Raw genomic sequence first — 56563 nt, 5'->3', positions numbered from 1 at the left:
GCCAGCGCGATGCCAGCCCCGGCCTCGACCCAGCTGCCACCATCATCCGGCCCACGGTGGTGCAGCGCCTCGCCCATGGCCAGCACCTGTGCCTGCAGCACCTCGGCCGACACCACCGGCGCCGGCAACAACATTCCCGCCAATCCACACATGCATCAAGGTTCCTGCGCCAGTTCAAGGGCGGCGCCAATTACTGCATTGTCGCTTGGAAGCCCGAACATTGCTGCCCCCGCCAGCGGGGTATAGGTATCGGCACCGCAGACCCGACGCAGCGGCAGATGGCCGAAACCGGCCTCGACCAGGGCGGTGATCACCCCCTCGCCCACGCCACCGCTGTGGCGGCCTTCGTCCAGTATCAGCACGCGGCGGGCACTGGCGGCCTGGCCAGCGATGAAGCCGGCATCCAGCGGTACCAGCCAGCGCAGGTCGACCACCCGCACCTGCCAGCCCAGCTGCTGCTCGATGGCCCGCGCCGCACGCAGCGCCATCGGCACGCCATTGCCATAGGTGTAGACCACCAGGTCGCCGGCCTCCGACGCGTACACACGGCCTTCGCCCGGCACCAGCACCCGGCCCTGGGCCGGGTAGTCGAACAGCCACTGGCCATCGCCCGTCTCATGCAGGTCCTTGCTCATGTACAGCGCGATCGGCTCCAGGAACACCGCCACACGTCCATCCACGCGGGCCAGCGCCGCCAGCGTGCGCAGCATCATCACCGCATCATCGCCGCGCGACGGGCAACCGACCACCAGGCCGGGAATGTCGCGCAGCGCCGTGATCGAATTGTCGTTGTGGAAGTGACCACCGAAGCCCCTCTGGTACCCCAGCCCGGCCACCCGCACCAGCATCGGGTTGCGGTACTGGTCGTTGGAGAAGAACTGCAGCGAACAGGCTTCACCACGCAGTTGGTCGATGGCGTTGTGCAGGTAGGCCAGGTACTGGACTTCCGGAATCGGCAGCATGCCCATGTTGGCCAAGCCCTGCGCCATGCCCAGGATCATGGTCTCGTCCAGCAGGGTGTTGAACACCCGGCGCGGCCCGAAGCGGCGCAGCAGATCCTTGGTGACGGTGTAGACCCCCCCCTTCTGCGCGACGTCCTCGCCGAACAACAGGCTCTGCGGATACTTGGCCAGCAGTTCCTGCAGGCCATGGTTGATCTGGATCGCAAGATGCCGCGGCGCCTGTCGCTCGGGCAATGCCTCGGCACCACCATAGAGTGACTCGCGTGCTTCGGCAGCAACCTCGCGCTGCGCTTCAACCTGCACTGCTGCGGGTGTGTACGGCGCCAATGGCGCCATTACCTCCTGCAGCGACTGCAGCTTCGCACTGCCTTCGGCATCGGCGGCCGCGGCCATGCAGCGCGCGCGCATCGTCTCGTAGGCGGCCTCGATGGCCGCAGCATCCATCCAGCCGGACTCCAGCGCGATCTGCGCCGAGCGCAGCAGGGGGTCGCTCGCTTCGGCTGCACACAGCTCCGGCAGCGCGCGCCATTCCACTTCAAAGTCGGTGCCGGCATGGCCCATCAGGCGCGTGGTGCGCAGATGCAGGAAGGTCGGCCGCCGGGTTCGTCGGCAGTGCTCCACCGCGGCCTGCACCTGCGCGTGGCCTTTGGCCAGGTCCAGTCCATCGGCAAAGAAATAGTCCAGCCCCGGTTGCCGGCTGAAGCGCTCGGCAATCCAGCCATCGGGCGTTTTCACGGAAATGCCGAGGCCGTTGTCCTCACAGACGAACAGGATCGGCGCCGGCAGCTTCTGGTAGGCCGACCACATCGCGGTATTGAAGGCGGTCTGTGCGGTCGCATGGTTGGCCGAGGCATCACCAAACGAACACAGCACAATGCTGTCGGCCGGAACCGGCAGCGCCTGCCCCAGCCGCTTGCCGCTCTCGATGGCCAACGCGGTGCCCAGCGCTTTCGGCAGGTGCGAAGCGATCGTCGAGGTCTGTGGCAGCACCCACAACGGCTTGCTGCCCCACACCTTGTGGCGGCCGCCACTGGCCGGATCCTCGGCACTGGCGGCGAACGAGAGGGCGGCATCGCGCAGCGGGTCGATGCCCGGCACCTGCCGCGAACGCTCGGCCATGAAGGCACCGGAGCGATAGTGCAGGAAGGCCGGATCGGTATGACGGCAAGCCCGCGCCAGCAGCGCGTTGCCTTCATGGCCGGACGAACCAATGGTGTAGAAGACCTTGTTCTGCACGCGCAGTACGCGCGCCATCAGGTCGAGCTGGCGGCTGGCCAGCTGCGAATCGAACAGTTCACCGAACGCCGCAGCGGCGAGCGTACTGCCCGGCAGGATCGGCGCATCCAGCGCGGGCCGCGGACGCGGCGTCCCACGCCAGGCACGCACCGCCTCGAGAAAGTTTACGTCGCACACATCGGCGCGGTTGAGCACGCGCATGCGTGCGGGAATCGGATCTGGAACCACAGCGAACATCGAACACCCTCCGTGTCGTTGTTGCGTTCCGCCGGGCCCGGCCCGGCGCTACCCTGTGGGAATCATGCAGCCTCGAAGCGTGCGCGCACCTCGGCGGTCACTGCAGGCATCGGCAGGAAGCGCGGCTGCTCGCGCACACGCTGCAGCCAGGCGCGAACCTCCGGGAACGGCTCCAGGCTGATGCCGCCCTCGCCCGCCACATCGGTATAGGCGAACAGGGCGATGTCGGCGATGCCGTACCCGCCGCCGGTGAACCACGGTGCCTGGCGCAGGTGCTGCTCCATCACCGCCAGTGCGGTGACGGCACGCTCGTGCAGGCGTGGCAGTTCAGTGCGACGCGGGGAATCGAGCGCGGTCCAGCCGCGGATGAAGCGCGCCACCGCCACGCACGGCTCATGCGTGTACTGCTCGAAGAACATCCAGCTCAATGCCTGCGCGCGTTCCCAGCCATCGCTGGGCAGGTACGGCGTGCCTTCGGCCAGCCAGAACAGGATCGCGTTGGATTCGGTCAGCACACGGCCGTCGTCGCGCACGATCAGCGGCACCTTGGCATTCGGGTTGAGCGCCAGGAACTCGGGAGTACGGGTCTGGCCGTGGGCACTGTCCACCTCCACCCAGCGGTAGCGGCTGCCGAGCTGCTCCAGCAGCAGGCGAACTTTGTGGCAGTTGCCCGAGACCGACATGCCATGCACCGTCAGCGGGACGCGCGCTTCCACCATTGTCTGCTCCATCACGTCCGGCCGACGGCCGGCTGCATGCAGTCTGGCAAGTGCACCAGGGAATGCCAAGCGCGGGTGCAGCATGCCGACAATCCGTAGAGCCGAGCCCATGCTCGGCTGCATTTGGCGGACAACAGCCGAGCATGGGCTCGGCTCTACAACGGTGAACGGCGCTGGCGCCACTGCTCGCGCGATTGGCCCCAGATCTGCATCGGCTTGTCGTTGTAGGGCGGCGGCAGCTCACCCATGCGCAGCAGCGTGCTGCCGAGCTTGCGCGCCACGGCCCTCGAGTTCTCGTTGTTCTCGGCGATGGTATGGATCACCTCGTCCCAGCCCAGCGTATCGAAGGCCCAGTCGATGGCGGCGACCGCTGCTTCCGGTGCATAGCCCCGGCCCCAGCTGGCATGACGGATCCCCCAGCCGACTTCGGTGCCCGGCCAGTCCTGCGGCTGCCAGGGGCCCATCCGCCCGATCCAGTCGCCACTGGATTTCTCGATCACGCTGAACATCGAGAAGCCGAACAGCTGCCAGGCACCGGCCAGGCTGCAGAAACCGCGCCAGGCCACCGATGGCGGCTGTACCCCGCCCAGGGTGCGCATCGTTTCCTCGTCGGCACAGAACGCCAGGTAGGGTTCGTAGTCCTCGCGCAGCAGCGGGCGCAGGATCAGCCGCTCGGTTTCCAGGCGCAGGTCGAAGATGCTCATGCCGACTCCATGTCGAAGGGGCCACCATGATGGTGGATTCCCTCGCCACAGGGATGAATGCCGGCGCGCACAACGAAACGGGCCGGCATGTGCCGACCCGTCAGGTACCGCAGGGGCCGCCTGGATTACTGGCGCGTGGCGGCAGTGGCGCCGGCGGCGGCGGTCTGCGTGACCAGCTGGCCGTCAACCACCGGCAGACGATCACTGGCCGGCTTGCTATCCATGCGCACGGTCTTCTCGGCGCCGTCGTAGCGGTAGGTCACGTTGTAACCCTTCACCACATCGTTGGTGCCCATGGCGATGCGGTTGCCCGGCTTGCTGGCCATGCGCATGGTGCCGGTGGTGCCATCCTCGTTGCGGTAGGTCACGTTGTAGCCGGTGACACGGCTCGATTCGGAAGTGGCGGTCTCGGTATGGCACTGGCGCTCGGTACGGTTGACCACGCGGCCACCCACATGGCGCTTGTCGATCTGGTTGCCGATCAGGCCACCGGCCACGGCGCCGGCAGCGGTCGCGGCCTTCTTGCCATTGCCACCGCCCACCTGGTTGCCGAGCAGGCCACCGACCACCGCGCCGACCACGGTGCCGCCAACGTTGCCGTCACGCTCCGGCAGGCGCTCCTGCACTGTTACGTCCTGACAGACTTCATGCGGCGTCTGGGTCGTGGACGTTTCACGCACGGCATCGGTGCCGATCACGGTGGCGTAGGCCTTCTGCTTCTCGGTGATCGGGTCGACCTTCAGCACATCGGCATATTCCAGCCCACGCGGTGCCGACGGGTCGAGCGTGTCACCACGCACGCCATCGTCGGTGGCATTGCCATCGACCAGACGCGATTCACCATTCGGGGTTCCGGCGCTGATGGAATCGGGCGACGAACCGCCGCTCTTCATGAAGGCAGCGGTGGCGATGCCACCGACCAGCAGCGCGCCCGCTGCGACCAGGACAGTTGTAGTTGTGCTTTTCATGACCTGCTCCTTGCGGACCATCCGCAACGTTCTCGGACCAGATTGCAGCATGCGCTGCCTGAACGGAATCTCCACATTTCCTGCTCATTTCCGTAACCCATTCAGCATCGGGAAATGCTGGGCCCGTGGTAGCGTTTGCATATTCCCCACGAGGATCCTGGCCATGGCCAACCCGATGCTGCTGCCGGTACTGCAATGGGCCCGCCGGCTGCGCTACCCCACCCTGTTCAAGCTGACCGCCGGCCTGTTCGTGCTGACCCTGTTCATCCCTGACCCGATCCCGTTCGTCGACGAGCTGGTGCTGGGCTTCGGTACCCTGCTGCTGGCCAACTGGAAAAGCCGCAACACCGCGACGCCGCCGCCCCTGGAACAGCGTTGAGCGTGCTGGTCGACAGCCATTGCCACCTCGATGCCAGTGAGTTCGACCCTGACCGCGCGGCCGTGATCGCGCGCGCGCAGGCGGCCGGCGTCCATGTCCAGGTGGTGCCGGCAGTCACCGCCGCAAGCTGGCCGAAGCTGCGCGAGGTCTGCACACAGGCGCCGGGGCTGTACCCGGCCTATGGCCTGCATCCGATGTTTCTGGCGGCGCATCGGCCCGAGCATCTGCCGCTGTTGCGCGCATGGATCGAGCGCGAGCGCCCCTGTGCGATCGGCGAGTGCGGGCTGGACTTCTTCGTCGAGGGACTCGATGCGGACACCCAGCAGGCCTACTTCATCGGCCAGCTCAAACTGGCCCGTGAATTCGACCTGCCGGTGATCGTTCACGCGCGCCGCGCGGTGGATGCGGTGATCGCCGCGATCCGTCGCGTCGGCGGCCTGCGCGGTGTGGTGCACAGCTTTTCCGGCAGCCCGGAACAGGCCGCACAGCTGCACCGGCAGGGCTTCCTGCTCGGCCTGGGCGGCCCGTTGACCTACGAGCGCGCGCAACGACTGCAGCGGCTGGTGCGGGAGATGCCGCTGGAACAGCTGCTGCTGGAAACCGATGCGCCGGACCAGCCCGACGCCGGCATCCGCGGCCAGCGAAACGAACCAGCGCGGCTGGCGACCATTGCCCGGCACGTGGCAGCGCTGCGTGGGGTGGAACTGGAGGCGGTGGCGCAGGCCACAACGGAGAATGCGCGGCGGTTGTTCGCGCTGCCGGCAATGTAACGGTGGGTGCCGACCTTGGTCGGCATGCTGCAGCCACTGCGGTGGACCCGATGCGGGCCAGCGGCCGGCACTACCGGCGGCAGCCACGGAACGACTGAGTCGCCGACGATTGGGCGGTAGTGCCGGCCGCKGGCCGGCAACCCCGATCGGCTGGCACCACCGTCATGCGTCGGCGTAGGCCTCGGTCACCTCAGTTTTCGCCTTCTTCGGCTCCAGCAGCATCTCAAGCGCCTTGCCCACCGCAGCGAACGCGAACGCGCCAGTGATGTGCGTTGCCGCACCGAGGCCTGCGCCGCAGTCCAGTTTCAGTGCCGCATCCGCACCCAGGTTCGGACGGATGCCGCAGACGCTGCCATCGGCCTGCGGATACTTCACGTTTTCCAGCGAGTACACCGCCGGTACGCCAAAATAGCGCTTGGCATTCTTCGGGAAATTGAACTCGCTGCGCAGCTTCTTGCGGATCAGCGCCAGCATGGCGTCGTGCTCGGTGCGCGAGACATCGCGGATGCGCACCAGGGTCGGATCGGTGCGACCACCGGCAGCCCCCACAGTCAGCAGCGGCAGCTTGCGGCGACGGCACCAGGCGATCGTCTCGACCTTGACCCGGAAGCTGTCGCAGGCATCGATCACCAGGTCGAACCCACGGTCCAGCAGCTCGGCCATGTTGGACACGGTCAGGAACGCCTGCACGGCATCGACCCCGATGTCCGGGTTGATCGCGCGGCAGCGCTCGGCCATCGCCTCGGCCTTGTTGCGGCCGTAGTTGCCTTCCATCGCCGGCAGCTGCCGGTTGGTGTTGGACACGCAGATGTCATCGGCATCGATCAGGGTCAGGTGGCCGACCGCCGAGCGCGCCAGTGCTTCCACCACCCACGAGCCGACTCCGCCCATACCCACTACCGCCACGCGGCTGCCCTGCAGGCGCTCGAGCGCGCCTACACCATACAGCCGTTCGATGCCGGCGAAGCGTTGTTTGACCTGTTCGTTCATCCGGCTATTTTAACGTGCAGGCGCCAGCGCCTACAGCGCGCCGGCATCGAACCCACCGTTGCACGCCCGGAGAGCCCGCCATGAGCGCCAGCCCGCCTCGCCGCCCGTCCACTGCCCATCGCTACCTGTTCGTGCTGTGCCTGGGCCTGCTGATCGGCCTGGTTGCCACGGTCATGGTCGGCCGCGCCCTGCAGGCCCGCCGCGACCCGTTCCCGGACAGCCTGATGCAGGTGATGCAGCGGCAATCGCAGCTGCTGCTGCAGGCCCAGCAGCAGAACCGCTGCAGCCTCGCCGACAGCGTGCCGCGGCTGCAGGCCCTGCGCCTTCTTTCCAACGACCTCGACCTGGCCTTTCCCGGGCTGAAGGACAACGGCCGGTTCCAGCAGCACGCCAGCCAGCTGCGCGGCAACCTCAACGCCGCGCTGGCTGCGCCGCCCAGTGACTGCACCGCACTGGCCAAGGTGGTTGAAACCCTGCAGGCCGACTGCCGTGCCTGCCACCAGGACTTCCGCTGAGGCGCATTCATCCTGCAGCCGGACAATGTCGGTGTGGTTGGCGCCTTGTTCACGTTCAAAAGGGGACGATTCCTCCACCCTGCTGCATGACGCAGCACCACCCAACGCACCCGCCTTCACGGCCAGGAGACGCCCCATGAAGATCCAGCTCATCGCCGCCAGCGCCATCGCTACCCTCGCCCTGGCAGGCTGTGCCACCTCGCCCGGCTATGGTGGCGGTGGTTACAACAACGGCTACAACAATGGCGGCTACGGCAACAACGGTGGTTACAACCAGGGTCGCTGCGCCGACTGTGGCATCGTCACCCGCATCAACACCGTGCCGTCGGGCCGCACCGCGCCCAGCGCGACCGGCGCCATCCTCGGCGGCATCGTCGGTGCCGTGGCCGGCCATGAGATCTCCGATCACACCGGCGGCAGCCGTGGCAACAAGAACATCGCCGCCGCCGCAGGCGCGGTCGGTGGCGCGCTGGCGGGCAACCAGATCCAGAAGAACGTCACCAGTGATACCTACGACATCAGCGTGCGCATGGATGATGGCCGCACCATCGTGGTCAATCAGCGCGACCTGGGCGGCATCCGCGAAAACACCTACGTGCGCGTAGTCAACGGCAAGGTCATCCTGCGCTGATCTGCACCGGGCCGACGGCAAAGAAAAAGGCCCGCTTGCGCGGGCCTTTTTCATGTGACGGCTTGCAGCGCGATCAGGTCGGCTGCACGGCGTCGGCCTGCAGGCCCTTCTGGCCCTGCACGACGGTGAAGGTGACCTTCTGGCCTTCCTTCAGGCTCTTGAAGCCCTGGGTCTGGATGGCACGGAAGTGCACGAACACGTCTTCGCCGTTTTCACGGCTGATGAAGCCGAAGCCCTTTGCATCGTTGAACCACTTGACGGTACCGGTCTCGCGATCAGACATCTCACTAACTCCCTGGTGACTCTCTCTTGTTGTAGGAAACGCCTGGTGGGCGGCTGACAAGCAAGGGGGAAGCGAGGTGCATCGATGCAGCGGATCGGGAAGATCTTGCTTCATCAGGCCACGATCCACGGTGACCTTGCCAAGCTCAGCGACTGCAACTTAACCCGCCCAAAACGAAAAAGCAACTGGCAAAATCTTTCACTGTCAACCCCAAAACGGCCACCATACGGGACAGCATGGGACTCTCATTCATCTTATATCTGCTAGCGGTCATTTTTGTCCTCGTCGGCATTGCGGGCATCATCCTGCCGGCCCTGCCCGGCATCCCGCTGGTATTCATCGGACTGTTGCTGGCGGCCTGGGCCGACGGCTTCGCTCACGTCGGCTGGCCGACCCTGGTTGCGCTGGGGGCATTGACCCTGCTCTCGTTGCTGGTGGACGTGCTGGCCACCGTGGTGGGAGCACAACGGGTGGGCGCCAGCCGCAAAGCACTCTGGGGAACCTTTGCCGGCAGCATCGTCGGCCTGTTCTTCATGCCGATCGGATTGTTTGCAGGCCCACTGCTGGGCGCCCTGCTCGGCGAGTACTGGCACACACGCGAACTGGGGCGCTCGACCAAGGTCGGCCTGGCCACATGGCTCGGCATCCTGCTCGGCCTGGCACTGAAGCTGGCCGTGGTGATCGCGATGCTGGGACTGTTTGCCTTCGCTTGGTTCCTGTGAGCGGCACTTTCTTCACGCCGCGCGCACGCGGTGGCCGTGCATAAACCGTGGGGGCTGGCCGTGATCCGGTACAGCCGCCACACTGTGCGATTCCCGTATTCACCGAAGGGCCTGCTGCAATGACCCTGTCTCCGCTGCTTCCCCGCCTCGCACCGCTTGCACTGGCCCTGGCCAGTGCGCCGTTGGCCGCACAGGAGTTTGCGCCCAGCGCCGAAGCCTCGCCGGCCGCATGTGCGGCAATTACCACCGACGCCGCCCGCCTGGCCTGTTATGACCGCCAGTTCGGGCGTACCCCACAGGCCACCGCCGAGGCGGACGCTGCGGCCGAGGCGGCCGCGCAGGCCCGTCGCGAAGAACGCCAGACTGCACGCGTGAGCCAGGGCGAAGAGAAACTGCGCGAGCGGGTCAGCGATCTGTTCCGTCCAGCAGCCCCTGACAGCGCGCTGGCCAATGCCGGCCGTGGCTCGCTGCTGGACAGCCGCTGGGAGCTGGCCGAAGACTCCAAGCTCGGCCCGTTCCAGCTGCGCGCCTACAAGCCGGTGTACCTGTTGCCGGCGTTCTGGACCAGCGATCGCAACACCACGCCGCATTCGCCGAACCCGGCCAATACGGTCGCCACGCCGCAGGTGCTGGACAGCGCCGAGCTGAAGTTCCAGATCAGCTTCAAGACCAAGATTGCCGAGAACCTGTTCGGCGACAACGGCGACATCTGGGCCGGCTACACCCAGAGTTCGCGCTGGCAGGCCTACAACAGCGCCGACTCGCGCCCGTTCCGCGAAACCAACTACGAGCCGGAAGTGATGATGGTGTTCCGCAATGGCTATTCGATCGGTGGCTGGCGCGGGCGCATGACCGGCATCGCGCTGAACCACCAGTCCAACGGCCGCGCCGACCCGCTGTCGCGCAGCTGGAACCGGGTGATGCTCAACATCGGCCTGGACCGCGAGAACTGGGCGCTGGTACTGCGTCCCTGGTACCGCATTCCCGAGAGCCGCAGCGACGACAACAACCCGGACATCGAGGATTACATGGGCCGCGGTGACGCGACCCTCACCTGGAACCGCAATGGCCATGAAGTCTCGCTGATGGCACGCCATTCGCTGCGCACCGGCAGCCGTTCGCACGGCGCTCTGCAGCTGGACTACGGCTTCCCGATCAGCAACCTGCTGCGCGGCCACGTGCAGGTCTTCGACGGCTACGGCGAAAGCCTGATCGACTACAACCACAAGGCCACCTACGTGGGCGTGGGCGTGTCCCTGCTGGAGTGGTTCTGATGGTGGTGACGATCTGGCACAACCCGGCCTGCAGCAACTCGCGTGGTGCATTGAAGCTGATCCGCGATGCGGGCTTCGATCCAGTGGTGTTCGAGTATCTGGTCAACCCGCCGGACGTGGCCGCGTTGCGCCAGGTGCTGGCCGAATCAGGATTGAGCGCACGCGACCTGGTACGCAGCAAGGAAGTGGCATTCGCCGAACTGGGCCTGGGCGGTGCCGACGAGGCCACCCTGCTGGCCGCAATGGCCGAGCACCCGCGGTTGATCAACCGCCCCGTGGTGCGCACGGCCAAGGGCGCACGCCTGTGTCGGCCACCGGAAACGGTGCTGGAGATCCTGTAACCCGCACCGCCACCGCGGGGCAGCGAAACCCGTTGGTGGAGTGGACTGCCGGTTGAGTGAACTGCCGGTAGAGTCGACTGTTGGTAGAGTCGACTGTTGGTAGAGTCGACTGTTGGTAGAGTCGACTGTTAGTCGACTCTCCGCCAATCCTTCAGATTCGTCCGCGGAAAGGCCCGCGCTGCGCGCGATATTCGACTGACAGTCGACTCTACCCAGACGGGGTCCCTGCTGCCTCCACGGCTGGTTTACAGCCAATCAGTGATGCCTTCGCGGCGGTACACCTCGGCGAACGCCGGACGCGCCTTCATCGACGTGGCATGTGCCTTGAGCTCCGGCCAGGCGTCGCTGGGCTTCGGCATGTTGCGCGACCAGCGCATCAGCATCACCAGCATGTAGTCGACCACGCAGGGCGTGGTCCCCATCAGATAGGGCCCATGTGCCTGCAGGTGCGTGGCGACATGCTGCCAGGCCGCCTCAAGGCGCTGCCGCGCCATTTCGCGGCTCGCGTCGATGTTCGCCTCGCCCGCCATTTCATGCGGATAAAACCAGGCACGGTAGGCCGGCTGCAGCGTATTGGCGCACCAGAACATCCAGCGGTAGCCATCGGCGCGCTCGGCTGTACCCACCTCCGGCAGCAGCCCAGCTTCCGGGTGACGGTCGGCCAGATACAGCGCGATGGCCGCCGCCTCGGTCAATACCATGCCATCGATCATCAGCGTCGGCACCAGCCCGGCGGGATTCAGCGCCAGGTACTCCGCCGACTTGTGCTCGCGCGTGTCGAAATCCAGCAGCACCAGTTCATGCTCGATGCCCAGCTCGATCAACAGCCAGTGCACGACCAGGGCGGCAGTACTGGTCGAACCATACAGCGTAGTGCTCATGCGGAAGATCCTGCGCAGGTGGACCGGCCGATTATGCGCCCACCCGCGCGATCGTTGCTCAACCGCAGCTGCTCATGCAGGAATCCCGGCGTTCGCCACAGGACATCATCGGCGCGCGCATCGTACAGTCATGCGCCTTCAGTTCGCAGGCACGGCGCAGCTCAGGGTTGTCCACGTCCTTGCAGCGCCTGTCCGGTGCCGGTACCACCTGCTGCTCGCAATTGCTCTGGCGGCTGCCGAGGGCGTCATTCTGCGCCATGCAGCTGCGATAGCCGGCCTGGCACTGCATGTGGCACTGCGCGGACGCGGAGAAATCCGCACCTTCATAGGATGAGGTTGTACTGCAGCCGGCCAGGACCAGCAGGAACACAGCCGCGAGGGATCGAAGCAGGCGCATGGACACATCCGGTGCTGGGGGTGTACCGACCCTAGCAGACTACGGTTGCTGGTGCAGGCGCCGACGCGCCCCCGGATCAGTACACGGGAACACCGGTGGCCGTGCGGACTTCATTCACCGTGCCACCGCAGGAGAGCAGGCACTGGACGTAAGGAGCATTGCATGAAGGAAGCGCCGGGGCACCACAGTAGTTTCCGGCACCGTTACGCCCTTCGCAGTTGTGCCGCTGCTTGTCGTCGGCGATACCACTGCAACGGTCGATGATCCGGCTCTTGTCGCTTTCGCAGCTCCGCTGATCCGATTCGGCACGGGCGCGGTTGTGGAAGTCGCACGTCGCCTTCTGGCTCTCGCAGACCGACGCGCAGATCTTCCCCGCTTCGTGGGTTGGTGGCTCGACGAAATAACGTGGCCCGCAGGCGCTGCACGCCAGCGTAGCGACCAGCAACGCGAAAACACGCGACCACTGCAGCACGATGGTCTCCCTTCCAGTACGCCGGCCAGTACGTTAGCAGAGCAGGCCGCGCGCGGGCAGGCTGCACACAACAACGGCGCCACACGGGCGCCGTTGTCTGAACACTGGATGGAAGGATTACTCCACCACCACCGGAATCTTGCCGATGCGGGCCTGCCATTCGCGCGGGCCGGTCTTGTGTACCGATTCGCCGGTGGAATCCACTGCCACGGTCACCGGCATGTCCTGCACGGTGAACTCGTAGATCGCTTCCATGCCCAGGTCGGCGAAACCGACCACCTTGGCCGCCTTGATCGCCTTGGACACCAGGTAGGCCGAACCACCGACCGCCATCAGGTAGGCCGACTTGTTGTCACGGATCGCTTCGATCGCCGCCGGGCCGCGCTCGGCCTTGCCGACCATGCCCAGCAGGCCGGTCTGCTCCAGCACCTGGCGGGTGAACTTGTCCATGCGGGTGGCGGTGGTCGGGCCGGCCGGGCCCACCACTTCATCGCGCACCGGGTCGACCGGGCCGACGTAGTAGATGAAACGACCCTTCAGGTCGACCGGCAGCGCTTCGCCCTTGTTGAGCATGTCGACCATGCGCTTGTGCGCGGCGTCGCGGCCGGTCAGCAGCTTGCCGTTGAGCAGCAGGGTCTGGCCCGGCTTCCAGCTGGCCACGTCTTCCGGTGTGATCGTGTCCAGGTCCACGCGGGTACCCTTGGACGAATCGTAGGTCAGCTTCGGCCAGTCCTCCAGCGACGGCGGGTCCAGCATCACCGGGCCGCTGCCATCCAGGGTGAAGTGCGCGTGGCGGGTGGCCGCGCAATTCGGGATCATCGCCACCGGCAGGTTGGCCGCGTGGGTCGGGTAATCGTTGATCTTGATGTCGAGCACGGTGGTCAGGCCGCCCAGGCCCTGCGCGCCGATGCCCAGTGCGTTGACCTTCTCGTACAGCTCCAGGCGCAGCTCTTCGATGCGGTTGGACGCACCGCGGGCTTGCAGCTCGGTGATGTCGATCGGTTCCATCAGCGCTTCCTTGGCCAGCAGCATCGCCTTCTCGGCGGTGCCGCCGATGCCGATGCCAAGCATGCCCGGCGGGCACCAGCCGGCGCCCATGGTCGGCACGGTCTTCAGCACCCAGTCGACGATCGAGTCGGACGGGTTGAGCATGGCGAACTTGGTCTTCGCTTCCGAACCACCGCCCTTTGCGGCGACGATGACATCGACGGTGTTGCCCGGCACCACCTTGACGTTGACCACGCCCGGGGTGTTGTCCCTGGTGTTGATGCGCTTGCCAGCCGGATCAGCCAGCACCGAGGCGCGCAGCTTGTTGTCCGGGTGCATGTAGGCACGGCGCACGCCCTCATTGGCCATGTCTTCCACGCCCATGGTGGCGTCATCCCAACGCACGTCCATGCCGATTTCCAGGAACACCGTGACGATGCCGGTGTCCTGGCAGATCGGACGGTGGCCTTCGGCGCACATGCGCGAATTGATCAGGATCTGCGCCATCGCTTCCTTGGCGGCCGGCGACTCCTCGCGCTCGTAGGCGGCGGCAAGGTTCTTGATGTAGTCGACCGGGTGGTAGTACGAGATGTACTGCAGCGCGTCGGCGATGGACTGGATGAGGTCTTCCTGCTTGATCGATGTCACGGCTTGCTCGCTTGCTCGAGGCTGGCGGGGGTAATCCGCCCATTTTAACCCCTCCCCCGGCCGCAGGGTGGTAGTGCCGGCCGCTGGCCGGCACTATCCACGCAAGCCCTCTGTCACGCCACGCGCCACTGCCGCGTCCTTGCCCACATGAACGCCGAAACCGCTTTCCAGATCCACCGCCCGCGCCTGATGGCGCTGGCCTACCGCCTGCTCGGCAGCCGCGCCGACGCCGAGGACGTGGTCCAGGATGCCTGGCTGCGCTGGTCCGGCGCCGATCCGGCCAGCGTCCGCGATGCCGAGGCCTGGCTGGTCACCACCACCACCCGGCTCGGCCTGGACCGGCTGCGCGCGGCCAAGCGTGAGCGCGCGCACTACGTCGGCCCGTGGCTGGCCGAGCCGCTGGCAGTCACCCTCGAGCCCGACCCGGCGCCTGGCCCGGCGCAGCTGCATGCGCTGGCCGACGATGTCTCGGTCGCGTTCCTGACCCTGCTCGAGCAACTCGGCCCCGAAGAACGCGCCGCGTTCCTGCTGAAGGAGGCCTTCGACCACGATTATCGCGAGATCGCCGACCTGATCGGCCACAGCGAGGCCAACTGCCGGCAGCTGGTGCATCGCGCCCGGCAACGCCTGCAGTCTGGACGGCCGCGCTTCAACGCCGATGCCAGCCAGCACCGGCAGCTGCTGACCCGTTTCATGGACGCCTCGCAGCGTGGCGACAGCGAGGCAATCCAGGCCCTGCTGCACGCCAACGCACTGCTGGTGTCCGACGGCGGCGGCGTGGTCACCGCCGCAGTGCGCCCGCTGCTGGGCGCCGAGCGCATCGGCCGCCTGTTCTGGGCCATCGCGCGTCGTGGTGCGGTGCATCCGGCGCAGCTGGGCTACGTCAACGGCGAGCCGGCAATCCTGCGCTTCCACGGCAAGCACCTGCACTCGGTCACCACCATCGAGGTGGTCGATGGCCGCATCGCCAACGTGTACAGCGTGCTGAATCCGGAAAAGTTGCCGGATGTTGTCACGCGCGGCGACGGTGCGGCGTCCTGGTAGTGAAAGGCGGCCACCGTGGCCGCCGTGGAGCCGAAAATGTCCGACCACGCCTCTCCCCGCGTACCCTACACCCGCCTGGCCGCCGAGGCCTTCAAGGGCCTGCTGGCCACCAGCAAGGCGGTGCATGACAGCTCGATCGACCCGACCCTGATGGAACTGTTGTTCCTGCGCGTGTCGCAGCTCAACGGCTGTGGCTACTGCATGGACATGCACGGCACCGCGCTGCGCAAGGGCGGCATCGAGCCGCGCAAGCTGGATACGCTGCCGGCCTGGCATGAAAGCCGCTTCTTCGATGCACGCGAGCGCGCGGCGCTGGGCTGGGCCGAGGCGCTGACCCGGCTGACCGACGGCGCGCCGTCGCAGGCGGCATTCGACGCACTGGTGCCGCACTTCGATGAGAAGGGCATCAGTGACCTGAGCATGGGCATTGCGGTGATCAATGCCTGGAATAGGCTGGGCGCGGGCCTGCTGCCGCCACTGCCGGCCTGACCCACGCCACCTTGCACGGTCTTTGCTGCTGTTGGTAGGCGTCGACCTTGGTCGACACGGTAGATCCACGCCATGCGTGGATGCGGCCGGGTCAGAGCCCTTCGCATAGCGAAGGGCTCTGACCCGGCGCTGCCACACGCCTGCACTGACCCCATCTGCACGTATCAGGCGCGCACAATACGCGCATGCCTGCTACCCCCACCGCTGGCGCTGCCGCCGCGAAGAAACCCAGCCTGCGCCAGCGCTTCAGGGCGATGCGCAACCTGCCACCGTTCCTGCGCATGGTCTGGAAGACCAGCCCCGCGCTCACCCTGGCCAGCCTTGGCCTGCGCCTGATCCGTGCGCTGCTGCCGGTGGCGATGCTCTACGTCGGCAAGCTGATCATCGACAGCGCGCTGCACCTGAGCCAGCACGATGCCGGCTTCCCGCCACTGGGCGAGGCGCTGTCCAGCGGCCTGCTCAACCCGCTGCTGGGCCTGCTGGCGCTCGAGTTCGGCCTGGCCATCGCCTCGGACCTGCTCGGCCGGCTGGTCAGCTACGCCGATGCCCTGCTCTCGGAACTGTTCGCCAACGTCACCAGCATCCGGCTGATGGAGCACGCGGCAACGCTGGATCTGGAGGACTTCGAGGACCCGGACCTGCAGGACAAGCTGGACCGCGCGCGGCGCCAGACCATGGGCCGGATGAACCTGATGAGCCAGTTGTTTGGCCAGGTGCAGGACGCGATCACCGTGGCCAGCCTCGCCGTCGGCCTGCTGGTGTACGCGCCGTGGCTGATCCTGCTGCTGGCGCTGGCACTGGTGCCGGCCTTCATCGGCGAGTCGCACTTCAACGCGGCCGGGTACAGCCTCAACTTCCAGTGGACGCCCGAGCGCCGCCAGCTTGACTACCTGCGCCAGCTCGGTGCCAGCGTGGAAACGGCCAAGGAAGTGAAGATCTACAACCTGCACCGCTTCCTGGTGGAGCGTTACCGGCGCCTGTCGGTGGCGCTGTTCCTGGCCAACCGCGCGCTGGCCCGGCGCCGCGCGTTCTGGGGCACGCTGCTGGCTGCGCTGGGCACTCTGGGGTACTACACCGCCTACGCCTACATCGCCTGGCGCACGGTGCGCGGCGACTTCTCGATCGGCGACCTGACCTTCCTCGCCGGCAGCTTCCTGCGCCTGCGCCAGCTGCTGGAAGGCCTGCTGATCGGCTTCTCGCAGGTGGCCAGCCAGGCGCTGTACCTGGACGACCTGTTCTCGTTCTTCCAGATCCAGCCGGAAATCCATTCGCGCGAAGGCGCGGCGCGCGTGCCACAGCCGATCCGCCAAGGCTTCGTGTTCGAGAACGTCGGCTTCCGTTACCCGGATGCCGAGCAATGGGCGGTGCGCCACCTCGAATTCCAGCTGCATGCCGGCGAAGTGCTGGCCCTGGTCGGCGAGAACGGAGCGGGCAAGACCACGCTGGTGAAGCTGCTGGCGCGGCTGTACGAGCCGGACGAGGGCCGCATCCTGCTCGATGGCCGCGATCTGCGCGACTACGACCTGGACGACCTGCGCGCCAACCTCGGGGTGATCTTCCAGGATTTCGTGCGCTACAACCTCAGCGCCGGCGAGAACATCGGCGTCGGCCAGGTCGAGGCGATGGACGACCAGGCACGCATCGCCGACGCCGCGCGGCGCGGCATGGCCGAGGAAGTGATCGACGACCTGCCCGGCGGCTACGACCAGCTGATCGGCCGCCGCTTCAAGCAGGGCGTGGACCTGTCCGGCGGCCAATGGCAGAAGATCGCCATTGCCCGCGCGTGGATGCGCAATGCGCAGGTGATGATCCTGGATGAGCCAACGGCAGCGCTGGATGCGCGAAGTGAGTTCGAGGTGTTCCAGCGGTTCAGGGAACTGGCGGATAATCGCACCGCAGTGCTGATTTCCCACCGTTTCTCCTCGGTACGCATGGCCGATCGCATCCTGGTGCTGGCCGATGGCCGGATCGAGGCCAGCGGCACTCATGAGCAGCTGATGGCCCAGGGCGGCCGCTACGCCGAGCTGTTCGAGCTGCAGGCGGCCGGTTACCGCTGAGAACGCCTCTCGTTCCGCCTAATGAGAACCTGTCTCATTTGAGATAGAATCACCCCCGACGACTTTCGATAGATACGCCCATGTCCTCCGCTTTCGGCGCCGAAACGGTGCTTGAGGTCCGTCACTGGACCGACGCCTACTTCAGCTTCACCCTCACCCGCGACAGCGGCTTCCGCTTCGAGAACGGCCAGTTTGTGATGATCGGCCTGGAAACCGAGGCGCGGCCGCTGCTGCGCGCCTATTCCATCGCCAGCGCCAACTGGGAAGAGCACTTGGAGTTCTTCAGCATCAAGGTGCAGGACGGCCCGCTGACCTCACGTCTGCAGCACATCAAGCCGGGCGACAAGGTGCTGGTTGGCAAGAAACCCACCGGCACCCTGCTGATCAGCGACCTGCACCCCGGCAGGAACCTGTACCTGCTGGGCACCGGCACTGGCATGGCACCGTGGCTGTCGGTCATCAAGGACCCGGAAACCTACGAGCGCTTCGAGAAGGTGATCCTGTGCCACGGCGTGCGCTACGAAAAGGACCTGGCCTACCGCGATTACTTCGAGAAGGAACTGCGTGAGCATGAGTTCCTGGGCGAGATGATCGGCGACAAGCTGCTGTACTACCCGGCCGTCACCCGTGAACCGTTCGCCAACCAGGGCCGCCTGACCCAGCTGATGGAGAGCGGCGAGATGCAGCGCACCCTCGGCCTGCCGGAACTGAGCCCGGAGAACGACCGCGCGATGATCTGCGGCAGCCCGCAGATGCTGGCCGACCTGCGCAGCGTGCTCGATGCCCGTGGTTTCCAGGTCTCGCCGCGCATCGGCCAGCCGGGCCACTACGTGTTCGAGCGCGCGTTCGTCGAGAAGTAAGCTGCAACGGTAGTGCCGGCCGCTGGCCGGCGCTTCTGGCACCACGGGGTTGCCGGCCAGCGACCGGCACTACCTCACAGCAGCGCTTCGATTTCGTCGCGCAGCTGCTCCGGCCTGGTGGTGGGCGCATGCCGCGACACCACCCGCCCCTGGCGATCGACCAGGAACTTGCTGAAGTTCCACTTGATACGGGCACTGCCAAGCAGGCCGCGCTTCTCGCGTGACAGCCAGGCCCACAACGGATCAGCCCCCTCGCCGTTGACCTCGATCTTCTCCGACAGCGGGAAGCTGACCGGATAATCCAGCGAACAGAACTGGCGGATCTGCGCGGCGTCACCGGGCTCCTGCGCGCCGAACTGGTTGCAGGGGAAGCCGATCACCACCAGGCCACGTTCACGGTAGTCCTGCCACAGCTGTTCCAGCCCGGTGTACTGCGGGGTGAAGCCACAACGGCTGGCGACATTGACCAGCAGCAACGGGTGACCCTGGAACCGGGCGAGGGCCTGCGGCTGGCCGTCGAGGTCGCGGAAGCTGAAATCGTAGGCAGTGGTCATGGCAGCGGGCCGTGGGCGGTGAATGCATGGTACCCGCGCCCGGTCCCGGCAACATGCCTTTTGACACAAGTACCAGCGCCGTCGGCCGGGTTACCCTCGGGCCCTTGTTTGCCTTACCGGAGTTCCTACCTTGACCACTCGCCTTGCCCTTGCCGTGGCCATGTCCCTCGGCCTTGCCCTGCCCGCCTTCTCGGCCGGCGCCGCCACCCCGGCTGCCAGCACCCATGCCCAGCAGGCCAATCCGTTCTTCGCCGACAGCCCGCTGCCGCTGCATTTCCCGCAGTTCGACAAGATCAAGGACAGCGACTTCGCCCCGGCCTTCGACGCCGGCATGGCGCAGCAGCTGAAGGAAGTGGAAGCGATCGCCAACAACAAGGCCAAGCCGACCTTCGACAACACCATCATCGCCCTGGAAAAGAGCGGTGATGTCCTCGACCGCGCGACCACCGTCTTCTTCAGCCTGGTCGGCGCCGACACCAATGACACCCGCAAGAAGCTGCAGGCCGATTACTCGGCGAAGTTCGCTGCGCACAGCGATGCGATCGCGCTGAACGGCAAGCTGTTCGCCCGCATCCAGGCGCTGTACGACACCCGCAGCCAGCTGGGCCTGGACGCCGAAGGCGTGCGCCTGGTCGAGAAGTACTACGACAACTACGTGCGCGCCGGCGCCAAGCTGTCCGAGGCCGACAAGGCCACGCTGAAGGAGATGAATGCCGAGCTGGCCAACCTGGGCACCAAGTTCAGCCAGAACGTGCAGTCGGAAGTGAACGCTTCGGCGATCACCGTCGCCGACGTCAAGGAACTGGACGGCCTGTCCAAGGAGCAGATCGCCGCCGCCGCCGAAGCCGCCAAGGCCCGCGGCCAGGACGGCAAGTACGTGATCACCCTGCTCAACACCACCGGCCAGCCGCCGCTGACCAACCTGGCCAACCGCGCCCTGCGCCAGAAGATCTACGAAGCGTCGGTCAGCCGTGGCAGCCGTGGCGGTGAGTTCGACAACACCGCGCTGGTCTCGCGCATCATGCAGCTGCGTGCCGACAAGGCCAAGCTGATGGGCTTCCCGAACTTCGCCGCCTACAACCTGACCAACCAGACCGCCAAGACCCCGGAAGCGGTCAACGCGATGCTGGGCAAGCTGGCCCCGGCCGCCGTGGCCAACGCCAAGCGCGAAGCCGCCGACCTGCAGGCGATGATCGACAAGGAACAGAAGGCCGCGCGCAAGCCGACCTTCCAGCTGGAACCGTGGGACTGGGCCTTCTACAGCGAGAAGGTGCGCCAGGCCAAGTACAACTTCGACGAGTCGCAGCTGAAGCCGTACTTCGAAATGAAGAACGTGCTGGAGAACGGCGTGTTCCATGCCGCCAACCTGGAATTCGGCCTGACCTTCAAGCAGCGCACCGACCTGCCGGTCTACCACGATGACGTCACCGTCTACGACGTGTTCGACGCCGACGGCAGCCAGCTGGCGATCTTCATCTTCGACCCGTATGCACGCGCCTCAAAGCGCGGTGGTGCGTGGATGAATTCCTACGTCTCGCAGTCCAAGCTGACCGGCTTCAAGCCGGTAGTGGCCAACCACCTGAACATCCCGAAGCCGCCGGCCGGTCAGCCGACCCTGCTGACCTGGGACGAGGTGAACACCACCTTCCACGAGTTCGGCCACGCCCTGCACGGCATGTTCTCCAACGTGAAGTACCCGTACTTCTCGGGCACCTCGGTGCCGCGTGACTTCGTCGAGTTCCCCTCGCAGGTCAACGAGATGTGGTCGGACAACCCGGTCATCCTGAAGAACTACGCCAAGCACTACCAGAACGGTTCGGCGATGCCGCAGGCGCTGCTGGACAAGGTGCTGGCGGCGGCCAAGTTCAACCAGGGCTTTGCCACCACCGAGTACCTGGGTGCGGCCATGCTTGATCAGCGCTGGCACCAGATCGGCGCCGACCAGGTGCCGGCCGCCAAGGACGTGATGGCCTTCGAGCGCGCCGCGCTGGAGAAGGATGGCATCTACTACGCGCCGGTTCCGCCGCGCTACAAGACCCCGTACTTCAGCCACATCATGGGTGGCTACTCGGCCGGCTACTACGCCTACATCTGGTCGGAAGTGCTCGACGCCAACACCCAGAAGTGGTTCAAGGACAACGGCGGCCTGAGCCGCAAGAACGGCGACCACTTCCGCGCCACCCTGCTGTCCAAGGGCGGCAGCGTGGATGCGATGCAGCTGTTCCGCGATTTCGCCGGCCACGAGCCGCAGATCGAACCGTTGCTGGAAAAGCGTGGCCTGACGGGCGCCGGCAACTGATCGCCTGCGCGGTAGCGTGAAACGAAAACCGCCCGGGAAACTGGGCGGTTTTTTTGTTGGATGGGGTCAGAACCCATTTCTACGAAACGGGATCCGACCCCAGTCCCGCCATCAACGTGGTGCCACGTACCCGCCCGGCACGCCTTCCGGCGACAGCACCAGCTGCCACAGCTGCGCGTGCCGGCAGCGGAAGGTGGCCATCGATCCGGCCAGGTAGAACCGCCACATGCGGCGGAAATACTCGTCGTAACCGGCGCCGAGCCGCGGCCATGCCGCTTCCACGTTGCGTCGCCAGGCCTGCAGGGTCAGGTCGTAATCGGTGCCGAAGTTGTGCCAGTCCTCCAGCACGAAGCGCCCTTCGAACGCTTTGCTGATCTGCACCGCCGACGGCAGCATCGAATTGGGGAAGATGTAGCGCGCGATCCACGGATCGGTGCGATGCCGCGAGATGTTGGTGCCGATGGTATGCAGCAGCAGCAACCCGCGCGGCGACAGGCAGCGCCGGGCCACCTCGAAGAAGCTGGCGTAGTTCTTGTCGCCGACATGCTCGAACATGCCGATCGAGAAGACCGCATCGAACGGCTCATCCAGTTCGCGATAGTCCTGCAGGCGGATCTCGATCGGCAGGCCGGCACACAGTTCGCGCGCGAACCCGGCCTGCTCCTGCGAAATGGTCACGCCGACGCCGCTGACGCCGTAGCGCTCGGCGGCAAACTTCAGCGCTTCGCCCCAGCCACAGCCGATGTCCAGCACACGCTGGCCCGGTCGCAGCCCCAGCTTGCGGCAGACCAGGTCGAGCTTGGCTTCCTGCGCGGCGTCGAGATCACCGGCATTGCGCCAGTAGCCGCAGCTGTACACCAGGCGCTGGCCGAGCATGGCCTGGTAGAGATCGTTGCCGAGGTCATAGTGGCGGCGACCGACTTCGTAGCTGCCCTGCCCGGTCTGCAGGTTGAACAGCCGCGCCTTCAGCGCATCGGCCATCTCGCGCCAGCCGTGCACCCGCTCATCCAGGTGCGCCTGCATCAGGTGGACGAGGAATTCATCGAGGACGTTGGCATCCCACCAACCGTCCATGTAGCTCTCGCCGAGACCGAGTGAGCCGTGCGCCATGACCCGCGCGAAGAAGCGCGGGTCATGCACCTGGATATCCTGTGGCTGGGTACCGCCGATGCGGACCCCGGCTTCCTGCAGCAGGCCGGCAACCCGCTCCTGCAACCCTGTATCCACGCCACCTCCTCGACTGCGGTCAACCGCGTGCGAACAGCTCCACGTAGTCCTTGGCCACGTGCGGCAACAGCACCGCCGCCGGTACATCGGCGGTCTGGGTGCCGTCCGAGTATGGACCCACCTGGTACGGCGGGAAAACAAAGCGCAGCGCGGTGATCTGCCCCTTTTCGTCGGTCAGCGGCTGGAACTGGCTGAAATTGTCGGCCTGCGGGCCGGTGCCGTCGGCGATCATGCGCGATGCGTTGCGCAGCGATTCCTGCAGCTGGGCCGGATCCATGTCCTCACCGCTGAGGCGGGTCGCCACGCGTTCACGCAGCTGGTCGGCGACGAAATCGCTGATCGCCTTCCAGCCCTTGGCATCGGCCACCAGCTTGTCGGCGCTGAGCATCTGCTGCTGCGCCGGCAGCCACACGAAGCGCGCCACCAGCGGTTCACCGTGAGCGCCACCGGTGTAGCGGCTGCCATCGGCACTGACCACCACCAGCTGCGGCGTTTCCAGCAGCTTCTCGAAGCTCAGCGACAGCTCGTAGGGCATGGTCGGCTTGTCATTGCCGAGACCGTCCAGTGCCTGCTGCAGGTCGCTGCGAGCGCTGGTGGCATAGTCCTGCAGCGCGCGTGCCAGGCCCGGGTAGCGGTCGATGCCGGCCGGGTAGCTGATGCCCACCACTTCGCGTTCGTTGTTCTCGATCACGTCGCGCAGGTCCAGCGGCGCTTCCGTGGCTGGCGTTTCACCCGCAGCGGTGGCCTCGGCGGTGGGCGCCGCATCGGTCGCCGGTGCCGGCTCGCTCTCGCGCTGGCAACCGGCCAGCAACAGCACGCCAACCACGCCGGCCAGCACGCTGCCGCGCAATGGCCGGTTGTTTCCAATCTTCATCGGGATCCCCTGTTCATGTTTGTACATCATCGCCTGCCCTGGCTGAAGCGTGGCCCGCTGGCATTCAGCCAACCAGCAGGTCGTGGTATTCCTCGTGCCGCTGCAGGAAGGCCTCGGCGTACGAACACGCCGGCACCACCTTGTACTTCTGCTCGCGGGCAAAACGCAGCGCCACACGGGTCAGCTCGCCGGCAATGCCACGGCCGGCAATCGGCTCGGGCACTTCGGTATGGGTGATTACCATGCGCTTGCGTTTGATCTGGTAGTCCAGCACCGCCAGCTGTCCGCGCACACGGGCGGTGAAGCGGTGGTTGGCCTGGTCGTGCTCGACCTCATAGGCCAGACCGGGGGGCGTGACCGAAGCCATGGAACTGTCTCCTGCGGCGACTGCGTGGATGGTGCGCAGCCGGGCGCCATGATCGCGTGAAGCCTGAACAGGGGCAAGTCCAATCCATTCACGTCAGTTTTCGACCCTCAAGCTGGAGCGAGGACGGCCGCTATCGCCTGTGGAGGGGTACGGCCATGCTGGCACGGCCCTTGCGACCGTTGATCATGCGCACCACCGCGGAGGCTCCGATGCACCCCAGCGATTCCCATTCCGACACCGACCGCGCCCTGCTGGAGGGCCTGCTGCAACTGGCCGTGGAGGGGCAGACCCAGGACCAGGATTTCCAGCGCATCGGCGAAGAAGTGTTCGCCCGCCTGCTGGATACCTACGGTCAGCAGCCCACGCTCTGAAACAGCGGGGGCGGATCGCTGCCGATCCGCCCCGCTCCCGTCATCAACCGCCGCCGAGGCGGAAGGTCGGGTTGGAGAGTTCGCGCAGGAAGTGAGTAAAGATGCTCGGCTGCATGGCCAGCATGAAGATCACGCCGAACGCCGCGCCTGCCAGGTGCGCGCTGTGGTTGATGCGGTCACCGCCGCGCTTGTCCATCCAGATGCTGTAGCCGACGTAGAACGCGGCGTAGACGATGGCCGGCGCCGGGATGAAGAACACCAGGATGATCGACCACGGCTTGATCAGGATGAAGGCGAACAGCACCGCCGACACCGCACCGGACGCACCCAGGCTGAGATAGTTCGGGTTCTTCTGGTTCTTCAGGTAGCTGGGCAGGATCGAGACCAGCAGCGCACCGATGTAGAACGCCGGGTAGGTCAGGTAGCTGCCGGTCAGCTGCACCATCACGCTCTCGATGAATCCCCCGAAGAAGAACAGGGTGATCATGTTGAAGATCAGGTGCGACCAGTCGGCGTGGATGAAGCCATAGGTCACCAGCCGGTCGTACTGGCGGTGACGGTCGATGGCCGGCGGCCACAGGATCAGGCGGTCGGCCAGCTTGCGGTTGTTGAACGCCATCCACGACAGGATGGCGGTGACGGCGATCAACAGCAGATTGACGGGGGTCATGTCAGGCTCAGGCGCTACGGTAGTTGTCGACCATACGATAGCGTTTCGCGTACCAACCGAAGGCCAACGCCGCGACGAAGGCGAAACCGGCGAAGAAGAACATCAGGAACGCCGCCTCGCTCAGGCCCGTACTGGCGATCTTGTGGGTCACCGCATCGTTGCGCACCGCCGCGTTGGACAGCAGCACCCACAGGTTGCCGATGGTGGTGGTCAGGTTCCAGAAGCTCATCACCACGCCCTTCATCGCCTGCGGCGCCTGGCTGTAGGCGAACTCCAGGCCGGTGGCCGAGACCAGCACCTCACCGAAGGTCAGCAGCGCATACGGCAGCATCTGCCAGAAGATCGACATGGCGTTGCCCCCGTCCATCACCACCTGGATGCCGCCGACCACGATCCAGGCCAGGCCGCTGAAGGCGATGCCGGCGGTCATGCGGCGCAGCGCGGTCGGCTCGAAGCCGAAGCGGCGCAGGGCCGGGTACAGCACCAGGTTGTTGAACGGAATCAGGATCATCACCAGCAGCGGGTTCAGTGCCTGCATCTGCGAGGCGGTGAACCAGCTCGGCATCTGCATCTGCTGGCCCTGCAGGACCCAGGTCGAGGCCTTCTGGTCGAACAGCGAGAAGAACGGCGTGGTCAACGCGAAGATCACCAGCACCCGCAGCACCGAGCGCACGCCTTCCACGGCTTCGGCCGGATGCTGGCCACGGGCGCGATCGAGCTGCAGCCAGGTGCCACCGCCGATACCGGCCAGGATCGATACCAGCGCCAGGCACAGGCAGATGACAATGCCCAGCGAGCCAACCAGGCCGAACGAGGCCACTGCCAGCACCAGGCCGAGCACGGCGATCACCAGGCCCGGACGGCCCTGGCCGGCCACGCGCGTGGTCAGTGCGGTACGCACCACGTTGGCGAACGAATGCGGATCCTTCGGCGGCAGCGGCACCAGCACGTAGCGCTTGCGGCCCAGCCAGAACACGAAGGTGGCGATGAACATCAGGATGCCCGGGATGCCGAACGCCCACTGCGGGCCCCAGTTCTTCAGCACCAGCGGGATCAGCAGCGAGGCGAACAGCGAGCCGAAGTTGATGATCCAGTAGAAGGCGTCGAAGACGATCTTGGCCAGGTGCTTGTTGCTCTGGTCGAACTGGTCGCCCATGAACGAGGCCACCAGCGGCTTGATTCCACCGGCACCGAGCGCGATCAGGCCCAGGCCGAGGAAGAAGCCCTCGCGGCTGTTCTCGAACAGCGCCAGGCACAGGTGGCCGGCACAGTAGACCAGGCTGAACCAGAGAATGGTGTGGTACTTGCCGAAGAACCTGTCGGCCAGCCAGCCTCCGAGCAGCGGGAAGAAATACACGCCGATCATGAAGCTGTGCATGATGTCCTTGGCTTCACCGGCACGGCCTTCCGCCGTGATTTCCTGCAGCAGCAGCGAGGTGATCAGGAACTGCACCAGGATGTTGCGCATCCCGTAGAAACTGAACCGCTCGCAGGCCTCATTGCCGATGATGTACGGGATCTGGCGCGGCATCTTTCCCTGGCCGGCGATGGGGGCAACTGCGTCGTGGCTCATCCTGTAAGGCAATCCTGCAAAGCGAAAGGCGCAAGATTACCGGAAGCAGGGCTTGCGAAGCACGCTGCAGGGCTGCATGACAACGGTGCCAATCCATGGCAGGCAGCGACACTCCGTGCCGGAAGTCACGGCACCTGCACGACAAAAGCGTAAACTTATCGTTATGCGCCCCCTCGCCCCCGCCCGTCTCCTGCTCAGCTGCCTGGTGCTGCTGATGGCGTTGCAGGCACAGGCGCGGCCGCAGGTACCGACCACGACGGCCAGCGAAAGCGAGCCGCGGCAGCTGACCGTAGCCGCGCTGGAACTGCCCAGCCGCGATGATGCGCAATGGAAGTTGCGCCGCGAACAGATCGCCCAGCTGCTGACCGACCTGCAGCCGGACGTGATCTCGGTGCAGCAGGTGCTTCAGCAGCAGGGCCGTAATCCGGCCTGCTGGCTGGCCAGCCGGCTGCGCTACAGCTGCGACTTCGTTACTGCCGACCCGCCCAGCCAGCCGTTGCGGCATGGCAATGCGATGCTGACCCGGCTGCCGGTCAGCGAGGATGGGGTGACCCTGCTGCATCCACCCGGCACCTTCAGCGCCGCCGGCATGATGCGTCTGAAGCTGGGCGAGGCGCTGGTCAACATCTATGTGGCGCGGCTGCGCCCGGACCCGGACGAGACCAATGCACGCCAGCACCAGACCAGCGACCTGATGACCTGGATCGGCGCCACCGCCGAAGGCATGCCCAGCCTGATCGCCGGTGATTTCTCCGCCAACACCGTGGAACTGGTACGCAGTACCCCTGGCTTCCAGCCGGCCCGGCGCAATCCCGGTGGTCGCCCCGAGCCCCCGGCGGCCAGCGGCGGCGGCGCCAGCGGTCACGGCCTGGACGTGCTGTTCCAGGTCAAGCACTTCGGCGGCATCCGCCAGCAGCCGATCCTGCTGCCCGCCGACGGCGATCTGCCCGGCCTACGCCTGGGCGTGATGGCCACCCTGCGCCTGCAGGGTGTGCCGGCCACGACCGAATAGCCCCGCCTTCGGCCCCGGTGGATGCCGACCTTGGTCGGCACGTTTCCACCGCGCTCGCACCCTCTCCCGTGCCGACCAAGGTCGGCACCCACCAGAATCGGCCCCGTTTCCCGAACCGCGCTTCCCCTCGTTAGGTGCCGACCTCGGTCGGCACATCCCTGCCGCGCGTACAGATGCTTCCGTGCCGACCAAGGTCGGCACCTGCCAGCATCGGTCCGGTTTCCCGAATCCGGGAAACAAAAAAAGGCCGGGGTCTCCCCCGGCCTTTTCATTTCATCCAGTGAAGCAGATCAGGCGATCGCTTCCTGGTAACGGCGCTCGACTTCGTTCCAGTCGATGACGTTGAAGAACGCGCCGATGTATTCCGGACGGCGGTTCTGGTACTTCAGGTAGTACGCGTGTTCCCACACGTCCAGGCCGAGGATGGGGGTGTTGCCTTCCATCAGCGGGCTGTCCTGGTTGCCGGTACTCTCGACCACGACCTTCTTGTCCGGGGTCACGCTCAGCCACGCCCAGCCGCTGCCGAAACGGGTCAGCGCAGCCTTGGTGAAGGCGTCCTTGAACTTGTCGAAGCCGCCCAGGTCCTTGTCAATGGCCTTGGCCACGTCACCCACCGGGTTGCCGCCAGCATTCGGAGCCATCACGGTCCAGAACAGCGAGTGGTTGGCATGGCCGCCACCGTTGTTGCGCACCGGACCCTGCAGGTTCTCCGGCAGCGACTTGAGCTTCTTCACCAGTTCTTCGACCGGCAGGTCAGCGTACTCGGTGCCTTCCAGCGCCGCGTTGACGTTGTTGATGTAGGTCTGGTGATGCTTGGTGTGATGGATTTCCATCGTCGCCGCATCGATATGCGGTTCCAGCGCGTCGTAGGCGTAGGACAGCTTGGGCAGGGTGTAGGCCATGATGCATCTCCTGATTGCGAGGGCACCCGACGGTGTCGGGCGTTGCGCGGTGAATGATGGGGACAGACCACCAGATTACCAAGGGGGATGTAAAGGAAATTGCGTCCTGCCAGTGAGCACGACGGCAATTGTTACGCACCGGTGACGCACCGCACTCCTCATGCACCGTGCAGCGCAGGAGCGCTACAGTGCCTGCCACCACCTCTGCCCGCCCCTGCCCCATGCGCAACCCCCGGCTGCTGATCACCGCCATCGCCCTGCTGCTGCTCGGCCTGGTCGTCAACCATTTCATGCAGCGTCCACCGGCGCCGCAGTTCGCACCGGACCTGCAGGGCACACCGGCCGCGCGTGCGCCGGCCGCTGCCGGTGCAGGCAATGACAGCGGCCTGCCCGCCTTCCTGCCCGCCGAAGCCCGGCAGACCATCGCCCTGATCCAGCGCGGCGGGCCGTTCCCGCACCGGCAGGACGGCAGCACCTTCGGCAACCGCGAACAACAGCTGCCACAGCGTCCGCGCGGTTACTACCGCGAATACACCGTGGATACCCCCGGCGCACGCACCCGTGGCACGCGTCGCATCGTCACCGGCGGTGATCCGGCGGAGGCGTGGTACTACACCGACGACCACTACGAATCATTCCGCAGCTTCACCGTACCGGCCCAGGGAGCGCAGTGATGAGCCATGACGATTTCGGCCTCGGCCTGCATGACATCAACAATGCAGGCGTCTACGCCATCGACAGCGAGGACATCAGCGCATTGGCCGCCGCGATGCGCGACGCTGGCCTGAAGGTGATCCGCGTCGACCTGGAAGGTGTGGCCGACAAGCGCACCCTGCTGGCGCGGCTGGCGGCGCAGCTGGATTTCCCGGCGGGCTTCGGCGGCAACTGGGATGCGCTGTCGGACAACCTGCGCGACCTGCAATGGCTTCCTGCAAACGGCTATGCGCTGTTCCTGGCCGACGTGGATGCACTGCGTGCCGCCGCCCAGAAGGATTTCGACACTCTGCTGGACGTGATGGATGAAGCCAGCCGCGACTGGGTCGGCCGCGACGTGCCGTTCTGGGTGTTCCTGTCGCAGAGCGCGTGAAGGCGACGCCCTGGCAGATGCCGACCTTGGTCGGCATGCGCTGGCGCCTCGGTAGAGGCCGACCTTGATCGGCGCTTCTGTGCCAACCAAGGTTCGCACCCACCAAAGCATGCCAGCACGACCGTCACATCCCGCGATGGAGCCATGCGTAGACAACGGGAGCCGCTAGCGACTCCCGTTGTCTTCCTGCAGCTCCTTCTTGAAGGGAATGTCCGGCGGCGGACGTGCCACGGCCGGCTGATCCTGCATGTTCGGATTGGTGAGTCCACAGCCGCCACCCGCCTGCAGGATCGAGATCACACAGGAGATTTTCGTACTGGTACCCGGCAACGGAATCTCCATTGCCTTGACCCCCTTGCGCACCCATTCGGCCAGCAGTGATTCCTGCGGCACCCAATACTTGTCGAACGAAGTAGGCGTGTAATCGTACGGCGGCCGCTTCAACCAGGTGCCGGACTGCGCGATGCGCTCCTTGCTCCAGCCATCATTGGCGCCACCGGGGGCACCACGCCCGGCATGACCATCCCCCTCCTGCCCCGGCACACGTACGCGGCCATCGGCATTGAACAGGCCATTGCCCTTGCCCGTGGTACTGGCCTGACGGGCACCGCCATTGGCGCCCTCCTGGTTGCGGCTCGACGCGCCCCAGTCGTCGCCCTTGGCGGACGTGGCCCAGTTGCCCGGATTGGGAGCCGGACGCGCGCCGGCCTGGGCCGGTGTCGCGCTGGAGCCGGACGGCCGTGGCGTACTGCTGCTGGCCTGGCTTGCGCTGCCGCTGGCCGCAGGCGCGGCCGTTGCCGCGCTGCCACTGGACGTTGAAGGCGCCGCCGCGGGTGCAGACGCAACTTCGCGTTCGCGCACCTGCACGTCACGGCCGGCCGGCGCACGCACGGTCGGCTCACGCCCGGCCACAGCAGCCATCCGTACCTGCGGATCGACCACGGCCTGCACTTCGCGCTCGCGCACCTGCACGTCGCGCTGCGGCACACGGACCTGTACATCGGCCGTGCGCAGCGGCTGCGACACCGCCGGTGCATCGACCGTACTGACTTCGCGCTCCTGCACCGGAAGGTCATGCAACCGCGGTGCCCGCACCGCGATCTCCGGCGCACGCAGCGTGGCAGGGGTCGGCGGCGCCTGCACCGGCTGCACGCTGCGCTCGCGCACCGCCGGTGTGGTCTCGCGCGGCACGATGCTGACCTCCGTGCGCGGCACGCTGACCGGTGGCACCACGAAATCGGTACTGGCCTCGGCTACTTCGGTGGCCTGCACCGGTGACGGTGGCGGTGCTGCGACCGGCGCTGGCTCGGATTCGGCGGGCGGCGGTGGCACGCTGGCCGTTGCAGCCGGCGCCGAAGAGGATGCAGTTGCCGACGCCGGACGCGGCTCACGCGCCGTTGCGGCCCCTGCGTTCTGGCCAGCTGCAACCTGGCCCGGTGGTGCAGCCGCCGCCGCTTCGGCACCTGGCTGATCGCCGCCGCCCTCCTGGGTGGCGCGACCGACGAACGCCACCTGCACGCGCTCGCCCTCGGCGCCTTCTGCTTCCGGTGCTGTGGTGCGGATCACCGCCACCCATAGCAGCAGCATGAAGAACAGCAGATGCAGCAGCGCACTGGCCATTGCCGAGGTCCAGCGCATCCAGCGCTGATCGCGCGGCGCAGGGTCCCAGTCCTGCCAGAACAGACGACGCAGCGCCTGCCAGAGTGACAACCGAGGCAATGGGCCCGGTGGACCGGGCAGCGGACGCGGCATCAGCACCGCGATCAACTCGCTGGCGTGCAGCGGCCGCGGCAACGGACCGAGCGAGCGCAGCCACAGCGCCCAGCCATACGGCAGGCGCGTGGTTTTCTCGAGGACGGCGTTTGGCTGCTGGCGGGCCAGCAGCAGGTCGATGAGTTGCTCGGCCCGGGTCAGAGGCACGCGTCAGCGATCAGGCGGCATTGCCGCGAGGGATGTACGGCGCGTGCCCGCTGTCGTGGTCGGTCGCGTCGCGCACCGCAGTCACGCCTGGCACGCGGCCCATCAGGGTCTTTTCGATGCCCTGCTTGAGGGTTACGTCGGCCATGCCGCAGCCCTGGCAGCCACCACCGAAGCGCAGCAGCACCACGCCTTCGGCCGAGACTTCCTGGACGGCCACCTTGCCACCATGCGAGGCCAGCTGCGGATTGATTTCGTTTTCCACCACCCAGTGCACGCGCTCGACCAGCGAGGCGGCATCGCCGGGTGCTTCGCCCTTGATGCGCGGCGCCTTGATGGTCAGCTGCTGGGTACCGGCGCTGCCGGCGACGATGTCGATCTCGGCACCGTCGAGCCAGCCGACGCTGCTCGCATCGACGTAGAGAGTGAAGCCATCGCAGTCCACCGCCCACTCGTCGCCAAGCAGGTCGGTCGGCTCGGCGAACTCCAGCCGGGCGTCGGCGCGCGGGGTGCCGGGATCGACCGCACTGAGGCGCACGCCCATGCCGGGCACGCCCTCGCGTTCGATCAGCTTGCGGAAATGGGTCTGGGCAGTGTCGGAGATCTGGATCATCAGGCTATTCTAGCCAAGTAAGCGTCAGCCGCTCATTCGGTTTATACACCGTCCGGCGCATTGTTCAGTCAACACGAGGTGGAGATTCCCATGGCCGACCTGATTCCACTGGCCCAGGCCCGTTGCGTGCCGCGCAAGGGCAGCGACCACAAGCTTGGCGAGGCCCGCCTGGCCGAACTGCTGCCGCAGATTCCCGGCTGGGAGCTGAGCGAGGGCGGGCAGGCTCTGACGCGCACCTTCCGCTTCAAGGATTACTACGCCACCATGGCCTTCGTGAACGCGCTGGCCTGGATTGCCCACCGCGAGGACCACCATCCGGACCTGGGCGTGCACTATGACCGTGCGGTCGTGCGCTTTTCCACCCACGACGTGGGCGGCCTGAGCGAGAACGACTTCATCTGCGCGGCAAAGACTTCGGCCCTGACGGAGCAACTGCCATGAACCTGCGTTTGCTGAGCCTGTCCCTGATTGCCGCGACCGGCCTGGCCGGCTGCGGCGCGTCCGAGCCGCCGGCGCCACCACCGCCGCCGCCGACCGAAGTGGCTGCGGTCAAGACGCCGCCACCGCAGTATCCGCTGGAACTGGCCTGCACGGGCGTGGGCGGCACCAGCACCTTCAAGGTCACCATCGGCACCGATGGCAAGCCCAGCGAAGTCGCCCTGCTGACCGGCGCGGGCAACCCGCAGCTGGACGAACTGGCCAGAACCGCGGTGCAGGGCTGGCAGTTCAAGGCGGCCACCCGCAATGGCCAGCCGGTGCCAGCCACCATCCAGGTGCCGGTCAGCTTCAACCCACCGCAGCCGAAGCCGGACCAGTGCTTCGCCATCGAAGAACGACTGCGCCGCGGCGGCTGATCGCCCGCGCCCCGACGAGGCCAGCCGACGCCCGCCTCGCCCTCGCCGCCCCGGCCTCGACCGGGGCGGTTGTCTATTGACCAGGATCGCGTCGGTACATGCTGCAGATTCCCCCCGAAAACATCTGGATCGCGCTGGCGGTCACCCTTGCGGCCGGCCTCGCCACCGCCATCGGCAGCCTGATGGTGCTGTTCTCACGGCGGCCCAACCCGCGCCTGCTGGCGTTCGGCCTGGCCTTCGCCGGCGGCGCCATGGTCTACGTCTCGCTGTCGGAAATCCTCAACAAGTCCATCGCATCGTTCGCCCTGGCCTATGGCGAGCGCACCGGCTTCACCTACGGCACGCTGGCGTTCCTGCTGGGCGTGGTGGCCATCGTGCTGATCGATCACTTCATTCCCAACCCGCATGACAGCCTGGACAAGCAGGACCCTGCGTTCCGCGAGAACAGCCGCGAGTACCTGAAGCGGGTCGCGCTGCTGACCTCGGTTGCGATCACCGCGCACAATTTCCCGGAAGGTCTGGCGACCTTCTTCGCCACGCTGGAAAGCCCGTCGGTGGGCATGCCGCTGGCCTTCGCCATCGCCATCCACAACATTCCCGAGGGCATCGCGATCGCGGTGCCGGTGTACTTCGCCACCCAGAACAAGCTCTATGCGTTCAGTGCCAGCCTGCTGTCCGGCCTGGCCGAGCCGGTGGGCGCCGCGCTTGGCTACTGGCTGCTGTCCGGCTCGCTGTCGCACGCCACGTTCGGCTGGGTGTTCGGACTGATCGCCGGCGTGATGGTGTTCCTGGCGCTGGATGAGCTGCTGCCGGCGGCCAAGCGCTATGCCAAGGGCCACGAAACCGTATACGGCTTGGTGGCCGGCATGGGCACGCTGGCGATCAGCCTGGTGTTGTTCAAGTGGTGAGGGGGTTGCGGCCAACGGGCTGAGCCCCCTCGCGGCTGGCGCATTCCACAGTATCGAGCGGTCGCGGGCGGGGTTGGTTCGCGGGGGACGCCGTTAATCCGTCCCTGGAGGCTTGGCCGCGCCATCCATGGCGCGGACACCCCCGCGAACCGACCCCGCCCGTGCCCCTCATTTTTCCGTGCGTGCCAGCCGTGCGATGAAAGGCCGTGCGATGAAAGAATGAAAAGCGAAGCCCGCGCTGCGCGCGTGAGTCGAGCGTGGCTCGACTCTACCCGGGCCGCCACGCGGCCCGGGTCTGCTCTTCTTTTGATGTTCCGTGGCTGACGCGCCCGCGATCTGTCGAAGGGCGGCCCGGATGGGTTGGCGGGGGTGTCCGCGGCATGGATGCCGCGGCCAAGCCCCCAAGGATGGGTTCACGGCGTTCCCCGCCAACCCATCCGGACCGACCAAAACCGGAATCCCGCTTTGGAGGCCAGCCGCGAGGGGGCTCCGCCCGTTGGCCGGTCAGCCCCTCGCAGAGGCTACTTCAGCCGGTCCAGCGCCTCGACCAACTCATCGGCCAGCGGTGCGTTCAGCACATACGGACTCTTGCCGTCGTCCAGTGCGAACTCCAGCGAAGCGGCATGCAGGAACAGGCGCTTCAGCCCGATCTGCTCACGAAGCCGCTTGTTGACCGCCGGATCGCCGTACTTGTCGTCACCGGCCACCGGATGCCCCAGGTGCTGGGCATGCACGCGGATCTGGTGGGTGCGGCCGGTCTCGATGCGCACCTCGCAGTAGGAATGGCCGCCGCGGCGCTCCAGTACCCGGAAGTGGCTGATCGATTCCTTGCCGATCGCGTTGACCTGCACATGGCGCTCGCCGCCCTGGCGCAGGCCGACATGCAGCGGCGCATCGACCGTCATCACGCCATCAGGCATGCGCCCGGTCAGCAGGGTCAGGTAGCGCTTGCGGATGCCTGCCCCGTGGTCTTCACGCAGCAGGGCCTGAAGTTCGCTCAGCGCCGAGCGCTTCTTGGCCACGATCAGCAGGCCCGAGGTGTCGCGATCCAGCCGATGAACCAGCTCCAACGTCTGCCCCGGGCGCAGCGCGCGCAGGGTTTCGATGGCGCCGAAGCTGATGCCACTGCCGCCATGGCTGGCCACACCGGAGGGCTTGTTCAAGGCCAGCAGCCGGGCATCCTCGAAGACGATGGCCTGCTCCAGGCGGCGCATGAACGCTTCCGGCGGACCGGCCTTGTCTCCCTCCTCACTGAGACGAACGGGCGGCACGCGCACCTCGTCACCGGCCTCCAGCTTGCGTTCGGCCTTGGCACGGCCGCCATTCACCCGTACCTGGCCGCTGCGCACCAGCTTGTAGACCAGGCTGCGCGGGGCCCCCTTCAGCTGGCCGAGCAGGAAGTTGTCCAGGCGCTGGCCGGCGCGGTCGGCGGGAACGGTGATCATGCGCACGGAAGGCTTGTCGCCAGCGGGTTTGGTCGGGTCTTGGGCGGTCATCAGGCTGTTTATTCTGTTACACTCGGGGGGCGAGATAAGGGATTGATTTCGTTGGAAGTTACTCAGGGCCAGAAGCCCAGCTTCCGACGAATCCGGCACAGTGCGCGACCACCGCCCGCGGGGCGGCCATGTTAGCGGCTCACCGGCCTTCCCGGCCATCGCCGGATGCCTGACACGCAACCGTGCTGAACATGTCCCGCGTGGCGCTCCAGCCTGGCTGACAGCTGCCTGCGGCCTGTAACACCCCAAAACCCATAAGAGTGAAGCGCTCCCGCGGCCTGCCGTGGTGTCGTAGCGCTGGAAACCCAAGCCGCCCTCCCCGCGCTTGCGCGAATGGGCGGCGAACCGTGTCCAGAGGCGAAACCCCATGGCGTTCCGCGCGGTAGCCGCTTGCGAGGAACGCAACAATGAAGCGAATGCTGATCAACGCCACGCAGGCTGAAGAGCTGCGTGTTGCCATCGTGGATGGCCAGTCGTTGTATGACATCGACATCGAACAGCCGTCGAAGGAACAGAAGAAGTCCAACATCTACAAGGGCCGGATCTTCCGCATCGAGCCCTCGCTGGAAGCCGCCTTCGTCGAATACGGTGGTGGCCGCCATGGCTTCCTGCCGCTGAAGGAAATCTCCCGCGACTACTTCCAGGCCGGTGTCGACCACAACAAGGCCGGCATCCGCGAACTGCTGAAGGAAGGCCAGGAGATCGTTGTCCAGGTCGACAAGGAAGAGCGTGGCAACAAGGGCGCCGCCCTGACCACGTTCATCTCGCTGGCCGGCCGCTACATGGTGCTGATGCCGAATTCGCCCAGCGCCGGCGGTGTCTCCCGTCGCATCGAGGGCGAAGACCGTGCCGCCCTGAAGGACGCCCTGGACAAGCTGAACATCCCCGACGACATGGGCGTGATCATCCGTACCGCCGGCGTCGGCCGCGATGCGGAAGAGCTGCAGTGGGATCTGGACTACCTGCTCAACGTCTGGCGCGCCATCGCCGAAGCCGCACTGAGCAAGCCGGCCCCGTTCCTGATCTACCAGGAATCGCGCCTGATCGTGCGCGCCCTGCGTGACTACCTGCGCGCCGACATCGGCGAGATCCTGGTGGACACCGAGGAGATGTACGAGCACGCCCGCGAGTTCATGCAGCAGGTGATGCCGCAGACCCTGCGCAAGCTCAAGCATTACAAGGACGACATCCCGCTGTTCAACCGCTTCCAGATCGAATCGCAGATCGAAGGCGCCTACGAGCGCAACGTGCGCCTGCCGTCGGGCGGCTCGATCGTGGTCGACCAGACCGAAGCGTTGACCGCCGTCGACGTGAACTCCTCGCGCGCCACCAAGGGCAGCGACATCGAGGACACCGCGTTCCAGACCAACCTGGAAGCGGCCGAGGAAGTGGCCCGCCAGCTGCGCCTGCGTGACCTTGGCGGCCTGGTGGTGATCGACTTCATCGACATGGCCTCCAACAAGCACCAGCGCGAAGTCGAGAACCGCCTCGCCAACGCGCTGAAGTACGACCGCGCGCGCGTGCAGGTCGGCCGCATCTCGCGCTTCGGCCTGCTGGAAATGAGCCGCCAGCGCCTGCGTCCGAGCCTGGGCGAATCCAGCCAGATCGTCTGCCCGCGCTGTGACGGCCACGGCCGCATGCGCAGCGTCGAGTCGCTGTCGCTGTCGATCATCCGCGTCGCCGAAGAGCATGCGATGAAGGAAAACACCGGGCAGGTCCTGGTCCAGGCCCCGGTGGAGATCGCCAACTACCTGTTGAACGAAAAGCGCAGCGCCCTGCGCGAGATCGAGCAGCGCCACGAGGCGCCGATCGTGATCGTCGCCGACGAGCAGCTGCACACCCCGCACTACACCGTCACCCGCCTGCGCGAGAACGAGCTGGGTGAAGAGAGCAGCAAGCCCAGTTACCAACGCGGCACCCCGCGCAAGCTGCCGGTGCACGCCCTGACCAAGGGCCAGCTGAACATCCCGCCGCCGGCGGTGACCCAGGTCAAGCACACCTCCCCCGCCCCAGTGCGCGAGGAAGTGGAGCCGGCCGCAGCTGCCCCGGCCCCGATCGTGGCAGCGCCGGTGGCGCCGGCCCCGAGCGGCGGCGTGATCGGTTGGCTCAAGCGCGTGTTCGGTGGCGAACCGGCCCCTGCTCCGGCACCGGCGGCCCCTGCCGCACGCCAGCAGCAGGACGGTGGCCGCAAGGACCGTAACAAGGATCGCAACAAGGACCGCAAGGACCGTCGCGAAGAAAACCGCGGCAACGGTGGCAACGGCAACGCGCAGCAGCAGAAGGACGGCGGCAACCGCAAGGACCGTGGTGAGCAGCGCAACAAGGACGGCCGCAACGGTAACAATGGCAATGCCCAGCAGCAGCCGCAGCAGGGCAAGCAGAAGGAGCCGCAGCAGAAGGATGGCCAGCAGCAGCCGCAGCAGCCGAAGCAGCCGCGCAACGAGCAGCAGGGCCAGAACCCGCAGCAGCCAAAGCTGAAGCAGCCGAAGCAGCCGCGCCCGCAGCAGGACGGTGACAAGCCGGCCGAGAAGCCGCAGCGCAACGCCGCCGAAGCACCGGCCGAAGCCGTGACCGCGGCTGCCGCCGTGGCCGCCACGGCGGTCGCCGCCAATGCGGTGACCGCGCAGGAAGCGACCGCGCCGGTTGCTCCGGTGGCCGCCGCTCCGGCAGAAGCCGCAGCACCGGTCAACACGACTGCCAACACCGCCAGCGAAGCCGAGGTGGTTGCGGTTGCCGGTGAAGAGGCTGCAACCGACGCCAATGGCGAGCAGACCGGCGAAGGCGCGACCCGCCGTCGTCGCGGCCGTCGCGGTGGCCGTCGCCGTCGTCGCGGTGGCGCCGAGAACGCCGCCGGCAGCGACGCTCTGGGCGATGACCAGGACGATGGTGACGACGGTGACGACGCCGACGGCGCCGAGCCGAGCGTCGACAGCACTGCCGGCACTGCGCCGGTCGCTGCTGCGCAGCCGGCCCGTTCGCAGCCGGAGTTCGACTTCGATGATGACGTCGAGCCGACCGCCGACGCCGCGAAGCCGGTCCGTGCCACCGCTGCCGTTGTCGCCGCGCCGGTCGCAGTGGTGAGCAGCGCCGTGGTCGAAACCGCCGCGCCGGCCGTGGCCGAAACGCAGGCCCCGGTGGAAGCCGCTGCCAAGGCTGAAGCGGTGTCCTCGCCGGTGCAGACCAGCATGCTCGATGCCATCGACGCCGCGACCCCGGTCCAGCCGGTGGTCGTTGCGGCTCCGGTAGCGGACGCAAAGCCGGCGGCGGCTGAGGTTGCCCCGGTCGTTGAAGCCGCTCCGGTGGTGGAGGTGAAGCCGGTCGTGGTCGAGGCGGCACCGGTGGTGGAATCGAAGCCGCAGGTTGTTGAAGCAACCCCGGTGGTTGAAACCAAGCCGGTGGCCAGTGAGATTGCCGCGGTGGTGGAGGCCGCCCCGGCCGTTGAAGCCACGCCGGTCGTCGAGACTGCGCCGATCGTCGAACAGCCGGTCGCTCCGGTGGCGGTCGAAGCCGCGCCGATCGAAGCCGCTGCCCCGGTGGCCGAAGCCGTGGTGACGCCGTCGATCGATCCGGTCGCCGATGGCCATGCCGACGCTGCAGCCCAGGCTGCGGAAGCCAGGGCCGATGAAGAAGACGAAGAGGCCGCCAAGCGCACGCCGCCGGCGAACTGATCGCACGTTGATCGCGTGAAAACGAAACGGCGGGGATCAATGATCCCCGCCGTTTCTGTTTGTGCGTCGGACGCGTGCAGCGCCCTGGTAGAGGCCAACCTTGGTTGGCGCCGTTGTTGGAGCGAACGCGGACACGCCCGTGCCAACCAAGGCTGGCAGCTACCGGAGCGTGCTCCGTCAGGGTTTCGGTGCGAACTGCAACCGGGTCCACACACCGTAGTGATCGGAAGCCCAGCGACCGCTGTCGTCGGGCTGGTCAAACAGGAGTTTCGCCTCGCGCGCGACCATCTCGTCCTGCTGGAAGAAGATGTGGTCGATCCGCGAGGGCGCCTGGTAGTAGTGACGATTGAGCGTACTGACCCCGGCCAGATCGGTATTGACGTGCACGCTGCCGTAGCTGTCGCCGTAGTGGCTGCGCAGCTCGCTCAGGTCACCGGCGTCCACCAGCGCATTGAAGTCACCGGCGATCACCACCGGCGCACCAGCGGACGTTGCAGTGATGAAGCGCAGCAGGTCCTCGACCTGGCTGCGACGGATGCGCTGCCCACTCTCGTCGTTGCGCTCGTTCAGATGCGTGGCGTAGACGTTCACTGGCGTGCCGTCGACGTCGATGCGCAGGTGAGCGACCGTGCGGTAATCATTCAATGGCTGCAGCAGATGATCGCCCTGGGCAAGGATCGGGCGGCGGCTCAGCAGCGCGTTGCCGTAGCGCTTGGGTGCCCCGACCGGATCGGTGGACACGAACACATACCTGTAGCCGAGTTGGCTGGCCAGCCACTGCGCCTGGTTGCGCACGTTGCGGCGTTGGATCACCTCCTGCAGCGCGATGGCATCGGGCTGCAGGCGCTTGAGTTCGGCCAGGATGGTGCGGCGGCGGCTCGGCCAGTCCTCGCGGTCATGATGCAGGTTGAAGGTGACCATGCTCATGCCTGGCGCACTGGCCACCTCAGCCACCTCAGCCGGCGCAGCGGTGGCCGCAGGCGCCACCGCCATCACTCCAACCGGCAATGCCAGGGCAATCGCCAGTCCCAGGGCGCGCACCGTCATGCGCGCCCTCGCCCCCTGTTGCTTCATCGTTACTGCCCCTTGCGTTCCGCGCGACGCACCGCGCTCGGCACTTCGATCTCGACCCGCGCCGGCAGCTGGTGCACGTGCAGTTCCTTGTTGATCCACTCGGCGGCTTCGCCATTGACCGTCGCCTCGCCCGGATCACCCGCGTACGGCCATGGCAGCACCACGCCACCGACCGGCGGCACCAGGCCCGGCTGCACCTCCAGCACCAGCTGCTTGTCGCTGCGCTGCAGCCGGTAATTCAGCTGGCCCTGCGGCGTACGCAGGCCCTGCACGGCGATGCCCTCACCCTGCAGCCATGACGACGGCACACCGGCGGCCAGCACCAGCGCATCGTCCATGTCGCGGTTGTAGGCAAACATGTCCAGCGCCGAGCGCACGAAGTCCGAAGCCACCCAAGCGTGTGGCAGGTCGCCAACAAAGAACGGCTTCCGCGGCGTACGCGAAACCACCTCGGCCCACTGGTTCCAGGCCTGCGGTGCGTGGTCCTTGAAGAAGAACTCGGTGGCCTGCCAAGCGCGATCGCGCCAGCCCAGGCGCACGAACGCGGCCACGTTGCGCCACTCGTACGGGGTGTAGTCCTTCCACTCGCGCTTGCCGTCGCGACGGGCAACGAACTCGTTCCAGTAACGTTCGAAGGTCGCCTCCAGCGCCTGCTGCGGCAACCTGCCCTGTTCGCCGCCCGGGGCCAGTGCGATGGTCGTCGACGTCGCGTCGAAGTCACCCAGCTCGGCCGAGCCCGGCAGGTAGTCAATGTTGTGCTGCTGCATGGCCGACAGCAGCGAGGCCTGCAGGTCATCACGGAACTGGTCACGCGATTCGGCGATCTGCATCGCCTCGACCTTGCCCAGCTGGGTCGCCAGCAGCGCCGCGTCCTTGTAGCCGCGCAGTGCCCAGAAGTTGTCCCAGTACGAATGCATCGGCTTGGCCGAATAGCCTTCGTGGCTGATCGAGGCCGGCATCATCCCGTAGAAGGCCGGGTTGCGTGCGCGGTTCTCCTCGGTGCGCTCGCTGGCGCGCAGCTGTTCCATGTAATTGTAGGCGCCCTGCACATGCGGCCACATCAGCTCGGTGAACGTGCTGTCACCGGTGTAGCGCCCGTACTCGGCAATGCTGTAGATCAGCTCACCGTGGCTGTCATTCTCCGGCACCGGGTCGCTGCCGCGCGCGTCGACGCAGCACGGCACCTTGCCATTCTCGAACTGATACGGCGCATACCAGTTGATATAGTCACGCACCGCATCGCTGCGGCCCATGCGCAGCAGGCCCTCGGAGATCATCGCGCCATCGCGGATCCAGCTGCGTGCATACGACCGCGTGCCCGGCTGCAGGCGTGGGCCGACGCGCGAGATCAGCATGTGCGCGACCGCGGTACGCAGGGTCTCGACCAGCGCCTGGCCAGCGGACGGCACCTGCAGCGAGACCACGCCCAGCTTCTTCCGCCATTGCTCGGCCACCTGCGCCTGCGCCTTGGCCACGTCCAGCGCCTGTGGCGCCCAGCCACCGGTCTGTGGCAGCACCACCGCCACTTCACGGCTCTGCCCAGGCTCCAGCTTGATCGTGTACATCAGCGCACCCGACGCCATGCCGGTGCTGTCCTTCACCGCCGTGGTGGCCGGGTACTTGCCGTCCGCCAGATGTATCGCATCGAGCTTGCCGTCGAACGTACTGGCAAAGCGCGCGTCCGGCACCTGCAGCGGATAGATGCGCGGCTCACCGTTGACCCGCACCAGCTGCTCGCCCACATCCAGTGAATCGATACGACTGAAGCCACCGACGGTGTTGAGGAACTGAGTGGGCGGATTGACCTGCCACGGACGGATCGCCAGCGCCAGGGTGTACTCGTGCGCGACCTTGTCCGGATTGCTCAGCCGATAGCGGCCGATCAACTGCGCGCGCTCCGGGGAGCCCTGCACGAAGCTGGTCACCGCCAGGCCAACTTTCTCATGCACCCAGTCGACGTTGGCGATCGGCAGGTAGTGATCCTGCAGCGACTGGGTGATGGCCACCTTCGACCAGTCCAGCAGCTTGCCATCGAGGCGGATGAACGGCTCAATGCTGAAGCTGCCCTTGGCCGGTTCCAGTGCGCCGTCTTCGCTGATCAGTGCCTGTTCCTGGCCGCCATCAAGGCCGAGCAGGGTCCAGTAGGGCTGTTCGCCCACATAGGCACGCGGCAGCGAGCCACGCGGCAGATCGACGGCCACCGAGGACAGGAACGCATTGGGCGTAGCGGCGAACGCCAGCGGCTTGAGCCCAATGTCACGGATGCCATAGCGCCAGTTCGGGCCGTCCTGCAGATCGAAGCGCACGTAGCGTGCATCGGTATCCGGCAGCGCCAGCCAGTCACGGCCACCGGCGCCGTTGGTCACCTCGCGCACAGTGCGCCAGTCGCGGCCATCTTCCGAGGTACGCACGGTATAGCGTCGCGCTTCCAGGTTCGGCAGCCAGTCGATCACCGCACCGCCGATCTCGCGGCTCTTGTGCAGGTCCAGGCTGATGGTCTGCTGCTTGACGCCACCGCTGATCCAGAACGTATCGCTCTTGCCATCGATCATGCGGTCCTGCAGGGCGGTTGCGGTATCGGCGATCACCGACGGCACCAGTGCCGAATCATCCTGCGGCGGCAGACCCTGCAGGGTCAGCTTGTCGAAGCACACCGTGCCGCGGCCGCCGACCTTGCTGTAGATGGTGAATTCAACCGCGGCGCTGCGCGCCATCTCCTTTTCGGGAGACGGCCCCCACGCCTTGTCGATCTGCCGACGCCGGTACTCGACCGGCGTCCATGCCTTGGGGAAGCTGTAACCGGGCCGGTTGACCCACCAGACATTGTCGCCGCTGGCATCGATCAGCTTGAACTGCAGGTCGTTGCCCGGTGAATCACCGCGCAGCTGGAACCCGAAGCGGTAATTGACCGGGTACTCGATGTTCAGCGCGCGACGGATGCCAACATAGCCGGAGACATCGTGGAAATCGTAGTCCAGGCACAGCGCGCGGCCACCGCCGGCGCCGCTGACCGGACGCAGCGAACCGCTGACCTGGTCGGACAGCACCAGCTTCCAGGCCGCGATGTCGTCGAAATCGTCCAGCACCTTCGGTGCCGGCAGCGCCGGAGGTGCGGCGATCGCCAGGGAGGTCCACAACAGGCCCAGTCCAACGGCGATCGCTCGCTTCATCCCTTGACGCTCCCCAGCAACAGACCTTGGATGTAGTACCGCTGCAGCACCAGGAACAGCGCCAGCACCGGGACCACGGTGACCACCGCGCCAGCCATCATCATTTCCACGTCCATGATGTGCTCGCGCGAGAGGGTGGCCAGCGCCACCGGCAAAGTGTAGTGCTCCTGGTCGGTCAACACGATCAGCGGCCACATGAAATCGTTCCATGCACCCATGAAGGTGAAGATCGCCAGGGTCACCAGCACCGGCTTGAGCATCGGCAGCACGATCTGGAAGAAGATGCGCAGCTCCCCTGCCCCGTCGATACGGGCCGCTTCCAGCAGTTCGTCCGGAATCGAGCGCGCGTACTGGCGCACCAGGAAGATGCCGAACACGCTGGCCAGCGCCGGCACGATCACGCCGCCGAAGCTGTTGACCAGGCCCAGCTGCTTCATCAGCAGGAACAGCGGCAGCATCGCCACCTGCGCCGGAATCACCAGCGCCGCCATCAGCACCTGGAACAGGCGCTCGCGGCCAACGAAGTTCAGCTTGGCGAAGGCGTAGCCGGCCATCGTGTTGAGCAGCAGCGAACCCAGGGTGATGCCGACCGACACCAGCAGGCTGTTGGCGAAGTTGCCGCCCATGCCGGTACGCGCGAACAACTCATGGTAGTTGCGCGTGGTCATGCTGGACGGCAGCAGCGGCGGCGGGAAATGGGTCGCCTCGCCCTGTGGCATGAACGAAACCGAGAGCATCCACAGCAGCGGTGCCAGGCTGACCAGGGCCAGCACCAGCAACGCACCATTGATCAACCACGGGTACCAGCGCGACTGGCCGATTTCACGACTCATACCAACTGCCTCTTGCGGCCGAAACGCAGCATCACGGTGGTCACCGCAAGGATGATCAGGAACAGCAGGAACGCCACCGCGGAGGCGCGTCCCAGGTTCCACCACTTGAAGCCTTCCTCGAACATGAAATACAGCACGCTGACGGTGCTCTGCAGTGGGTCTCCGCGGGTCATCACATACGGTTCGGCGAACAGCTGGAAGTAGCCGGACACGGTGATCACGCCGACCACCAGCAGCACCGGGCCGAGCATCGGCAGGGTAATGTGCAGGAACTGCTTCCAGCGCGAGGCACCGTCGATGCGGGCGGCCTCGTACAGGTCATGCGGGATGGCCTGCAGGCCGGCCAGGAAGATCACCATGTTGTAGCCGAAGTTCTTCCACACTGCGAACAGCATGATGGTCGGCATCGCCCAGTTGGGATCGCCCAGCCAGTCGATCGGGCTGATGCCCAGGTGACCCAGGCCGTAGTTCACCAGGCCGTAGCTGGTATGGAACAGGTAGCGCCAGATCACCGCCACTGCCACCAGTGTGGTCACCACCGGCGCGAACAGGGCGGTACGGAACAGCGCCTTGAAACGCGCGGCGGGCGCATTCAGCAGCATTGCTGCGCCCAGCGACACACCGATCGACAACGGCACGCCGATCAACACGAAGTAGGTGGTGTTCCACAGCGACTTCCAGAACATCGGCGTCTGCAGCAGATCGATGTAGTTGCCGAGGCCGACGAAGCGCAGGTTGCTGCTGTCGGCCAAGGCATACAGGTCGAAATCGGTCACGCTCAGCGCCAGCGCCGAGGCGACCGGCAGGCCGAAGAACATGCCCAGCACGATCAGCGAGGGACCGGCGAAAACCCAGCCGGCAAGCGAGGTACGTTTCATTGCGCGCTCCCGGCGGCCACGGCACTGCTCGATTGCGGCGACGGCACGCGCTGCTGCAGGCGTTGTTGTTCATGCATCCAGCGGCGCTTGGCCAACACCTTGTCCACACGCTGGTCCAGCTCGGCCACGGCCTTGTCCTGCGCCAGGCCACCACGCACCACCTTCTCGGTGACGATGCGCATTTCCTGCACGATGCGCTCCCACTCAAGCACCTTCGGCGTCGGCTTGACCCGCTCCAGCTGGTCACGGAACGCAGCGGCCAGCGGATCGTTGGCCAGCGACGGCGCGTTCCAGGTACTGCGGCGCGGCGGCAGGTCGCCGATGATCGAATGGAAGCGCGCCTGGATTTCGGGTCGCGACAGGAACTCGATCAGCTTCCACGACGCCTCCTTCTGCTGCGACTTGCGGAAGATCACCAGGCTGGTACCACCGGCAATACCGGCGCCCGGGCCGTCCGGACCCGGCAGCGCGGCCGTACCCCACTGCCCTTCAAGTTCCTTCGGCTGCAGCTTCTTGAACTCGCGGATGTTCCACGGGCCGGAAATGTAGAACACGTTGAAGCCGCGGAAGAACTCATCCCAGACGTTGGAGATCTGCGTCTCGGACATCTTCGGCGCCCAGCCCTGCTCGAACATGTTGGCGTAGAAGGCCAGCGTGCGACGGAAGCCCGGGCTGGCGAAATTGCCGCGGGTGTCGTCGTCGCGCAGCAACGGATCAGGCTGCTGCAGTGCCAGCGACAACTGCTGCTCGAACTCGTTGATCGGCATCAGCACCGCATAGCGGTTCGGGCCCTGCATGCGCTTGATCGCCGCCATCTGCTCGTCCCACTCCTGCCAGGTGCGCGGCGGGTGGTCGTAGCCGGCCTTGGCCAGCAGGTCCTTGCGGTAGTAGATCAGGCGGGTATCGACATACCACGGCACGCCTACCAGTTCGCCGTGGATCACATTGGTATCCCATATGCCCTGGAAATAGTCCTTCGGGTCGACCACGGACGAACGCTGCACGAACGGCTGCAGCGGCGTCAGCGCGTCCAGTTCGGCGAACTCCGGCACCCAGGTGTTGCCCAGCTGGCACACGTCCGGCAGGCCGTCCGCGGCGAACGCGGTCAGCAGCTTCTCGTGCGCGGCGGTCCACGGAATGTTCTGCACATCCACCTTGATGCCCGGATTCTCGGCCTCGAATTCATGGATCAGCTCGCTGACCAGCTCCGCCTCGCGTCCCATCGCCCAGAAGCGCACGGTGGTGGTGCCCGATTCGGTACGGGCGCAGCCGGCCACGGCCAATACGGCCAGGGCAGGCAGCGCCCAGCGGCGCAGGCGGTCGATCCAGTTCGGCATCGGGTTACTTGCCCTGGCCTGTATTGCGGTTGGCATTGTTCTTCTGTTCCTGCGCGGCAGCCGCGCGTGATTCGGCGATACCCACCGCGCGTGCCGCCGCGGCCTTTTCGTCTTTCTGCAGTTCCAGCGGCTGGAACGAACCTTCCGGTGCCAGCCAGCCACCGCTGAACCCGGCCCGTTCCAGGCCCTTGCGGATGTACGGGTTCTTCTTCATCACTTCCCAGACGAAGTCATCGCGGTAGTTGGCGATCATGGTCAGGATCGGGCCCTGGTCGATGGCGATGTAATCGCTGGCGACCCAGCCGCGATCCGGCACCAGGCGGCCGGTCTTGATCGGGATGTCGTAGTTGAAGCTGGGGTTGAACGAATCCAGGAAACCGTAGCTGGAATAGATGTAGTCGCCGTAGCGCTTGTGCATTTCCAGCGTGGCCGGGATCACCTGCTCGGGCGCGAACACCACCGAGGCGATCGCGGCGGTCGGGGCGATGGTGCCGTCATCGAAGTTCTCGCGCAGGCCGGCGCCGCGCGAGGAGTAGTGGCGGAACTGGCGCTGCTCGCCGCGGTACTCCTGGGTGGTGTTCTGCGGGCCGTCGCTGGCGGTCAGGCCCCACACATTCTCGCCATAGTCCTTCCACTGCATCGGGTTGGCGATGGCGTACTCGCGCTGGGCCAGCGCAGCCGAGCGGCTGTTGAGGAAGTAGGTGCTGCCGCGCTCGCGCATGTACGCGTCCTGGATATCGCGGAAGTCGATCCAGACATGGCTGTACTGGTGGCCGAACAGCGGGCCGAACGACAGGTATTCCTGGCCCTGGTAGACGCCCCAGTCGTTGTCGTAGGTGCGCGTCCACACCGTCCACGCATCCGGGCTGACCGGGTGCGTCGGCGAACCCAGGGCAAGGATGTAGACCATCATCGCCTCGTTGTAGCCCATCCAGTCGTGGTCGATGAAGCCGCTCTCCGGGAACCAGCCCATCGAGATCAGCGGCGCACGCTGCTGCAGCCACGGCCAGTCGACCTTCTTGTACAACGTGTCGGCGATCTGGCGGATCTCCTTCTCGCGCGGATCGTCACCGTCGTAGTACGACTGCGCGAACAGCACGCCCATCATCAACAGCGCGGTATCCACCGAGGACAGTTCAACCCAGCTGTCGTAGCGACGCCCTTCCTGCATGTCCAGAAAGTGGTAGTAGAAGCCCTTGTAGCCGGCCTTGCCGGTGCGCTGCGGCCCCATCGGCACGTCGCGGAAGAACTTCAGCGTGGTCAGGGTGCGGTCGATCGCCTGGTTGCGGCTGACCCAGCCGTTCTCGATGCCGATCGGATAGGCGGTCAGCGCGAAGCCGACCGAGGCGATGCTGGCGAACGGCCGCGACGGATAGCGGTCCGGGGTCAGGCCGTTGATCTCGTTGGTGGTATCCCAGAAGAACTGGAAGGTACGCCGCTCGATGTCATCGAACAGCGGCGGCAGCACCGGCTTCATCGGCCGCGGCGGCGCGTCGGCCTCGATCAGGATCACCGGCGGCCGCGGCTTGGCAGGTTCCTGCTGGGCCGGCTGGCAGGCGGCCACGGCCAGGCTGAACGCTGCGGCGGACAACAGATGGCGTGCCTGCATGGCGCGATTTCTCCGGTGGTCTGATCGATGGGAAAGCATACCGTCCAATGATCTGAAATCGTTTACAAGATGCGTTCTGAAAAAACCACGAAAAACGTGGTTTGACACCGCGATCATTGCCCATGCCGCTGCCGCCTGGCCGGCAGCGGCATGGGCAATGGACCGGCACGGGGCCGGCCATTGCCTTTCTTCTTCCTGCCGATGCCGCCGGCGAACCGGCGGCATCGGGGTACTGCATCAGGCGGTTCCGCTTAGAAGCGGAAGCCCACTTCGGCCTTGATCTGGCGCGGAGTACCAATGATGTCGCCGGTCTCGTTGTAGCTGACCAGCAGCTTGCCGTCGCTCTTCACGTAGTTCAGCTTGGAGAAGTTGTCGAAGTTGAGCACGTTGATGATGTCGATGCGAGCATACAGCTCGGTATCGCCGGCCAGCTTGAAGGTCTTGGTCGCCTGCAGATCCAGCGAGCGGTAGCCGAAGATCTTGCCGCCGAGCAGGAAGTGGCCATTGCCCGACGGTGTGCCGGCAGCCGGGGTCGGCATGCAGTTCGAATTGCCGGCCTGCGCGATGCAGGACCAGTCGTTACCCGGGGTCGGCGTGGCCAGGGTCAGCTTGCCACCGAAAGTGATGCCCCAGAAACCGTCATACGAGCCGGTGACCACCAGACGGTGACGCGGCGCGCCGTTGGACTTGATGGTCGGGTACTCACCGATGGTGCCGCGATCGAACGAATAGTGCTCGTTGATATTGCGGTTGTGGCGTGCATTGGTCCAGGTATAGGCGATCGAGGTGCCCCAGCCGCTCTCCTTGCTGTACGGCTTCTGCGCCGACAGCAGGATCTGGGTGGAGCGGGTCTTGATGCCCTGCTGGCCGATGATCAGGCTGCCGAAGCCCGGGATGCTGCAGCCCCACGGCTGCCCGTAGGTCGGCTCGTCAGCACCGCACAGCATCTGATTGTCGAAGAAATTGCCGTTGTTGAAACGGTTGCCCAGCGTGTAGGCGAAGCCATCGTAGGTCAGCGTGCGTGAAATCGTGGCATCGGTCAGCCATTCGCCGATCTGGTTGCTCATGCCGAGGCTGAACTGGTCGGAGTACGGCACCTTCATGTTGTTGTTCAGCAGATCGACTTCCATGCCTTCATTGCTGGTGGAACCCAGCAGTGCCTGCACGTTCTCGATGCCGTTCATCAGGTTCGGATTCCAGTCAAAGCACGGGGTCTGCCCGTACATGCAGCTGCCGGTGGCCGGGTTGCGGAAGAACACGGTCGGCTGCGGCAGTGCCAGCTTGGTGGTTTCCAGTGCCAAGTTGTCGAACAGGTCGCGATCATAGGACCGGCCGGCGCCACCATGGAACACGTGCTGCTCATCGGCGTTTACGTCATACGAGAAGCCCAGGCGCGGCTGCCAGGCATTCTTGAAATTCTTGCGATTGTGGCCGGTGCTGATGTAGTCGTTGACGTTCAGGCCACTGAGCGCCAGCGTCTGTGCATAGGTCTGGCCCGGAGGCGCATGCCTGTCCTGCGAGAACAATGCGTTCACAACCTCCGGCGGGGTCACGAAATCGGTATAGACCGGGTTCTTTTCGTAATCCCAGCGCAGGCCGATGTTCAGCTGCAGATGATCGTTGACCTGCCAGTCGTCCTGGATGAACAGACCAATCTGCTTGACCTTGGCGCGCACCTCGGACTGCACGCCGGTGACACCAGTACTGGCCTTGGTGAACTGCGCCTTGTAAGGGGTGCCGGAGGAGAAGGCAGGGTTGTCGATGGTGTAGAAGAACTGCGGATTGATCTGCGCCGCATCGGAGGCGTACAGATCAATCTGCTTGTACTTGGCGCCCATCTTGATGGTGTGGTCGCCGGCCCACTGCAGGCCGTCCAGGGTCAGGTTGTCCTCGATCGCCCAGCCCTTCTGGCCCTTCACCTGCGAGGCGAACGCATCGGCTGCGCCGATCTGGACGAGGGTCTTTTCCTGCGGGGTGTTCCGGTTCTTGTCACCAAAGTCCGGCGCGGTGTAGACGATACCGTTGCCGTAGGTCAGCGGCAGCGGATTGTTGAACGCCTCCTCATGGGTGACCATCAGCTCGTTGTAGAACCGCTCGCCGCTGTGGTTCCAGCGCAGGGCGTAGCGGCGGTCGGTGTTGTCCACCACCTTGCCGTGCACCTTGGCGGTCTGGTCACTGAACTGCTGCTGGGTTTCGTCGCGGTCCTGGAAGGTCAGTTCGATACGATCGTTGTCAGTCGGCTCGAAGTCGATCTTGGCGAAGATCAGGTCCTGCTGGAACGGCTGGCTGGCCGGGCCGAGACCCGCGAGACCATCGGCAGGCAGTTTGGCGGCCGCCGAGCTCACTGCACCGTCCGGCGCGATGGTCACCGGCAGGTCGAAGCGCTTGGCTTCATAGGTGACGAAGAAGTGGGCCTTGTCCTTGATGATCGGGCCACCCAGCGCAAAGCCGTACTCCTTCTCGGCCGAGTCTTCCTTGCTCTTGCCCGGCTGGCGTTCGGCCGGGGTCATCGCACGCATGCTTTCGTTGGTATAACGGTAGAAGGTCTCACCCTTGAACTCGTTGGTACCGGACTTGGTCGCGGCGGTGATCGCGGCGCTGGACACCTGGCCGTACTCGGCCTTGTAGTTGCCGGTGATGACCTTGTACTCACCGATGGCCAGCTGCGGGAACGGATTACCCGCGCTGCCGGACTGGCCGGAAATGCCGCCACCCTTGACGTAGCTCTTCTGGCCGACGCCATCGATGTAGACGTTGGTGCCGTCGGAGTTGGTGGCACCGCCACGCAGCGAGGTGTTGCCCTTGGCATCGCGGGTGAAGATCATGCCCGGCACCGCGTCGGCGAACTCCAGGAAGTTGCGCGAGACCTGCGGCGTGGTCTGGATCTGCTGCAGGCTGACGGTCTTGCCGACTTCGGACGTGCGCACTTCCTGCAGCAGGGTCGGTGCGACAACGTTGACGGTGTCCAGGTTGGTGGCCGCGGTCGAACCCGGGGTGCTGCTGGCGGCACCGGCGAAGTTCAGGGTAGCAGTCGAGGCCACGGTGACGGTGACCTTCTGCGACTGGCCGTTGGCGACCACGTCATAGGTGCCCGGGTCCAGGCCCATCAGCGAGTAGCTGCCATCGGCACGGACGGTGCCGCGACGGACGGTGCCGGTGGCCAGGTTGGTGGCGGTCACTTCGGCGCCGGCCTGGGCGCCGGAAACCTGGCCGCGCAAGCTGGCATTGGCCGACTGCGCCATGACGTTCGGAGCGGCAGCCAGCATCAGGCAGCTGACCAGTGCGGTACTCAGCAGCCGGCGCGCCGGCGTGCGGAAGGTGGTGTGCATCATCAACTCAATCTCCGGGTGGCGGTGACCGCTCGCGCGGTCCCTGCGATCAATCAAAAAAGAAGGAACGCCTCTGGCTTCAACGGCCCGATGGCGGAGTGGTGGAATCGCGAACTATCAAGCGGGGAACCAGGGTCTGCTTGTCCCCTGCCCCATCCGTGGAGGTGCCGTCCATCAACTGCATCAGGCGCGTCATGGCCCGATCGCCGAGCTCGGCGATGCTGACCTGCATGGTGGTCAGCGACGGGTGGACGAAACGCGCCAGTGGAATGTCATCGAAACCGGCCAGGGCGACATCAGTCGGAACACGGACACCGGCCTGCGTGAACGCGTACAGGCATCCCAGGGCCATCATGTCGTTGGCGGCGAACACGGCATCAGGCAGCGCTCCGGCTGCCAGCAACTCCTGACCGGCACGATGGCCGGAAGCTTCGTCGAAATCACCGGGCAGCTCGATGCCTTCGGCGTCACGACCGAAGGCGGCCAGCGCGTCACGGAAGCCGCGCAGGCGCTCGCGCGCGTCGAAGTTGAGATCCGGGCCAGAAATGAAAGCGATGCGACGGTGGCCAGCGTCGAGCAGATGGCGGGTCATCGCCATCGCACCGGCGTGGTCATCGATGCTCAGCACCGGGTGGTCCTGCCCGGGCAGATAGGTGTTGATCAACACCGTCGGCAACGACTGCGGCAGGTTGTCGGTCAGGAAGCCCGGGCTCTCGGCATAGGGCGAGAGCACCAGCAGGCCATCGACGCGGCCACGCATGGCACGCAGCGCCGCCCCCTGCTGTTCCTGGTCACCGTGATAGCTGGACACCAGCAGGTGCTGTCGGCGGTTGCGTGCGACATTGTCGATGCCGCGCATCAGTTCGGAGAAGAATTCGCCGTACAGGTCAGGCAGCACCACGCCCACCGTATTGGTGCGGCGGCTGCTCAGGCTGCGGGCGGCGGCGTGCGGGGTGTAACGCAGCCGGGCGGCCACCTCCAGCACAAGCTGGCGGACCGGTTCGGCGACATTTTCATGCCCGTTGAGCGCGCGGGAAACCGTAGCCACGGAGACCCGGGCTTCGCGAGCGACGTCTTTGATTGTGATAGCTGCCTTGTTCACGAAGCCGCCCTCCACGGCTTGGACCTACCAGCATTGGCGCGGAATGTAAGCGTTTCCATCTGGGCTTGTAAACAGTCCGTTAGGCGAATGTCCCGAAATGGACATGGAAATCTGTCTGCAGCGAGCCCCCGCAGGGACCCGCCAGGACAGCGTGGGACAAGGGCTCAGCCCTGTTCTGACGGGGTCTGCGCGCGGATGGACAACGCGTGGATATCGGTCTCCATCATCGCCCCCAGCGCGGCGTACACCGCGCGATGCCGGGCCAGCGGGCCCAGGCCGGCGAAGCGTTCACTGACCACATGTACGTTGAAATGGCCGCGGCCATCGCGCGCACCGGCATGGCCGGTGTGGCGATGGCTGTCGTCCTCGATCTCGAGGACGCTTGGGGCCAGTGCCTGCTGCAATGCGTCACGGATCCGTTCGATCCGTTCCGCGTTCATGGCAGGACCTTGCGGAATGGGCGCACCTGCACGCGGGTGTAGACGCCAGCGGCCACGTACGGGTCGGCATCGGCCCAGGCCTGGGCCTGCGGCAGCGACTCGAACTGCGCGATCACCACCGAGCCACTGAAGCCGGCCGGGCCCGGGTCTTCACTGTCCACCGCCGGGCACGGGCCGGCCAGCAGCAGGCGCCCCTCGTCGCGCAGCGCGTGCAACCGCGCCAGGTGTTCCGGCCGCGCCTGCAGCCGCTGCGCCAGCACGTCCTGGCCGTCATAGCCCTCAATCACATACCACACGGCATTTCCTCGCTTGCGTCGTCGGGTGCGCAGATTCTAGCCAATGCGGGCCCCGCCCCGGTCCGGCTGGACACTGGCGCGACAAAGGCTTACCCTAGACTCCATTGCACGTGGCTGGATGCAGCAGCCCGTCGGTTTCTGCGGCCAACGCAGCCCCCGGCGACCGTCCCGCTGCTTCGAACCGGATCACCTGGCCGGGCCACGTAGACGACCTCCCCGTAGTTCCGTCGCTGCCGTTTCCTGCGGCGCGTCCTGCTGTTTTACCTGTGTGGAATCGCGCCGATCCGGCGTGTCTGGTGCCTGGGGCTCCGTGGCGATGGCCCGGCGAACCCGGTGCCGCGACTGGTCCGTTGCAATCCTGATGTCCATTAGATGACTTCCGAACTCGCGCTCGACGCGAACCCGCCAACCCGGCCGCCCGCCCCCCAGCAGCAGGAAATGCCGCTGGCCGTGGTGCATGGGCAACCGGTCCTGCAGATCCCGCAGGACCTGTACATTCCGCCGGACGCGCTGGAAGTCATCCTGGATGCCTTCGAAGGCCCGCTGGACCTGCTGCTGTACCTGATCCGCCGCCAGAACCTGGATGTCCTGGACATTCCCGTTGCCGAGATCACCCGGCAGTACGTGGAATACATCACCGTGATGCGCGAGCTGCGCTTCGAGCTGGCCGCCGAGTACCTGGTGATGGCGGCGATCCTGGCCGAGGTGAAGTCGCGCATGCTGCTGCCGCGCCCGGTCAGTGACGAAGGCGATGAGGCCGACCCGCGCGCCGAGCTGGTGCGCCGGCTGCAGGAGTACGAACGCTTCAAGCAGGCTGCCGAGGACATCGACGCCCTGCCCCGCCAGGACCGCGACACCAGCCTGGCCCACGCCTTCATGCCCGAACGCGCTGCGGTGAAGCTGCCGCCGCCGGTGGACCTGAAGGAGATGCTGCTGGCCCTGCACGACGTGCTCAAGCGCGCCGAGCTGTTCAGCGGTCACGCCATCAAGCGTGAGGCACTGAGCGTGCGGCAACGCATGGGCGAAGTGCTGGGACGCCTGGAAGATGGCAAGTTCTATCGTTTTGAAGGGCTGTTCACGGCCGAAGAAGGCAAGCTGGGCGTGCTGGTCACGTTCCTGGCGGTGCTGGAACTGGCCAAGGAACAGCTGCTGGACATCGTCCAGGAAGAACCGCTGGCGCCGATCTACGTGAAATCGCTGGCCGCCGGCAACACCAATGCCCCGCTGCAGTTCAGCAGCGAGTTCGACGACAACGACGCCGCCAATGCAGACGAGTGAGCGCTGACTGCCGATGGATCAATTGCTGATCAACCGCATTGTCGAGGGTGCCTTGCTGGCCTCCAGCCAGCCGCTCACCCTGGCCCAGCTGAAAGACCTGTTCCCGGAAGAGGAACCGGCACCGCCGGGCAGCATCGAACGTGCGCTGGAGCGCCTGCGCGAAGCCTGCGAAGGCCGCGGCGTGGAACTGGTCGAGGTCGCCTCCGGCTTCCGCTACCAGGTCACCGGCGAAGTGCATGGCTGGATCAGCCGGCTGTGGACCGAACGCAAGACCCGCTACACCCGTGCCACCCTGGAAACCCTGGCGCTGATTGCCTACCGGCAGCCGATCACGCGCGGCGAGATCGAGCAGGTGCGCGGTGTGGCGGTCAGCAGCAACATCATCCAGGCGCTGGAAGAACGCGAGTGGATCCGCGTGGTGGGCCACCGCGACGTGCCCGGCAAGCCGGCACTGTTCGGCACCACCAAGGGCTTCCTGGACTACTTCGGCCTGAAGCGCCTGGACGAGCTGCCGCCGTTGTCGGAACTGAAGGACCTGGGCGAGCTGGAGCCGCAGCTGGCCCTGGACCGAGACGCACCGGCCGCCGCCAGTGCCGACGGTCCGGACATTTCGGCTGGCGCCGATGGCGCTGCCGCGAACGATGACGCCGGCCTGGCCGGCAGCGACACCCCTGATTCCGCTGACGCAGCTGCTGCGCCGGCCACCGATGAGCAAGCACCTTCGCCCCTCGATGATGGGCACCCCGATTCCGCGCCGGGCGAGCGCGCGGTGCCAGTGAACGAACGCGAAGACAACGCCGTCGCGACGACGACCGTGGCTGTTGACCAAGCCGATTCCGAACCAGAGGCCGACCTCGAAACCGTCGGCCGGAGCAAAACTGATGAGTGACACCCCTCGCAAGCTGTCGTTGAACAAGCTCTCGCTCAAGCGCGAAGCCACCTCCGAACAGTTCAAGTTGGAAGAACGCCTGCACAAGGTGCTGGCCCAGGCGGGCCTCGGCTCGCGCCGCGCGCTGGAACAGCGCATCGCCGAAGGCCTGGTCAAGGTCAACGGTGAAGTCGCGCAGACCGGCATGTCGGTCAAGAGCGGCGACAAGATCGAGCTGGATGGCCGCGGCTTCGTCGCCACCGCCCTGGCCGAACCGTCGCGCGTGCTGGTCTACAACAAGCCGGAAGGCGAAGTGACCACCCGCGAAGACCCCGAAGGCCGCCCGACCGTGTTCGAATCGCTGCCGCCGCTGAAGGGCGCGCGCTGGATCGCGATCGGCCGCCTCGACATCAACACCACCGGCCTGCTGCTGGCCACCACCGACGGTGAACTGGCCAACGCCATGATGCACCCGTCGTTCGAGGTCGAGCGCGAGTACGTGGTGCGCGTGCGCGCCCCGGAAGGCGAGGAGAAGGTCTCCGACGCCATCGTCGACCGCCTCGCCCGTGGCGTGGCGCTGGAAGACGGCCCGGCCAAGTTCGACGAGATCGAACGCATCGGCGGCACCGACTCGCACGACTGGTTCCGCGTCGTGGTGAAGGAAGGCCGCAACCGCGAAGTGCGTCGCCTGTGGGAGTCGCAGGGCTGCCAGGTCAGCCGCCTGAAGCGCACCCGCTACGGCAAGGTGAGCCTGCCGCGCGAACTGGCCCGTGGCCATTCGGTGGAACTGGGCACCACGCAGGTGGAAGCTCTGCGTGCGCAGCTGAAGCTGGAAGAAGGCGCGCCGTCGGCACTGACCCTGCAGCCGGTGATCGGCCAGCGCCGCGCCGCCAAGACCACCGTGCGCGTGCGCGAAGGTGGCCGTGGCAATGCCTACGTCAATGGCCACAACACGGCCGATGAAGGCCGCGAGCTGCGTCGTTTCGACAACGTCCGCGAGGACCGCGGCCGTGGTCGCGGCGGCAAGGGTGGCGGCTTCAAGGGCGGCCTGACCGTCAGCGGTGAAGCGGCGGCCAAGCAGTCGCAGAAGCCGTTCAAGCAGCGCGCGCCGAAGAACGACCGCTCGCTGCCGGAAGGCAACCCGGCCGCGTTCCGTACCTGGTACGTGCCGGACGGCGTCAGCACCGGCCCGAGCGGCCACCGCAATGCTGGTCCGGGTGCACGTGGCCCGGGTGCACGTGGCCCGGGCGCGGGCGGTCAGGGCCGTCCGTACGGCAAGCCGAAGGGTCCGGGCGCTGGCGCCGGTGGCGGCCAGGGCCGTGGCGGCTTCGGCGGCGAAGGCCGCGGCGGTGCAGGCGGCCAGGGCCGTCCTGCCGGTGGCGGCAACCGCT

The 56563-nt window shown here is 66.2% G+C and carries 54 protein-coding genes (1 of these 54 cut by a window edge); 23 read left to right on the top strand and 31 right to left on the bottom strand.

The window, feature by feature from the left end; all coding sequences use genetic code 11:
- The 5 genes from asnB to D7Y61_RS11455 all read right to left on the bottom strand — a co-directional run.
- Positions 1–152, bottom strand: the 5' end (the start) of a protein-coding gene (gene asnB / locus D7Y61_RS11475; protein ID WP_180866345.1) for an asparagine synthase (glutamine-hydrolyzing). The gene continues 1792 nt to the left of window position 1, outside the view; only the first 152 of its 1944 coding nucleotides appear in the window; it begins with the start codon at positions 150–152; its stop codon lies beyond the left edge, outside the window.
- A 3-nt stretch (positions 153–155) separates the two neighbouring features.
- Positions 156–2435 (bottom strand): thiamine pyrophosphate-dependent enzyme, encoded by a 2280-nt coding sequence (locus D7Y61_RS11470; RefSeq protein WP_180866344.1) that lies wholly within the window; start codon positions 2433–2435, stop codon positions 156–158.
- 62 nt (positions 2436–2497) lie between these two features.
- A complete protein-coding gene (locus tag D7Y61_RS11465; RefSeq protein WP_180866343.1) occupies positions 2498–3154 on the bottom strand; it encodes a glutathione S-transferase family protein in 657 nt (218 codons plus the stop codon).
- Between the two features lie 155 nt (positions 3155–3309).
- Entirely contained in the window at positions 3310–3858 is a 549-nt protein-coding gene (locus D7Y61_RS11460; protein WP_180866342.1) for a GNAT family N-acetyltransferase, read from the bottom strand.
- Between the two features lie 125 nt (positions 3859–3983).
- A complete protein-coding gene (locus D7Y61_RS11455; RefSeq protein ID WP_180866341.1) occupies positions 3984–4826 on the bottom strand; it encodes a glycine zipper 2TM domain-containing protein in 843 nt (280 codons plus the stop codon).
- 163 nt (positions 4827–4989) lie between these two features.
- On the opposite strand from D7Y61_RS11455, the gene D7Y61_RS11450 reads away from it, so the two are divergent.
- Positions 4990–5205, top strand: coding sequence for a DUF6116 family protein (locus D7Y61_RS11450; RefSeq protein WP_107230912.1), 216 nt, complete (start codon positions 4990–4992; stop codon positions 5203–5205).
- On the top strand, positions 5202–5975 hold the full coding sequence (locus D7Y61_RS11445; protein WP_180866340.1) for a TatD family hydrolase: 774 nt from the start codon (positions 5202–5204) through the stop codon (positions 5973–5975). Before D7Y61_RS11450 ends, D7Y61_RS11445 begins: the two co-directional genes overlap by 4 nt.
- Positions 5976–6137: 162 nt before the next feature.
- Here D7Y61_RS11445 and D7Y61_RS11440 read toward each other — a convergent pair whose 3' ends face one another.
- Positions 6138–6965 (bottom strand): tRNA threonylcarbamoyladenosine dehydratase, encoded by an 828-nt coding sequence (locus tag D7Y61_RS11440; RefSeq protein ID WP_180866339.1) that lies wholly within the window; start codon positions 6963–6965, stop codon positions 6138–6140.
- Positions 6966–7045: 80 nt separating this feature from the next.
- Between D7Y61_RS11440 and D7Y61_RS11435 the strand changes: the two genes are divergently transcribed.
- Positions 7046–7480 carry a cytochrome c gene (locus D7Y61_RS11435; RefSeq protein WP_180866338.1) on the top strand — a complete coding sequence of 145 codons (435 nt, stop codon included), beginning with the start codon at positions 7046–7048 and terminating at the stop codon, positions 7478–7480.
- Between the two features lie 136 nt (positions 7481–7616).
- Positions 7617–8111: a glycine zipper 2TM domain-containing protein gene (locus D7Y61_RS11430; RefSeq protein ID WP_005410289.1), complete on the top strand. Its 495-nt coding sequence runs from the start codon at positions 7617–7619 to the stop codon at positions 8109–8111.
- Positions 8112–8184: 73 nt separating this feature from the next.
- On the opposite strand, the gene D7Y61_RS11425 is transcribed toward D7Y61_RS11430, so the two are convergent.
- Positions 8185–8394 carry a cold-shock protein gene (locus tag D7Y61_RS11425; protein WP_005410290.1) on the bottom strand — a complete coding sequence of 70 codons (210 nt, stop codon included), beginning with the start codon at positions 8392–8394 and terminating at the stop codon, positions 8185–8187.
- 236 nt (positions 8395–8630) lie between these two features.
- Between D7Y61_RS11425 and D7Y61_RS11420 the strand changes: the two genes are divergently transcribed.
- From D7Y61_RS11420 to arsC, 3 genes are all read left to right on the top strand, one after another.
- The gene (locus D7Y61_RS11420; RefSeq protein ID WP_180866337.1) at positions 8631–9116 is read left to right on the top strand and encodes a DUF456 domain-containing protein; all 486 of its coding nucleotides are present in this window, start codon (positions 8631–8633) and stop codon (positions 9114–9116) included.
- A 119-nt stretch (positions 9117–9235) separates the two neighbouring features.
- Positions 9236–10390 (top strand): phospholipase A, encoded by a 1155-nt coding sequence (locus D7Y61_RS11415; RefSeq protein ID WP_180866336.1) that lies wholly within the window; start codon positions 9236–9238, stop codon positions 10388–10390.
- Positions 10390–10731: an arsenate reductase (glutaredoxin) gene (gene arsC / locus D7Y61_RS11410; protein ID WP_180866335.1), complete on the top strand. Its 342-nt coding sequence runs from the start codon at positions 10390–10392 to the stop codon at positions 10729–10731. The genes D7Y61_RS11415 and arsC overlap by 1 nt, the downstream gene beginning before the upstream one ends.
- A 245-nt stretch (positions 10732–10976) precedes the next feature.
- Here arsC and D7Y61_RS11405 read toward each other — a convergent pair whose 3' ends face one another.
- The 4 genes from D7Y61_RS11405 to D7Y61_RS11390 all read right to left on the bottom strand — a co-directional run bounded on the left by D7Y61_RS11405 (position 10977) and on the right by D7Y61_RS11390 (position 14116).
- Positions 10977–11612: a glutathione S-transferase family protein gene (locus tag D7Y61_RS11405; RefSeq protein ID WP_180866334.1), complete on the bottom strand. Its 636-nt coding sequence runs from the start codon at positions 11610–11612 to the stop codon at positions 10977–10979.
- A 58-nt stretch (positions 11613–11670) separates the two neighbouring features.
- The gene (locus tag D7Y61_RS11400; RefSeq protein ID WP_180866333.1) at positions 11671–12009 is read right to left on the bottom strand and encodes a hypothetical protein; all 339 of its coding nucleotides are present in this window, start codon (positions 12007–12009) and stop codon (positions 11671–11673) included.
- Between the two features lie 76 nt (positions 12010–12085).
- Positions 12086–12481, bottom strand: coding sequence for a hypothetical protein (locus D7Y61_RS11395; protein ID WP_180866332.1), 396 nt, complete (start codon positions 12479–12481; stop codon positions 12086–12088).
- Positions 12482–12598: 117 nt separating this feature from the next.
- Positions 12599–14116, bottom strand: a complete 1518-nt coding sequence (locus D7Y61_RS11390) for a FumA C-terminus/TtdB family hydratase beta subunit (RefSeq protein ID WP_180866331.1) — start codon at positions 14114–14116, stop codon at positions 12599–12601.
- A 147-nt stretch (positions 14117–14263) separates the two neighbouring features.
- Between D7Y61_RS11390 and D7Y61_RS11385 the strand changes: the two genes are divergently transcribed.
- The 4 genes from D7Y61_RS11385 to D7Y61_RS11370 all read left to right on the top strand — a co-directional run bounded on the left by D7Y61_RS11385 (position 14264) and on the right by D7Y61_RS11370 (position 18566).
- Positions 14264–15160 (top strand): RNA polymerase sigma-70 factor, encoded by an 897-nt coding sequence (locus D7Y61_RS11385; RefSeq protein ID WP_180866330.1) that lies wholly within the window; start codon positions 14264–14266, stop codon positions 15158–15160.
- 36 nt (positions 15161–15196) lie between these two features.
- Positions 15197–15649, top strand: a complete 453-nt coding sequence (locus D7Y61_RS11380; RefSeq protein WP_180866329.1) for a carboxymuconolactone decarboxylase family protein — start codon at positions 15197–15199, stop codon at positions 15647–15649.
- Positions 15650–15834: 185 nt separating this feature from the next.
- Positions 15835–17706, top strand: coding sequence for an ABC transporter ATP-binding protein (locus D7Y61_RS11375; RefSeq protein ID WP_180866328.1), 1872 nt, complete (start codon positions 15835–15837; stop codon positions 17704–17706).
- Positions 17707–17786: 80 nt separating this feature from the next.
- On the top strand, positions 17787–18566 hold the full coding sequence (locus D7Y61_RS11370) for a ferredoxin--NADP reductase (protein WP_180866327.1): 780 nt from the start codon (positions 17787–17789) through the stop codon (positions 18564–18566).
- Between the two features lie 74 nt (positions 18567–18640).
- Here the strand turns inward: D7Y61_RS11370 and D7Y61_RS11365 are convergent, their stop codons facing one another.
- Positions 18641–19120: a glutathione peroxidase gene (locus D7Y61_RS11365; RefSeq protein WP_180866326.1), complete on the bottom strand. Its 480-nt coding sequence runs from the start codon at positions 19118–19120 to the stop codon at positions 18641–18643.
- Positions 19121–19250: 130 nt separating this feature from the next.
- On the opposite strand from D7Y61_RS11365, the gene D7Y61_RS11360 reads away from it, so the two are divergent.
- Positions 19251–21419, top strand: a complete 2169-nt coding sequence (locus D7Y61_RS11360) for a M3 family metallopeptidase (protein ID WP_180866325.1) — start codon at positions 19251–19253, stop codon at positions 21417–21419.
- A gap of 111 nt (positions 21420–21530) precedes the next feature.
- On the opposite strand, the gene cfa is transcribed toward D7Y61_RS11360, so the two are convergent.
- From cfa to D7Y61_RS11345, 3 genes are read right to left on the bottom strand one after another with little or no spacing between them, the layout of a single operon-like run.
- Positions 21531–22646: a cyclopropane fatty acyl phospholipid synthase gene (gene cfa, locus D7Y61_RS11355; RefSeq protein WP_180866324.1), complete on the bottom strand. Its 1116-nt coding sequence runs from the start codon at positions 22644–22646 to the stop codon at positions 21531–21533.
- A gap of 19 nt (positions 22647–22665) precedes the next feature.
- Entirely contained in the window at positions 22666–23547 is an 882-nt protein-coding gene (locus D7Y61_RS11350) for a DUF3298 and DUF4163 domain-containing protein (protein ID WP_180866323.1), read from the bottom strand.
- Positions 23548–23584: 37 nt separating this feature from the next.
- Complete coding sequence (locus D7Y61_RS11345; protein WP_100440651.1) at positions 23585–23887, bottom strand: GNAT family N-acetyltransferase; 303 nt, start codon at positions 23885–23887, stop codon at positions 23585–23587.
- 209 nt (positions 23888–24096) lie between these two features.
- Between D7Y61_RS11345 and D7Y61_RS11340 the strand changes: the two genes are divergently transcribed.
- The gene (locus D7Y61_RS11340) at positions 24097–24258 is read left to right on the top strand and encodes a hypothetical protein (RefSeq protein ID WP_165929939.1); all 162 of its coding nucleotides are present in this window, start codon (positions 24097–24099) and stop codon (positions 24256–24258) included.
- A 43-nt stretch (positions 24259–24301) separates the two neighbouring features.
- Here D7Y61_RS11340 and D7Y61_RS11335 read toward each other — a convergent pair whose 3' ends face one another.
- Positions 24302–24928, bottom strand: a complete 627-nt coding sequence (locus D7Y61_RS11335; RefSeq protein ID WP_111205080.1) for a rhomboid family intramembrane serine protease — start codon at positions 24926–24928, stop codon at positions 24302–24304.
- 7 nt (positions 24929–24935) lie between these two features.
- Positions 24936–26501 carry an oligopeptide:H+ symporter gene (locus D7Y61_RS11330; protein ID WP_032129657.1) on the bottom strand — a complete coding sequence of 522 codons (1566 nt, stop codon included), beginning with the start codon at positions 26499–26501 and terminating at the stop codon, positions 24936–24938.
- Positions 26502–26664: 163 nt separating this feature from the next.
- On the opposite strand from D7Y61_RS11330, the gene D7Y61_RS11325 reads away from it, so the two are divergent.
- Positions 26665–27513, top strand: a complete 849-nt coding sequence (locus D7Y61_RS11325; RefSeq protein WP_180866322.1) for an endonuclease/exonuclease/phosphatase family protein — start codon at positions 26665–26667, stop codon at positions 27511–27513.
- Between the two features lie 290 nt (positions 27514–27803).
- Here D7Y61_RS11325 and D7Y61_RS11320 read toward each other — a convergent pair whose 3' ends face one another.
- The gene (locus D7Y61_RS11320) at positions 27804–28415 is read right to left on the bottom strand and encodes a superoxide dismutase (RefSeq protein ID WP_005410310.1); all 612 of its coding nucleotides are present in this window, start codon (positions 28413–28415) and stop codon (positions 27804–27806) included.
- Positions 28416–28636: 221 nt separating this feature from the next.
- Here D7Y61_RS11320 and D7Y61_RS11315 point away from each other — a divergent pair, with 221 nt between their 5' ends.
- Both D7Y61_RS11315 and D7Y61_RS11310 read left to right on the top strand, forming a co-directional pair.
- Positions 28637–29089, top strand: a complete 453-nt coding sequence (locus tag D7Y61_RS11315; RefSeq protein ID WP_180866321.1) for a ribonuclease domain-containing protein — start codon at positions 28637–28639, stop codon at positions 29087–29089.
- Positions 29089–29502: a barstar family protein gene (locus D7Y61_RS11310; RefSeq protein WP_180866320.1), complete on the top strand. Its 414-nt coding sequence runs from the start codon at positions 29089–29091 to the stop codon at positions 29500–29502. Before D7Y61_RS11315 ends, D7Y61_RS11310 begins: the two co-directional genes overlap by 1 nt.
- A gap of 165 nt (positions 29503–29667) precedes the next feature.
- Here D7Y61_RS11310 and D7Y61_RS11305 read toward each other — a convergent pair whose 3' ends face one another.
- A complete protein-coding gene (locus tag D7Y61_RS11305) occupies positions 29668–31422 on the bottom strand; it encodes a hypothetical protein (protein WP_180866319.1) in 1755 nt (584 codons plus the stop codon).
- A gap of 10 nt (positions 31423–31432) precedes the next feature.
- Positions 31433–32032, bottom strand: a complete 600-nt coding sequence (locus D7Y61_RS11300) for an NfuA family Fe-S biogenesis protein (protein WP_180866318.1) — start codon at positions 32030–32032, stop codon at positions 31433–31435.
- Between the two features lie 90 nt (positions 32033–32122).
- On the opposite strand from D7Y61_RS11300, the gene D7Y61_RS11295 reads away from it, so the two are divergent.
- The 3 genes from D7Y61_RS11295 (at position 32123) to zupT (ending at position 33794) form a co-directional block, all read left to right on the top strand.
- On the top strand, positions 32123–32473 hold the full coding sequence (locus tag D7Y61_RS11295) for a 4a-hydroxytetrahydrobiopterin dehydratase (protein WP_005410315.1): 351 nt from the start codon (positions 32123–32125) through the stop codon (positions 32471–32473).
- Positions 32470–32886: an energy transducer TonB gene (locus tag D7Y61_RS11290; RefSeq protein WP_180866317.1), complete on the top strand. Its 417-nt coding sequence runs from the start codon at positions 32470–32472 to the stop codon at positions 32884–32886. The genes D7Y61_RS11295 and D7Y61_RS11290 overlap by 4 nt, the downstream gene beginning before the upstream one ends.
- 98 nt (positions 32887–32984) lie before the next feature.
- Positions 32985–33794 carry a zinc transporter ZupT gene (zupT, locus tag D7Y61_RS11285; protein ID WP_180866316.1) on the top strand — a complete coding sequence of 270 codons (810 nt, stop codon included), beginning with the start codon at positions 32985–32987 and terminating at the stop codon, positions 33792–33794.
- Between the two features lie 521 nt (positions 33795–34315).
- On the opposite strand, the gene D7Y61_RS11280 is transcribed toward zupT, so the two are convergent.
- Complete coding sequence (locus tag D7Y61_RS11280) at positions 34316–35290, bottom strand: RluA family pseudouridine synthase (protein WP_180866315.1); 975 nt, start codon at positions 35288–35290, stop codon at positions 34316–34318.
- Between the two features lie 407 nt (positions 35291–35697).
- Between D7Y61_RS11280 and D7Y61_RS11275 the strand changes: the two genes are divergently transcribed.
- A complete protein-coding gene (locus D7Y61_RS11275; RefSeq protein WP_180866314.1) occupies positions 35698–38958 on the top strand; it encodes an Rne/Rng family ribonuclease in 3261 nt (1086 codons plus the stop codon).
- Positions 38959–39135: 177 nt separating this feature from the next.
- On the opposite strand, the gene D7Y61_RS11270 is transcribed toward D7Y61_RS11275, so the two are convergent.
- The 10 genes from D7Y61_RS11270 to D7Y61_RS11225 form a co-directional block, all read right to left on the bottom strand.
- The gene (locus D7Y61_RS11270) at positions 39136–40032 is read right to left on the bottom strand and encodes an endonuclease/exonuclease/phosphatase family protein (RefSeq protein WP_180866313.1); all 897 of its coding nucleotides are present in this window, start codon (positions 40030–40032) and stop codon (positions 39136–39138) included.
- Positions 40033–40034: 2 nt separating this feature from the next.
- The gene (locus tag D7Y61_RS11265; RefSeq protein ID WP_180866312.1) at positions 40035–43202 is read right to left on the bottom strand and encodes a discoidin domain-containing protein; all 3168 of its coding nucleotides are present in this window, start codon (positions 43200–43202) and stop codon (positions 40035–40037) included.
- Positions 43199–44035: a carbohydrate ABC transporter permease gene (locus D7Y61_RS11260; RefSeq protein WP_180866311.1), complete on the bottom strand. Its 837-nt coding sequence runs from the start codon at positions 44033–44035 to the stop codon at positions 43199–43201. Before D7Y61_RS11260 ends, D7Y61_RS11265 begins: the two co-directional genes overlap by 4 nt.
- A complete protein-coding gene (locus D7Y61_RS11255) occupies positions 44032–44913 on the bottom strand; it encodes a carbohydrate ABC transporter permease (RefSeq protein ID WP_032129770.1) in 882 nt (293 codons plus the stop codon). Before D7Y61_RS11255 ends, D7Y61_RS11260 begins: the two co-directional genes overlap by 4 nt.
- Positions 44910–46250, bottom strand: coding sequence for a sugar ABC transporter substrate-binding protein (locus D7Y61_RS11250; RefSeq protein ID WP_180866310.1), 1341 nt, complete (start codon positions 46248–46250; stop codon positions 44910–44912). Before D7Y61_RS11250 ends, D7Y61_RS11255 begins: the two co-directional genes overlap by 4 nt.
- Before the next feature lie 4 nt (positions 46251–46254).
- Entirely contained in the window at positions 46255–47859 is a 1605-nt protein-coding gene (locus D7Y61_RS11245; RefSeq protein WP_180866309.1) for a glucoamylase family protein, read from the bottom strand.
- Between the two features lie 251 nt (positions 47860–48110).
- A complete protein-coding gene (locus tag D7Y61_RS11240) occupies positions 48111–51191 on the bottom strand; it encodes a TonB-dependent receptor (RefSeq protein ID WP_180866308.1) in 3081 nt (1026 codons plus the stop codon).
- A gap of 76 nt (positions 51192–51267) precedes the next feature.
- Positions 51268–52305 (bottom strand): substrate-binding domain-containing protein, encoded by a 1038-nt coding sequence (locus tag D7Y61_RS11235; RefSeq protein ID WP_180866307.1) that lies wholly within the window; start codon positions 52303–52305, stop codon positions 51268–51270.
- A gap of 149 nt (positions 52306–52454) precedes the next feature.
- Entirely contained in the window at positions 52455–52730 is a 276-nt protein-coding gene (locus D7Y61_RS11230) for a BolA family protein (RefSeq protein WP_180866306.1), read from the bottom strand.
- The gene (locus tag D7Y61_RS11225; RefSeq protein WP_014037825.1) at positions 52727–53026 is read right to left on the bottom strand and encodes a YciI family protein; all 300 of its coding nucleotides are present in this window, start codon (positions 53024–53026) and stop codon (positions 52727–52729) included. Before D7Y61_RS11225 ends, D7Y61_RS11230 begins: the two co-directional genes overlap by 4 nt.
- A gap of 372 nt (positions 53027–53398) precedes the next feature.
- On the opposite strand from D7Y61_RS11225, the gene D7Y61_RS11220 reads away from it, so the two are divergent.
- The 3 genes from D7Y61_RS11220 to D7Y61_RS11210 form a co-directional block, all read left to right on the top strand.
- Positions 53399–54304 carry a segregation and condensation protein A gene (locus tag D7Y61_RS11220; protein ID WP_180866305.1) on the top strand — a complete coding sequence of 302 codons (906 nt, stop codon included), beginning with the start codon at positions 53399–53401 and terminating at the stop codon, positions 54302–54304.
- A 13-nt stretch (positions 54305–54317) separates the two neighbouring features.
- Positions 54318–55193: an SMC-Scp complex subunit ScpB gene (gene scpB, locus D7Y61_RS11215; protein ID WP_180866304.1), complete on the top strand. Its 876-nt coding sequence runs from the start codon at positions 54318–54320 to the stop codon at positions 55191–55193.
- Positions 55186–56563, top strand: a 1378-nt coding sequence (locus tag D7Y61_RS11210; RefSeq protein WP_180866303.1) for a pseudouridine synthase, incomplete at its 3' end; no start/stop codon positions are given. The genes scpB and D7Y61_RS11210, both read left to right, overlap by 8 nt.

The sequence above is a fragment of the Stenotrophomonas maltophilia genome (genome assembly GCF_013464485.1).
Lineage (GTDB): Bacteria > Pseudomonadota > Gammaproteobacteria > Xanthomonadales > Xanthomonadaceae > Stenotrophomonas > Stenotrophomonas maltophilia_AW.
Note: the sequence above shows the minus strand (reverse complement) of the source record. Positions and strands in the feature narration are given on the sequence as shown.

Bases quoted from the DNA above. Each gene is read 5' to 3' on its own strand.
- arsC (WP_180866335.1), top strand. From the start codon at position 10,390: ATGGTGGTGACGATCTGGCACAACCCGGCCTGCAGCAACTCGCGTGGT.
- zupT (WP_180866316.1), top strand. From the start codon at position 32,985: ATGCTGCAGATTCCCCCCGAAAACATCTGGATCGCGCTGGCGGTCACC.
- D7Y61_RS11270 (WP_180866313.1), bottom strand. From the start codon at position 40,032: ATGAAGCAACAGGGGGCGAGGGCGCGCATGACGGTGCGCGCCCTGGGA.
- D7Y61_RS11345 (WP_100440651.1), bottom strand. From the start codon at position 23,887: ATGGCTTCGGTCACGCCCCCCGGTCTGGCCTATGAGGTCGAGCACGAC.
- D7Y61_RS11290 (WP_180866317.1), top strand. From the start codon at position 32,470: ATGAACCTGCGTTTGCTGAGCCTGTCCCTGATTGCCGCGACCGGCCTG.
- D7Y61_RS11330 (WP_032129657.1), bottom strand. From the start codon at position 26,501: ATGAGCCACGACGCAGTTGCCCCCATCGCCGGCCAGGGAAAGATGCCG.
- D7Y61_RS11405 (WP_180866334.1), bottom strand. From the start codon at position 11,612: ATGAGCACTACGCTGTATGGTTCGACCAGTACTGCCGCCCTGGTCGTG.
- D7Y61_RS11430 (WP_005410289.1), top strand. From the start codon at position 7,617: ATGAAGATCCAGCTCATCGCCGCCAGCGCCATCGCTACCCTCGCCCTG.
- D7Y61_RS11375 (WP_180866328.1), top strand. From the start codon at position 15,835: ATGCCTGCTACCCCCACCGCTGGCGCTGCCGCCGCGAAGAAACCCAGC.
- D7Y61_RS11320 (WP_005410310.1), bottom strand. From the start codon at position 28,415: ATGGCCTACACCCTGCCCAAGCTGTCCTACGCCTACGACGCGCTGGAA.
- D7Y61_RS11440 (WP_180866339.1), bottom strand. From the start codon at position 6,965: ATGAACGAACAGGTCAAACAACGCTTCGCCGGCATCGAACGGCTGTAT.
- D7Y61_RS11435 (WP_180866338.1), top strand. From the start codon at position 7,046: ATGAGCGCCAGCCCGCCTCGCCGCCCGTCCACTGCCCATCGCTACCTG.
- D7Y61_RS11385 (WP_180866330.1), top strand. From the start codon at position 14,264: ATGAACGCCGAAACCGCTTTCCAGATCCACCGCCCGCGCCTGATGGCG.
- D7Y61_RS11310 (WP_180866320.1), top strand. From the start codon at position 29,089: ATGAGCCATGACGATTTCGGCCTCGGCCTGCATGACATCAACAATGCA.
- D7Y61_RS11265 (WP_180866312.1), bottom strand. From the start codon at position 43,202: ATGAAGCGAGCGATCGCCGTTGGACTGGGCCTGTTGTGGACCTCCCTG.
- D7Y61_RS11380 (WP_180866329.1), top strand. From the start codon at position 15,197: ATGTCCGACCACGCCTCTCCCCGCGTACCCTACACCCGCCTGGCCGCC.
- D7Y61_RS11370 (WP_180866327.1), top strand. From the start codon at position 17,787: ATGTCCTCCGCTTTCGGCGCCGAAACGGTGCTTGAGGTCCGTCACTGG.
- D7Y61_RS11300 (WP_180866318.1), bottom strand. From the start codon at position 32,032: ATGATCCAGATCTCCGACACTGCCCAGACCCATTTCCGCAAGCTGATC.
- D7Y61_RS11325 (WP_180866322.1), top strand. From the start codon at position 26,665: ATGCGCCCCCTCGCCCCCGCCCGTCTCCTGCTCAGCTGCCTGGTGCTG.
- D7Y61_RS11340 (WP_165929939.1), top strand. From the start codon at position 24,097: ATGCACCCCAGCGATTCCCATTCCGACACCGACCGCGCCCTGCTGGAG.
- D7Y61_RS11230 (WP_180866306.1), bottom strand. From the start codon at position 52,730: ATGAACGCGGAACGGATCGAACGGATCCGTGACGCATTGCAGCAGGCA.
- D7Y61_RS11415 (WP_180866336.1), top strand. From the start codon at position 9,236: ATGACCCTGTCTCCGCTGCTTCCCCGCCTCGCACCGCTTGCACTGGCC.
- D7Y61_RS11365 (WP_180866326.1), bottom strand. From the start codon at position 19,120: ATGACCACTGCCTACGATTTCAGCTTCCGCGACCTCGACGGCCAGCCG.
- D7Y61_RS11470 (WP_180866344.1), bottom strand. From the start codon at position 2,435: ATGTTCGCTGTGGTTCCAGATCCGATTCCCGCACGCATGCGCGTGCTC.
- D7Y61_RS11460 (WP_180866342.1), bottom strand. From the start codon at position 3,858: ATGAGCATCTTCGACCTGCGCCTGGAAACCGAGCGGCTGATCCTGCGC.
- D7Y61_RS11425 (WP_005410290.1), bottom strand. From the start codon at position 8,394: ATGTCTGATCGCGAGACCGGTACCGTCAAGTGGTTCAACGATGCAAAG.
- D7Y61_RS11295 (WP_005410315.1), top strand. From the start codon at position 32,123: ATGGCCGACCTGATTCCACTGGCCCAGGCCCGTTGCGTGCCGCGCAAG.
- D7Y61_RS11240 (WP_180866308.1), bottom strand. From the start codon at position 51,191: ATGATGCACACCACCTTCCGCACGCCGGCGCGCCGGCTGCTGAGTACC.
- D7Y61_RS11420 (WP_180866337.1), top strand. From the start codon at position 8,631: ATGGGACTCTCATTCATCTTATATCTGCTAGCGGTCATTTTTGTCCTC.
- D7Y61_RS11350 (WP_180866323.1), bottom strand. From the start codon at position 23,547: ATGTACAAACATGAACAGGGGATCCCGATGAAGATTGGAAACAACCGG.
- D7Y61_RS11255 (WP_032129770.1), bottom strand. From the start codon at position 44,913: ATGAAACGTACCTCGCTTGCCGGCTGGGTTTTCGCCGGTCCCTCGCTG.
- D7Y61_RS11450 (WP_107230912.1), top strand. From the start codon at position 4,990: ATGGCCAACCCGATGCTGCTGCCGGTACTGCAATGGGCCCGCCGGCTG.
- D7Y61_RS11400 (WP_180866333.1), bottom strand. From the start codon at position 12,009: ATGCGCCTGCTTCGATCCCTCGCGGCTGTGTTCCTGCTGGTCCTGGCC.
- D7Y61_RS11335 (WP_111205080.1), bottom strand. From the start codon at position 24,928: ATGACCCCCGTCAATCTGCTGTTGATCGCCGTCACCGCCATCCTGTCG.
- D7Y61_RS11465 (WP_180866343.1), bottom strand. From the start codon at position 3,154: ATGGTGGAAGCGCGCGTCCCGCTGACGGTGCATGGCATGTCGGTCTCG.
- D7Y61_RS11245 (WP_180866309.1), bottom strand. From the start codon at position 47,859: ATGCAGGCACGCCATCTGTTGTCCGCCGCAGCGTTCAGCCTGGCCGTG.
- scpB (WP_180866304.1), top strand. From the start codon at position 54,318: ATGGATCAATTGCTGATCAACCGCATTGTCGAGGGTGCCTTGCTGGCC.
- D7Y61_RS11280 (WP_180866315.1), bottom strand. From the start codon at position 35,290: ATGACCGCCCAAGACCCGACCAAACCCGCTGGCGACAAGCCTTCCGTG.
- D7Y61_RS11250 (WP_180866310.1), bottom strand. From the start codon at position 46,250: ATGCCGAACTGGATCGACCGCCTGCGCCGCTGGGCGCTGCCTGCCCTG.
- D7Y61_RS11275 (WP_180866314.1), top strand. From the start codon at position 35,698: ATGAAGCGAATGCTGATCAACGCCACGCAGGCTGAAGAGCTGCGTGTT.
- D7Y61_RS11220 (WP_180866305.1), top strand. From the start codon at position 53,399: ATGACTTCCGAACTCGCGCTCGACGCGAACCCGCCAACCCGGCCGCCC.
- D7Y61_RS11315 (WP_180866321.1), top strand. From the start codon at position 28,637: ATGCGCAACCCCCGGCTGCTGATCACCGCCATCGCCCTGCTGCTGCTC.
- D7Y61_RS11260 (WP_180866311.1), bottom strand. From the start codon at position 44,035: ATGAGTCGTGAAATCGGCCAGTCGCGCTGGTACCCGTGGTTGATCAAT.
- D7Y61_RS11455 (WP_180866341.1), bottom strand. From the start codon at position 4,826: ATGAAAAGCACAACTACAACTGTCCTGGTCGCAGCGGGCGCGCTGCTG.